This is a genomic window from Persicimonas caeni (assembly GCF_006517175.1).
GTDB lineage: Bacteria > Myxococcota_A > Bradymonadia > Bradymonadales > Bradymonadaceae > Persicimonas > Persicimonas caeni.
The window spans coordinates 4145973-4203643 of record NZ_CP041186.1; the positions used below are offsets into that span (position 1 = coordinate 4145973).

Genomic DNA, 57671 nt, shown 5'->3' on the forward strand with positions numbered 1-57671 from the left:
TCCTCTTCGATGGGCAGCCTCTCGAACGTGATCAAAAGCGTCACGAGAAGGGAGTCTTGCGTCGGATGGAAGAGTTAGAGAACTCCCTGTTTTAAGTTGAAGGTCCTCCGAAACCTCGTTCCAGATTTTATGATATTTGAGTCCGGGCCGATTGTCTTCTCGGCGGTTTGACGTGCAGCTGATCGTCTCTGCGACGAGTAATTGCTGCTTTGGGCCCTCTTCCTTTATGTATCTGGCAATGGTTGTCTTGCCGAAACGACGAGGGGCAAATACAGCTACGGATTGAGTATTTAGGAGACATTTGATGATGGCATCCCTACTCTTCTGAATGCCAATCGGATGCTCCCTAATGTAGTCCATCGCATCTTGGCCCCAGTCCAGGCTCGCTTTTTCGCGATTCTTAGAGCATCTGCTGTCCCACCTCAATATTTTCTCGGCCAAGACGCGTGATCCACGAACTCCTCGCAGCTTTACATGTAGGTAGGTGTCCGGGGGCTCACGAAAGGGAAGTTCAAGCTTGATTTCGTAGCGAAATTTTGAGGAGTCGGAAGGACTCTCAATCCAATCTTCCGGTGCGATCGACACTGTTTTTGGACGTATCGATGCTCGACGCGGAGGCCAAGTCTCCTTCAACGAAGGACGTTCGAGATCGGCCTCAAGTTCGAAGTCCATGGAACGCCGCCGGTCTGTCTCGATGACAACAGGCAGATACATCCACCAGTAGTCCTCTTTCTCGACGACGAGCAAAGTTGCCAAACGGCCGCGTCCTGTAACACGGTCGTGCGCAAAGGTGGCCACCGATCCCTCTTCGCCTCGAGTCGTCATGCGCTGCTCAATCATGGAAAGAGGCGCATCGATCTGCTCAGTCCCCACAAAGTCCAAAAACTCATTCGCCGCCTTCTTGAACCGACTTACGTAACTGCGAATGGCTTCGGGTTCTTCGCCTTCAAGATGTCGAATAAACTCCTTAACGAGAGAAGCTCCCAATTGGGGAGTGATGGATATAACCTCCTCATATGTCTCTCGAAGGGCATCGGGTTTTATACCATGCTCACGTGCTCTCGAGATCCACTCTGTGTGCGCGTCATCAACATCTCCGAGGCTGGCATTATCGAGTAGTGCTCGAAACGAGCGATCGAAATGCTGAAGCCTTTCAGATGTCTCCAACTCCTCATCAGGCGGAGAAATGGAGGCGATATCGATTTGTGCAGAAGTCAGCCCTGCTTGGTCAATGGCTCGACTTAACGAAACAACTCCCTTGCGAAAACTCGAGTCGCACAATGCCGCGAGCCAATGCGCGGAATCTAGCTGGCTTTCTTCGCTGCTTGCCTCTGTGGTCGGCTTGACGAGCCAAGCAGGAAGATCCGACACAAGCTCCTCTTGAGCATCGAACACGTCCAGGGCATTTTGAAGCTCCGAAGGCACTGGAGCCTCGAGCTCCAGAACAAGGCAGGCTCCCTTGTCGCCGAGCACATCGCTGGCGCGGTTGAACGCCGACTGGCATTCGTCCCGATTTTGTCGCAGTGCTTCGACTTCGGGAAACTCCTCGAGCCAGTCAACGATCTCTTGTCGCAACTCCCCGATCGCCTTTTGCCACCTAACGACATCGTCGGGTTCAGATATCTGAGCACCTAACGCCTGACAGTTCTCGAGCGTCCGCTGCGCGCGCGACACTGTTTGCTGGATTGTAGCAGCAGCGGTTCCGCTACGTTCGACCACCCAAGCGAGGAAAACCGGCCACTCATCGCTTGGTTCGTTCAAGCCGTCTGATGCAACATCCTGTACGGATTCGTCGAACTGTTTTGGTTGCGAAGACACTTGCGCAGACTCGTCGGTGTCTGGAGCTTCATCTGATGAATCCGGCTGCGGTTCAGATGCGAGAAAAGTCTTCGCCCAACTCAAAGCATCGGGATAGGCGCTGTTGATGCCACTATCGTTGAATAGGTCGTGTAGTTCTGAATCACTGCCAGGTGAATTCTCGTCAGCTATCAGCTTCCCAATTTGTTCAAACCAGACGTGCCGCTGGTCAGCAGGATATGGCTTGAGCGACTTCAGCGTGTGAGCGATTTCGAACGGCAATTGTTCGGTGGGCAGAGAGGCAGCGATTTCCTTCCACACCTTGCAACGCGTTTGATTAGCAAGCGGGATGTCGGCGAATGCTCGCAAAAGGCGCTGGCCGGCGAGATCATCGTGGTGGCGGTTTTGAATATATGTGTTCAGAGCCTCGAGACTAAATAGCTCGAGGATTGCCTCAAATTCGGTCTTCGCGAGCCATCGAGACTTGTCTCCTCCACGCATGATGTTCCGCAACGGAAGACTAAGCGACTCAGGGGCTTCCTTCAGGAGATTGAATTTTTGCCATGGTTGGCGAAACGAGTCCAAGAACTCGCCGGGGTTCTTGTTGGCTTTCTCAAAAGTTCGAGGACGCCAAGATCTGGCTAATGTGAGTGGATCTCGATGCAGGAGCTCCTTGAGATGAGTACTCGGTATCGCTTCATCATCGAACGATCCCAGGATGTCCTCTGCGATAACGCCACTCCGTGAAACACGTCGACGTTTGATAGTAGGCGTCGCAACCTGCACCCGGGACTCGTCTTCTTTCGATTGGGGAGGCTTTGCCTCATCACCAAAAAGATGCACCAACGGCTTTCCACGAGGTGGCGAATCATTCCTCTCCAGCAGTTTGAACTTCGCCTGGTACGACTTTGGCACGTAGCGAGGCAAGTTGCTGTCTGCGTCTTCAACTCGAAAGATGAACATCGTATCCGGCCTGCTGTGGTGCAGTCCTGCCCGGCAGCAATAGATTTCACCGAAGAGCGAAACAACCTTGCCCTCTCGATTTGCTCCATAATTGTACCAGCTAAGCTGCCTTCCTCCCTGCGTCAGGTCGTCAAAGATGGCAGACTTCCAATCGAGCGCAGGCTGCACGTCACGAGCATACGATTCGGCGTTTGGATTGATGCTGATGTAATGAACCGCTTCTACTTCCTTCGAGGCTGGATCCGCTCGGCCTCCCGATGCCAATTCATTGCGGATGGTCTGAACTTCACCGCCAGTGAGTTTGGTCATGTAGTTGTTGACGGTGAAGCCAACGGGCAGCTCGTTGATCAGCTGTACTAGCTTCTGGCGATTCAGCCCCAGCTCTTCTGCCAACTCGTAAACGCGCATATCTACAGCCATAGGTCCGCTTCTCTCAAGGTTAGTAAACTCAGTTGGAGCTAGCGTTAGTTTAAAGTAGTGGCGGCAGTTCGAGCATTGCTCATTGCAGCACATTGCAAGAATTCGCTGCGAGCGGCGCAAGTGATTTATTTACTCTATCATCTAAAATGAAACGATCAGGTCGTACTTCGCAGGGTTCACACCCGTACAGTATTGCCCCTTTTTCATCTGGTGCACCTCAACTTGGCAAACTCAAACAAACACCCACCAACTCAGGCTCCAACGACACCACCTGGGCCTTGCGCCGGATATTCTCCTCTCGCTTCGCCGTACGCTCCTCGAGGTGCTTCAGCCGGTGCCTCTGGCCCTTGATAGCAATCTCCATGTCCTTGCCCTCGGCCTGCTTCGCCTCATAGGCGGAGATGAACTTCTGGACGCGCTCGCGCTCCGCTCGGCGGTATTCGCCGACGTGTTCGAGTTCGCGGTCGGTTTCGCGGCGGCGTTTGGCGACGAGTTCGTCGCGTTGGGCGGCGAGGTCGTGGGCGAGTTGGCGTTCGGCGGCTTTGCGCAGCTCGCGCTCGTGTTCGATGAGCGACTTGGCTGCGTCGAGGTCGGCGGATATCTGCAGGCTGGTGCCGTCGAGAACGCGTTTGCCGAGGTCGGTGCGGGCGTCGAGGGATTGGGCGTCGACGAAGACCGGCCATAGCTCTTCGCGCAGGACTTCGTTGGTGCCGTCCTCGAAGGCAGTGCGGTAGACGTAGGTGATGCCCGGGCGGTCGAGGAACGGCAGCACCTTCATGCCGACGGATCCACCGAATCCCGAGTTACCTGGCGGCGTCCCTTCCAAGCTCGCATCGTCGGCGGGCGAAGCGTTCAGGACGTGGTCAATGAGGACCTGGACGAGTGGGGAGTCAGGGGCGAGGAAGGTGACGTCGTCGCGGCGCATGGCGAGGTCGCGGTCCGTGGTGAACGGACCATTGGGAGCCTCGTTGCCGAGCTTGCGTTTGAGCGTGTCGGGCAGTTTGAGGTCGAAGACTCGTGCCGATGCGTCTTTTGCGCTGCCGCCGAGGGTTTGGACGCCGTGGACGATGAAGTCCTGCATGTCGGACTCGGTGCCGAAGATGTCTTCGGACTCGTCGACGACCTCCATGATCTTGCGCCGGCTCTCGGCGTCGAATGTGGTGCAGTCGATGAGGCTTCGGTCATACCATTCGAGCAGGGTTTGCTGGCGCTCTTCGAACTCGCGCTCGAGTTCTTCAGCCGTCGCTGAGATCGGCTTGTCGTCGCGAAGCGAGCGCATGACGAGAGCCTCGATGTCGAGGCCGTCGAGGATGCCGAGTACGTCGGCGGTGGCGCCAACCTTGTCGCGGATATTGTCGATCTTCTGCTGCAGCATGCCGAAGATTTTCGACTCGCGGGTGTCGCTGAACTGGAAGTTCCAGACCTTGACCTCTTTTTGCTGACCATAGCGGTGGATGCGTCCGATCCGCTGCTCGAGCCGGTTCGGGTTCCACGGCAGCTCGTAGTTGATCATGATGTGGCAGGCGTGCTGGAGGTCGATACCTTCGCTGGCCGCATCGGTGCAGAACAGAAACCGCGAACGTCCGAAGTTGAACTCGTGCTCGATTTTGGCGCGGTCTTCTTTGTCGACGCCGCCGTGGATCTGCAGAATTTCGTCGGCCCACGGCTCGTCCGCGACGAGGTCGAGGATGTAGTCGAGTGTGTCGCGGTACTCCGTGAACAGCAGAATCTTCTCGTTGGGGTTTTCGGCCAAGAGCTTCTGGATGAAGCTCTTGAAGGCCCGGCCTTTGGTGTCGACCGGAAGCTCCTCAGCCTGTTTCACGATCTTTCGGAGCGCCTCGATTTCGGCCTCGTACTCCTCGTCGGCGCCGGGGACCGTCAGCTTCTCCAACTCCTGCTCGACGCGGACCTTGTCGTCCTCCTCGAGGTCGTCTCCATCGAGGTATGCCTTGGCGTCTGATGACAGCGAGACCTCGTCGATCTCCAGCAGCCCCTGCAACCTGCGCCTCATGGTCTCTCTGATGGCCCCTACGCTGCTGACCAGGCGCTTCTGCATCAGCGCCATGGCAAAGCCGATGACGGGCGCGTTGAGCCTCTCAGACCGGTTAAAGATCTCACGGACGTAGTGCGTCACGTCGTCGTACAGGTCCTTCTCGCTCGGCGTCATCTCGAGCTCGACGGTCTGGACGTCTCGGTTCGGAAAGACCCGCTCGCCGTCGTCGTCGAAGATGGTGTCCTTGCCCCGACGCACCATCACCTCGTCGACTGTCTGCTTATCGAGCTCCTGGTCGGTCGCGACACGGAACGGATCGATATAGCTAATCAGCGAGCGGAAGGGCTGCTCCTTGCCGTCGTGCGGCGTCGCGCTCAACAGCACGAGCGCATCCGAATTGTGGCAGACCTGCTCGACGCGCTTCGAGGTGACACTCGGCGAGTTTCCGCGTTTGCTCGCTTTGTGGCATTCGTCGACCACCACGACATCCCAGAAGGCATCTTCGAGCTCCCGCTGGAACTCTTTCTGGCGTAGGAACGCCATGCTGGTAACAAGCCTCAGCCCCTCCTGCTTCCAGATATTGGTCTCCTCGCCGAGCCGATGTCGCTCGCCATCGACCCACAGCCGGTTCGCCTGGGTGAGCCGGATGTCGAAGAACCGCTGCATGTCGCGGATCCACTTCCCCTGCAGGTGCGCCGGCACCACGAACAACACGCGGTCGGCGCGCCGGCGAGCCTCGAGCTCCTTGAGGAGCAGCCCGGCCTCGATGGTCTTACCGAGACCGACGTCGTCAGCAATCAGTACGCGCTGGCGCAGCTTACCCATCACCTGGTTGACGCAGGCGAGCTGGTATGGCTCGAGGCGCACGAGCGAGTTCGAGATACTCAGGAGCTTGCCCTGGTTGTGGGCCAAGCGGAGTTGAATCGCGCGGACTCGCAGGTCGAAGCGGTCGGCCGACTGGATGTCGTCGAGCGGAATCGTGTCGAGCTCGTCTCCGCCTTCCTTCTCGACGGTCACATCCGCCAAGGCGACGGACTTGATTCCCATGCCCTCGATGACGGCGCGTAGGTAGGGTGATCCGCCCACGTCATGGATAAGAATCACCTCGGCCGCCTTTCCGTTGAGGCGAATCTTGTCGCCGGGCTGCAGGCTTTCTGCGACAATTTCATCGGCGTGAATGGAGGTGTCCCCCATGTTGCTACTCCTTCGTTATCTCTAGGAAATTGAGGATAAACTCCTGAGGTGACGCACCGCCGTGGTAGTAGCGAAGGTCGCTGATGCCCTGCTTGCCGAAACGCTGCAGCGGCTGAGTCAGAAGCTCGAGGTGGACGTCGTCGTCCAGGTAGTCGAATCCGGGAGTCGACGAATCCACCATGACGCTGTCGGTGAAGGTTTTGTCGTGACCTCGGCTCGCAGTCCGGCGTCGGGCGACATCGACCTTCTTGTCGGAGACTGAGACGTCCTCGAAGTTGGTCTGCTCTTCGGGCAAAAGCACGAAGCCGTGGTCGGCGACCACGAACGCCTTGGTCCAGGTCTCACGCTCCATGACTTCTTCGATCAGCTCGGCTAGTTCCTCGACTCGCCTGGAGAGCTTGTGCTCGATGCCGGACAGGTCTTTCTCGCCGATGTCGTCGATTTCGGTGTCGAAGTATGCGACGTGGCGGCTTTCCTCCCAGCCATCGTTGGGATCCCGTGTTACGCTCCAACCCTCGCGCTCGAGCAGTGTGTTGCGATTGTTCGTGCTCAGGTCGTCGCCTTTGCGCTGGGCGCGCAGCTTGGGCTTGCCCGAGCTATCCTTGAAGCGGACTCGATATGTATCAGGGCGGCCAGGTGTGATGGCTCCCATTCCGAAGTGTGTCTCCGAGGGGAGCACGCCGGCGCAGATGTGGGACTCGATGGTGTAGGCTGCGCCTTCGTCGCCGGCCTGGCTAAGACGCTCGGCCAACTCGTAGGCGAGGTCGAGGCGTAGGGCGTCGATGTAGAACACCGCGACTCGCTCGGTGGTGTTGAACTTGTCCCAGTGCTCCGACAGGAATCCGTGCGTTCTCGTCACGCCCTCGAAGACCTCGCCGATCTCCAGAGCCTTCGCACAACGAGTGCTGAGCGCCTCCATGTACTTGACGTACTGAGTCGTCACGAGCTCATCGCGCTTCGGACCGAGACCGCCGCGCGCGGGATGCCACGACGGCAGATCGCGCTCAGGATGACCCGACACGACGATCCGGCGAACCGCACGGTCTATCTTCCACGTTCCCTCGTCCTGGTCGCCGTACAGCGTCGCGATTGGAACATCGCCCAGCTCTTCCCAGGTCTCGTAGCGCCGGGCGAGGTCGGCCATCTGTGCAGCTTCTTCCCAGGCGCGGATCCACGGCGAGTCATCCGCGCCGATCCCGTGTACATCGACGTCATACGCATCACACAGCGCATCTCTCCGTACAACTGCACGCTCGTGGCATTGCTCGTATTCGCCACGCTCGAAGTCACTCAACCAGAGCTTCCAAAGCTCCTCGTCGAGCGCCCCGTTGACCGGACACTTGGCGAGCCGCCAGGCCTCACCGAAACGCAAGATGGCATCTTTGAAAAAGCGAGCTTCGCCAAGGTAAATCCGATCCAGCGGCTCCTTGCGCTTCGCCTTTCGGAGCACACCCTCGAGCATTTGCCGCATACGGTGGTGCTCGAAGGGGACCGAACCGTCATACGGTGACGGCAAGGCGTCGGCCGGAAAGCCCTCGTGAAGCATCCACTGTGCGACAGCCCACTTGCGCACCTTCTCTTCAATAGCCTGCGGACCGTCGCTGTCTTCGAGTCCAACTACACCGGCCTTCGTCAACTCCTGGCGCACCCGGGCGACGGTATCCTCGTCGTCGCTCATGTCGCCCCAACCCATCTTCAGGATGTACTCGTCGGGTCGGCCGTGACCGTTGGTCAGAAGCTCGGCCTGCAAGGTCGGCAGGTCGGGGCGCCCTGTGGCGGTGTGGCCGAGTTGCTCGAGGAGATATTCGGCCCGGTCAGCACGTCGGCTCTCTTGGCCGGCGCTCTCGAGCGTGTCGTCGAATACCTCCCAACGCTGCACACCATAGAGTCGCGCAGACAGTTCCTCGATCCCGACGGGGATCCGAGCGCCACCTTCCTCCACATCTCGAAACCACGCTCGGTCGCCGCGTTCGTGCGGGATATACAGGACCTGAAAGGAGTCCGTTCCGGCGGTGCTCGCCCTCTCCTGGACACGCTTGCGGAGCAACAGCGAACTCTCGTCCTTTGCCACACCTACAAAGTCGAATTCGTCACGTCGGTCACAGGCTTTGCGAACGACCTCTTCGAGGAAGCCGCCGTCATCCCACCAGATGATGCGATGATCACCGTGCTTCTTTGCAATTTTGCAGGTCGTCTCGATGAGCTCCTGCGCGAGATCCTGAAGCGACCGCGTTGGAGGTCCAGTGACTGGCTTCATGGCTGTCAATCCGTTCGTATGCTCGTTTCTGATTGGTCAGGGCGCTCGTTCACTCGCCAGCGCATCAAATGACGTTCTCATCTACACTCTTGGGCACAATCTTGGCCTCGGCGAGCGGCTGAATGTTGATGGCCACGCCGTGCTTCTTGACCGGATTCCAACCGGCTACCATGACCTCCTCAAGCGCGCGCGTCTTCCAGTCAGACGGAAGCTCCTTGCTCAGCTTCTTACACGCCTTCCGAATCTGCTCGCCAAGTTCCACGTCGCGTCCAGTCTCGCGTGCCAACTCGCCCAAAAGTCGCTCGTGGGGCTGCAGGCCAGTTTCGAGTTGGCCAGCGGCCTTTAGGTAGTTTTTCCCCTTCTCGAAATAGTAGTTCATGAAGAGGATGCCGTTGCTCGCATAGTGTGTCGATCCTGCGAGCTTATCGAAGTAGACGAAGAGGTCGTACAGATGCGCACGTACCGGCTGATCATTTGAAGCAGCGTATGCGCGGCATGCTTCTTCCAAGTCCTCAAGGGCGTCGAGCCACTCTTCGCGGTTGCCGTTAACCGACTCCATGAACTTTGGGCTAAAGTGATCGACGAACTGCTTTTCCGGCATCTGTTGATGGACGGCGTCGAGCGTTTCCAATCGTTCGGCTGTCCGCTGCCGGAACTCCGCAACAAGGCCGGCGAGGTTTTCTGCGAGCTGTCGATTCTCCTCATTCCAGTCTCGGGGGCGACTACGCTTGAGGTCAGCGGTGGTGTCACGAAAAGCTTGTATCTGCCTTAGCGCACTCTCGCATCGCACCTGCTCAATCTCCCAACGATTCCGTTCCTTCGCGGAGAGACCTGCGTCAGTGAGGCGTTGGCGTGCCGCAGTAAGCTTTTCCCGCAGCGCTTTCTCGCGCTTCTCAATGTATCGATTACGAATCGTAGAGAAGAGGTTGTGGTCCAGCTGGTGGTATCCAACAAGGCAAGCGAAGCCTTCAGCCTTCGGGTCAGCTACGAGACGCTCCGTCGTGACCTTCCAGATAATTGGAGCGTTCTCGAAGGTCGAGATATGAAAGTCGAACAAATCCCGCTCTAGCCAATGCTGGATATTAGGGTACGCCTCCTTCGATGACGACTTGCGGCCTAGAATCTGATCGATTTCTTCGAGGCGGTCATGGGCATGCTCTCCGAAAACTTCCTGGAACTTGCCCTGAAGCCGACTAAGAAGAGCGCTCTCTTCATCATCGCTTTCCTGTAGTAGGGGAACAACACCATCTTCATCTTCTTCAATGACTTCAAGCACAAGGTGCAGGAGCATTCGTTGAATGAGTTCGCGATAGTCCTCAGGCGGTTCCGTTACGGCGTCGGGAGCTTGATTGACCTGTTCGCGGGGATCTTCATTTGTTCTGAGGGCGATCTCCGCGAAAACCTCATGTCGTTCCTGTTCATCAATTTCAAAATGCTGGAAGATCACCTCGTTGATTCGTCCCTCTATCTCCTGTGCCTCCTGCTCTAATTGTCTTCGCGCCTTTTCGACGGCAATAGCGCGTTGTGATAACGACATTTCTGGTCCAAACGGCTCTTGCTTGCGCTCTGGAAGATGTTCGCTAAGACGGCGGTGTGGATGCCGGTACAGTGACAACCTGCGTTTGTCCGAGCTGGTCATTGGAAGCAAGGCTGGGCCCCGATAATGTGGAGACGTCATACTCTCACCACGTTGAGCAACGACGATCGCCGTCAGTTCCCTTGCAAGTTCTCTCAGTTCTGGCAGAACACCTAATTCAGGCTTCCAAGGCAGGCGTGAAACCTCACCGATTTCCCACATCCTCTCCGGTGTCTGGGAGAGAACAAAATATGTTACCAGTCGGCTATTCAAGTAGCTCACGATGGGAAGGAGCTCATCTACTGTTGTCGCCGACGATGGAATGACGACAGGACCTTTGTCTCCGAAGATCGAGCCTTGATAGAGCAAGCTAAATCTCCTGCCATCAGACTTCACCCGATTGTACGTAACTCCGAACTTGAAATAATACTGTGTGTTCTGAGCTCGGGAACCTGGATACCGTTTGATCTCACTTCCGTCGTGCGCCCATTGTGCTGAAAGGGTTACTCGGGGAAGAACAGCAGTATCTTCCCCTCCCTTGGCAATAGGAACCCACGACTCATCGCCAGGAACCTCCCAGAAGTGCCGAAGAAACCTACCATCGTCACCAGTTGCAAGCCCCTGCTTCACGGCGCCGAGGCTTACCTTGTTCAGGCGAGCATTCTCCGCATCAAGCACGACGTCTGATTCGAACAGCCTTCGGAGCCGCTTTGGAACCCAGTAGGAAACCGGCGCTCCTGGAATCATCTTGAACTCGGAAAGTGGGCGCGAATACTTGCGCACGACCTCGTCATCCGTGGGCTCTCCAAACGCTGCGGCGAGGAAGGCTCCTTCTTTCTCAGTGGTTTCCAGATCAGCAAGGCGGAAGAATTCGCCGACGGTGTCCACGTCAGCTGATAGGCCAGTTCGAACGACCGTACCAACCGTACGAACGGTCGCGTTATCTAAGACTCCAAGCCCATACTCTGCCAAGAAGTCGAATGCCCCCCTGCCTTGGAAAAAGTCTTCTCGGAACTCCTCGAACGTGCGCTTGAAAAGAAAGGAGCGAGGGACGAGCATGCCCACTCGCCCGTTCTCCTTCGTCAGCCGTTCACACACCTCGAAAAAGTTGATGTAAAACTCAGGGGTGTAGTCGTAGTGTTTCTCAATGTACTTCTTAACCTCAGCGGGAATTCGGCTGCGGGCGCCGTACGGCGGGTTCATTAGGGCAACGTCGTAATCGTGTGACAGCACGACGAGTAGGTGGAGGAAGCTCTTCAGGTCTCGAGCCTGAAAAGACTCGTCCCCACGGTGACGACCGATCTCGTTATGAAGGGCTTCGAGAATGTCGTGCACATCCCGATTCCTCGAGAAAAGCGGAAGGTCCTTCTCCTTTTCAAAGAATGACTTGGACAGCGTCCCTTTGACATCGAGAAGGCTACCGAGACCTTCTGTTGCCTCGAAAGCATCCAGTATGCCGTGAAGGACCTCTCGAACCGCGTCGTTCCCATCGGCTACCTCGGCGAAGACTTCATCTGCGCCCTCAAGGCTTGCAAGATGAACGTCTGCGCAAACGATACCCACTGGAGGCATGGTGAAAGCGCCCCCCTCTTGCTCGGCCCGAGTACGGGCTTTGAGGTAGAGATTAAAAGCAGCCAGCTGGCATGCCCGCATATCCAAATCCACACCGAACAAGTTGTGGCGTAGGATCTTCGACGGTATTCGCGAGCGATCCAGGTTTGGACGCTCCTTCCACCAAATGCGTTCGAGGACGTCGAACGCGTAGAGCAAAAAGTGGCCACTTCCGCACGCTGGATCGATGACTTTCAGTTCTTCCGGGCCTCCCTTCCACAGGGTGTCAGTGGCCTGGCCCTCCTTATCGCTTGGAACCAGATAAGCGCACAGCTCAGCGACCGTCGGCGCAGCCTCTGGTGAATTCTCTCGGCTCTTTCGTTGCTCTGGCTGGTAAAGTTCAGCCTGGCGCTGAATGGTCTCCTGAAACTCACCTCGATGCTCCAGGTAGAGTTTGCCAAGGCTGTTGTCCGTGAGCATTCGAACGACCCAGTGCGGCGTGTAGAACTGGTTCGCTGCCGGCACGTCCTCTGGATCTAGGCCACCGCTCGACTTCGCTTTTTCTTGCACACGCGGCAGGTCTTGCAGGTTGTAGTACTCATACACCCAACCGAGCACGTCGTCGGCTCGCCACGTCTGATCATCAACCTCATCCAATAGCCGACACACCGCCTCATACGTATCGAATAGCGCGTCATCCAAGTCGACATCGAGCACGCTGTACGCGCTCGTAGGGTCAAAGACGATCTCGATCTCGTCGGTCATTTGCCGACATGCGTCCCGAAAAGCCTCGGCCACTCCCTCTTTGTCATCGAGGAAATGCTTCCGGATGACCGGATCGGCCGCAGGAGTTTTTCCATCGTCGCGAAATCGCGTCACGGCGCGCTCAAGGAACCCCCGCACCTCCATACACCGAAACGCCGCGAGACGATTGATGAGTGTGTACGCGCAACCTTTGATGAAGAGGTCGACGGCTTTCTCCCAGTCGCGCTTCTTGCCCTGCTCTCGGTGAACCGCCTCGATAAGCTTGTCTCGCGTCTCCTGCTCCTCCGTGCTGAGGTACTCAGGAGTGGTGTCAACGTCCTCGATTCCATAGTAATCGCGGATGCGGAAACCGATGTCGTTCTCGGCTTTCTCCCGCATCTCGCAGACCTTTCGCTCGAGGCGCTGGCGCTCGGGACGGTCGAGTTGGCTCTTTACAATGGGATCCACAGGCTTGTTCATAATATTTATGTTGCTCTCGGCTTCACCGAGTTATTGGAAGCTTGGTTGTATTCGTCACTTGTTCTCTACGACGACCACAGTCCCCTCCGGGAGGTCCTTGAGTCGTTCGACAACGTCGTTAATCACATCGTCTTCGGATTGCTCCTCGAGCTCGGCCTCGCTGGGTTCACTGCCCGGGCTGGACTCGCTTTCCTCCGCCGCGTCTTTCTCCGCTTCGGTGCCCGAAGTGTCACCAGCGGTGTCACCTCCATTCGGCGCCTCGCCGACAGCTGTTCCGATGCTCTTCGCCTGGCGCAGCAGGGATCGCACCTCGCTCACTGATGGGGCTTTCTGGCCCGACTTGAGGCGCATGAACTGAATCGTGAGGTCGTGGGTGCGGTGGTCCTTCTGGAGCTCTGCGGCGCGGTCCAAGAACCGCTGCCATTGCTCTGTCTCGTCACCCACGAGTAACGGCCGAACATCTCGGTAAATCTCGGCCTGGCGAACGACACCATCGTCAGTGAGGTCGTCTCGAGTGATGCGGGCATTTGGCTCGGCGCGGAACACCGGCTCGATCAGCTTGCGAAGAGCGGAGATGTCGACCTCGCTCTCGTCGCCGAACGTGCTGTCGAGGCAGCGATCGCGGAACTCGATGATGCGGTGACCATGGTCACGCGCCCATTGCTCAATCGCGTGGACGATGGCTTCCGGCTCGTCGGGGGTACTGTCTTCTTCAGTCAGCGCACGATAGACGGTCTGGAGGCGTTGGAGCTCCGATGCATCGACGGGGGGCTCGAGCTTGACCGTGAGGCTCTCGATGTTGGTCTTACCCCGAACAGCGACGGCCATGCGCTTTGGCTCGAGGATGGTCTTGCCACCCTGGCGGAGCTGGATTTGGCGAGCGCAGGCGAGCGTCAGTAGGAGCGCCTGGAGAGCTTCGAGGCCGGTGCCGAGCCAACGGCCGGCGCGGCCCTGAATCGCCTCGATGAGGTCCTCGCCCTGAACCTGGTGAGTGAATGCTTCGAAGAACTCCGCCGCCCAGCCGCCCGAAATCTCTCGGTTGAACGTGTCGACTCCGAGCATCTTGGCGTCGGCCTTCGAGAGGGGCCACTCCTGAGCTTTTTTCGATGATTGCTCGGACTGAAAGAACGCCTGCAGCTTGGGCGCATCGCCGCTGGCCTGAAGTGGCATTTGTAGTGTCTTTCGGTGCGGGAACTTCTCGGGTACGACCTGGGTCGCGATGTACTTCTCAAACGAGTCGGCGTATTTGCCCATCTTCTTGCCGGCTCGGGCATAGATGGCCGCATCCTGGAGGACGTGAGAGAGCTCCTCTCGCAAAAGCCGGCGCTCCTCGAGGCTGGAGTCGCGGAGGTCGCCGTATCCCTGTGTGGTGGCGTCGAGCACGGACTCTGTGGCGAGCTGGCGCCGTAGGCGGTCTTCGAATCCGGAGGGCAGTGACGCCGCCACGAGCAAATCCTCGCCGGCGCGTGTGCCGTCCTGGTGGAGTTTGGTCCATTGCTTGCGTACAGCATCGACGTCGTCGGTGACCACGACGCGGACGGCGACGGCGTCATGTGTTTCTGCGGGTTCGGCCAATTCGCGGAGGATCGTGTAGTAGGTCCGGAGCGGTACATCGCGTTCGTCGCCTACCTTCTCTTCGCGGCGCAGGCCCTCGGAGCCGAACAGTCGCTCGTTTTGAACAACCTCGCCGATCCAGTTGCGAAGTCGCGAGAGTTGGATGCCGGCGGCGCGCTCCTCGATCTTCTCGGCGAGCGTGACTTCGTCTTCGGTGAGGAGCCGATAGACGGGCTGGGCCGTGCGTTTGCCACCTTCTTCGGAGCGTACATACCGCTTGTCGTTGACGAGGATGTCCAGCGCCTTCTCGACTTCCTTGCGTAGGCCGCTGACGTCCGCGTCGAGGCTGCCGACGAGAAGCCGCACGACGTTGTCGAGGGTGGCATCGACGTCCTCGATACGGTTGAGCAGGTAGATGACGCGCGCGACATCCACTGCCTTGTCAGATGCGTCACCGACTGTCGCCTCGATCCGTTCGAGCAGTGTGCGTACCCAGCCGGGGATGAACGGCGTCTCCTCGTCGAGAAGCTCGAAGATTTCGGACCACGGCACCAGGGCGCCTAGCTCACGTCCGGACCACCCGTGTTCAGTGAATAGAGCGCGGACCTGCACCAACAAGGCGCGTCCCTGCACGTACTCGTGGCGAGTGGTTCGGCCGCGGCTCATCAGGTGTTGCAACGCCTCACGCATGTGGCGAAGGTCGGTAGGCCGGAACGGATAAGATTCCACGGCGGCCGAGTCGCGGTCGCCGATATCGGAGCGTTCGTCGCTGGTCAGAATATCGTTCTTACTGGCTTCGAGGGCCTCTTTGACGGCCTTCCAGTTTTCAGGCGACTTTCTCAACCAACGCTTGCGAACGATGATCTCGGTATCGGTCCCCTCGAGCTCGACTTCGTTCGCGTACCAGGCGTTCGGATCGGGATCGCCGACAAACTCCTTGTGGATGGATGCCAGCGACCACTGGCCCGTGCCGATGATGACAGGCTGGACGCCTTCGTCGGCGAGCGTTTCGATTGTGCGTCGGAACTCGGTGTAGCGGGTGCGCTCGTCGCCGATGAAGAGGGCGACCTCGTCGAGGCCGAAGATGAAGTCGGTGGACTCGTCGTCTCTCTTCTGGAGGAGTTCCTTCGCCCATCGGATGCGCTCGGCGAGCTCGGTGGCCGTGAAGTTCTCGGCGTCGACGGCCTTCTCGGCAGCGTTGATGGCACGACGGACGCTTGCCTCGCTTCCATACTTGGTGCGCAGGTTCTGGTCGTCCGATTTGTTGGCGAGCTCGGCCACCGCACGGGTCAGCCAACCGCGAATCATCCCGCGCTTGGCGTAGGCTTCGCGGAACGCGCCGGCGTACATATCGTCGCTGTCGAGGTGGTAATCCCAAAGCGCGGACCACAGCTTGAAATTGCGATCGAGCTGGAAGGCGAACTCGAGCAACCACATCGGGTCGGTCTTGTAGCCGAATCTCTTGCCCAGCTTGCGCCCCAGGGCCTTGTAGAGCAGCAGTGGGATCGGCGGCTCTGAGGACGCATCACGGTCGAGCAGGTTCAGGAAGACGGGGATGAACCGATCGACTTTGGCATTGCTGAGTTGCGTCTTAAGCTGCTTGAACCCCGAGAACTTATCGCCGAGCAAGCTCGCAATTTCGGCGGCCTCCGGGGCATCACTTTGTGCCGTCGCGTAGCCGACAAGTTTCAGGAGGTGCGTTTTACCCGACCCGAAAGTCGCGTGAAGGTAGAGGAACCGCTCACGGTGAGATGCGTCGGGAATGAGCTCACCCAAAGCCTCTAACACGCGCGACACGCTCGGAGTCTCATGGAACTCCTGGACGTCGTTTCTCGCCTGCTCGACGTCGTTGACCTTTTGGACTTCCTCGAGCGTTCGGGTCGGATCGTGATGAAAGAGGCTCTTATCCAGCTTGAGCGTCCCCTTTTTAGTTTTGTCCGACATAGCATTCTGTGTGGTCGAAGTGGTCATTGTAGATGCCGCCCCTTGATTTGCTGGTCGATCCGATGGGCCGGATAGTAGTGCCGCGCATCCTCGCCGAAGAACGCCAACTTGCCGCCGATGACCGACCCGGGAAACGGGATCCCGATGGTCGATTGGGCGCGCCGGCGGTCGAACTCGTCGAGCAGCTCCGAGGCCCGGGCAAATGGATAGAGGCTGCCGAGGTTGAGTAGCAGCACGATCTGCCGCTCCACGGTCAGAATATCCTCGTGCTCGTCCAGGATGAGGTCGACGATTTCCGTGGCGAGGTTGTCGCGCATCGTCTGCTCGACACGCTCGGTGACGTCATAATCGCCGAGGCCAGACGCACTCGCGCTCTCCAAAGCGGCCTGCGGGATCGAGACCACGGTGCGATAGACGTCGGTCTGCGGCAGGATCTCGTCCAGGAAAATGCGCTTCACCGGAAGTTGACCGGTGTGGTGATCCGGTTCGGGTTCCCACGATGCCAGAATCGAGGTCATCCGACGCTCGTAGGGCGGATCGACCGGAACGATGACGAAGGGGTTGCGGATCCCGCGGCGCTTGCGTGCAGCGAAGTCTACCAGCTTCTGCTGAAACGCCTTGAGTGGGTCCAACTTCTTGGCCTGAGTCAGAGTATTCATCGGACGATCACCCCTTTATCAGTCTGTTCGAGCTCGAAGTCTTTGAGTTTCCCGCCGGTCCCGCGCTTCGGGTTGCGCAAGACCATTCGCAGAACCTCACGCAGGCCCGGCTCGTCGTCTGGCCACATGCCTACGCCGGCGACATCGCCGGGGCGATACTCTCCAATCACGGCCTTGAAGTACTGCCACTTGGTGCGGAGTTCGGTGATGGCAACCTCCGAGTCAGCCTTCATTTGCTCGTGCTTCTGCGCGAGAGTGCGCAACGCCTTTACCGCCCGGTCCAGACGGTCGATGTCCGCTTCGTTCTGGTCGACGAGCGGCTCGACGCCTCGGCGCAAACGATCGAATTCGTTTTGGAAGTGACGTAGCGGGCGAAGGTAGGCGCGCTCGAACTCGTCCTGGACTTGTAGCGTGTAAAACCCATCGAGTGATGCGAACCACGGGTTTTCATTCACCGCCTCGAAGAGCTCCAGGCGGTCGCCGTCTTCGCAGTACGCGGTCCATGCCTCCCGGACCGCCGAGCGAGCATCGGGCAAGGAGCTGACTGTATCGCGCAGATCACTCCAGCCCTGCTCGCTCCACCATTCGATGTTGCGCGCGTCGTCCAGTTCACTTCTGAGCTTCGACAACTCGGTGTCGGTCTTGTCGGTAAGCCACGGAAAGCCCGCGCTTTGCAGGACAAGGAGCGCCTCGAATTCGAATAGGCTTGCACCGCGTAGATCCCAGGTCTCCCGGGCGCCATCGATCCAATTGCCGACCGCAAGAGAGGCATCGGCCAACGCATCCCAATTCGCTTCGCGTTGCTTGAGCTGTTCGAGCTGGGAGTCGATCTCATCGCGGCGGCTGCGAAGGCCGTCGAGAAACGCCGACATCAGGCGGCTTGTTTCGGGCTGCCGGATCTTCTCGTCCTTGTACTCGACTACTTTGAGGAGGGCGCGTAGCCGCTGGCGGTTGTTGTTGAGGTATTGCCGCCAGTGATCGAAGGCTTCGCCGATTGTGACGCCCGGGTCTACCGTCGGGATCCGCTCCAGGATCTCTCGGATGTCTTCGTCGGGATCTCCGAAGAGCTGGATCCGTGTCTCGTGCCATCGGCTGCGATCGAGGAGTACGTCTTCATCGACTGGGCTGCCGTCATTCCCCACCACGCGGAACCTGGTCATAGGCCGGCGGCACTCTCCCCAGATAAGTGCGATGAGCGCAGGCTTTGCGTCTTCGTAGATTGGCTCTGCCTCGGCAATGAGCTCGAGCAGCCGGTTGACGCTGAGCTCCTGGCCGTTTTGGGCAAGCGTCCGGCCGGTAAGGGCCCAGACCTTGCTGGCGATTTTCCCCTGCTCCTCATCCGCAGTGCCTTCGGACACGCCGACGCGTGCGGCCCAATCCGGAAGGGGCTCACCTGGTTTTAGGCCCTTAAGCTGGGAGAGGGTCGATTGATTAACCGCAGACATCTCCGGGTGGAAGTGTTCTGGGAACCGCTTGTCGAGGAGCGTCTCGAGCGCCTTGCTGATGCTGGAGAGTCCCTTATCGGACTGCACTCGGAAGCTTCCCTCGACCAGAAGGCCGCGAACGCTGCCGAGCAGACGGTGACGCTGCTCCGTAAGGTCTTCGGCAATCGACTCGGGTACGTGGTCGCTCTCATTCGCCGCCTGGAACAACGCTGCCCAGGTCGTGAGTTGGTCGCGCACGCCCTGACGATCCTTGTCAGATACCGTCCACTCGAGCACGGCCTCGTTCGGGGACGGAGGCGCGCCAGCCACGTCATCGGGCAGCAAGCCGCGCACAGCAATCGGAACAGCTAACCCATCGGGCGAGCCGAACTTCTTGCCGAAGTCGATCCCGTCGACGGCAAACTCGTAGCTTACAGGATAACGTTGGTCCGTCCTCGGGAACGAGAGTTTCCCCTGGAAGTCTAGGCGGTCGAGCAGGTCCTCCCACAGGTGCTCTTCGACGGTCTTAGCAAAGCTGTGCCAATCCACGTCTTTCTCGATCTGGGCGGCCCGACGGAGGATGTCTCGCTCCTTGGGCGTCGTAAACCGAAGATGCGGCCCGCCGTTTTCGCTCGGGCGGATATACGTGCTCAGCCGGCGCAGGGAATCGGTGACGCGATTCTCCATCTTGAGCGGATCGGCGCGCTGCGTGTCGCGCATGATCGACACAGCGATGTTATGCGCCTCCAACGGGATGTGGTTCGGCACGTAGGTCAGCAGAAGGACGGCCTTGGCGACCTTGCTGTCGAGCTCTTCGAGGGATCCGTCGGCGACCTCGTTCTCGATGGCGGTGATGGTCTTGAGCTTGTCCGGGATGATGTTCTCGAGTTCGGGCCGGATGATGTCGAAGAAGTCGACGAGGTTGACGAGCTCCTTCTCGTCGCGCTTGTCGACCCACTCCTCGAGCAGCCCTTTGACGATGGCGAGCACCGCGCGTGCGGTGCCCGAGAAGATGGACTTCGCCGTCTCGGACTCGCGGTTGCGAAGGTTCGAGAGGATCTCGAGGAACAGCGGCGGGTGATACGGGAGCAGCGGGAAGTAGTCCGCAAACTCATCGTTGTCGACGTCGTTGAGTCGCGGCGTCGTGTTCTGCTGGACGTTCGAATAGATGTACGCATCGGCCGGCGGGACGCCCTGGTTGACGACGTTGTCGATGACCCAGCTTCGGCCTTTCTTCGACTTGTGCAGGAGGCGTCGCTGGACGATCCGGCCGACGTGGCTCGACGGCAGGTTGTACTGGTAGGGATACCGGTCGCTCAGGATCCCGAACGACACTGCCTTCGGCACGTAGTCTGTGCGAACATCGGCTATCTTCTCCTGGGCGGTGACGACACTGACGATATTGCCTCGACCGACCTCGTCGATATTCTCGGCCACCGAGTTGAGCTCGGTCAGCAGGTTGTACTGCGTGCCGATGAAGAGGCTGATCTCGTCGAGGAGCAGCACGAGCTTCACATCGCGGTCGCTCTCGGCGTCGAGCTTCTTTCTCCACGCCTCGAGCTCTTGGACGACGGCTTCGGGGCGCAGATCCCGTGTGACGACGTCGCGAAGTCCGTCGCTCTCCTTGGCGTCGGCCACGTCCATATAGAGTCGCGGGAGCACGATGTCCGACAGGACGCGATAGCGTTGGACCTTCGGCCACACGTCCTCAGCGTCGACCGACACCCCGGCATCGTCGAGCACGTCCAGGGCACGCTTCGCCCATTTGGCGCGCGGTACATAATCCTCGTACCAATCCTCGAAGAACGCGACCTGCAGCCTGGGCGAGTGCTTCTGTTTGAGGTGTGCCGCCTCCAGCAGGATCTCACCGAAGCCACGCTCGGCCTGGCCCTGATATTTGAGCAGGTTGATGAAGACGGGGATGGTCTTGAATCCGTCGAGAAGCCCGTTCCACGACTTACGCAGCTCCTCGAGCCCGGCGTTGCCCTCGCTGAAGGCTTCCCAGACCTGATCGCGACTGTCTTCTTCAATGGTGTCGGAATCAGTGAGCAGGCCGACCACGGTCAACAGGTGGCTCTTGCCGCTGCCGTAGTATCCGTAGAGCCAATTGTTCCAGCCCTGCCGCATGTAGGAGACGTCACCCTGCAGTCGGCTGAATAGCTCGGTCAGAAACTCCCGCGCCGACTCGGTGACGTGGTACTGCCGCAGCAACTCGAGACGGTCTTCGGTCTCCAAGTTGCGGTCGACACGAATCGACTCGTCGAGCCGTTCACTGAGGTCGCGCTCGAAGATGTGGGTCGTCTTCACGTCTGAACTCCTCTCCCTCACCAATCGTCAGTCAAAGCAATCCCATTCTCACAGCTCGAACGAGAAGGGATCGTCCTCGGGATGCAGCATTACTTGGTTCTGAAAATTGCGGGTGCTCCAGGTCGGATCTGCGTTCACCCGGTCGAAAAGCGTGTCCAGGTGATGGACCGGCTGAAACAGATAGAGCAGGCCCACGGGACTGGACTGCCACCGGTCGCCTTCTTTCGACCACGAGTACCCGGCCGCGACCAACAGCACTTCCCGGTCGAGCGTCGGAACGACGCCTTCGTCATCGTAGGGACGCTTGCGCACGCCAATCTCGTGCAGCACCGACCGTATCCCTTCCACCAACCGCTTCCGCGTCGACGTCGCATACCGAAGCGGCTCCCCGTCGGCATCCCGAAACTCGTCGAGGATCCTCATCAGGCGGTCGGACGACAGATCCCACTGGTTGGCATCGGGCTTCGAGTCTCGCAGGATCTCGTGGAGCACATACTTCACGAGCGAGTCCGCCTCGACCAGGTACAGGTACACGAGCTGCGCCTTCGCCCGCTCTCCGCGACACGCATCGAGAATCTCGGCCAGTTGGGGAACTGACGGCAGGTGCGAAGCTCCCGTCTGTAGCCGGCGCCGCAAGATCCGAAAGATCTTCTGCGCACTGCCGCGCGACCCGCGCTCGCTGATACGCTGCGAGTGCCAAATCTCCCGAACCTCCGCCCAACTTTGATGTTCTTTGTATAGTCGTGCGATCAGCTCGACCCGGTCGACAAGCAGGCCGGCGCCGGTCAAATCAGCCGTCACGTCGGATTGCTCGAGCCGACCCTGAAGGGTGGGAAGCTCAACAGTCTCGCCAGGTTGTGCAAAGTCATTCACCAGGCGTCCTCACTACAATCTCATCCAGTCGCCAGTTTTCTGGCTCCGACCTATAACACGAAGGTACCCGTCTATTCGATCCGCGGTTTTGGGCGTCGAACAGTGGGAGGGTTCGAACTGCGTTGCGCGAATCGGTCGAGGAGATGCGGCCCCTCTGATGTCAGGAGGTCGGTCGGAGACATTGTGCGATCTGGACGCGGGTTCCGCAACCTCGAGTCGCTGTGCTGCCGGAATTTGTTGATCGTAATAAACGGGATGAGGCGAGGGCGTACAGTAAGAAAGGTTGTTTTCTTGAACAGCCTATTGGACTATCTGCACCCAACATGAGCCGGAGGCCGTTACTGCGGCACACTGCGCTAGTGCGCGCGGTGCGAGTGAGAGGTAGACGTTGATGATGCCAGACGAGTGGAAATGGGAGAAACTGCCGAGCGAGATTTGCCGACCGGAATTTGAGTCGCCGTGTGACTTCTTCGAGATCGAGCGTCGGTCCGACTTCTCTTTATGGGCGTGCGGAACGTCATATGATCCACCGCCGCGGGACGACGAGGAAGAGGATGGGAAATCCCGAGTGCCGGGTCAGCGTATCGAGGGTGAAACGCTCGAGTTTAAGGAACTGAGTGAGTGTGCTGTTACATGCTACAACTCGCTTCGATTGGACAAGGAACGGCAATCTTCATGCGGCGAGCCGAACCAGGTGACAGAGAAGTGGCGATGTGCGGCACTCGAAAGAGTTCTTCGCGACGATGAACCGGTTCACGCGATCGATTGGGTTCTCAATCTGCGTCACGAACTCATCTTTCCTCGTGCAACCGACGCTGACACGGATGTGTCGCATAAGCGACGTCGTGAGGGGATTGAGTGGGAGCGAATGCGGAGCCGCAACCAAGATGGTCTAGACCACCTGTCATTATCACTTGTGGTCAATGAGAGTGAGTACGAAGTCAATGTGGGCTGTACCACCGGGGGACCGCAGAAGTGGCTTCCCGGCTTTGTCGAGTACGCTGGGGCTGTTCCGAGTGCAGAAGAACGACGGCTTATTCGTCAATCCCTGTCCTTCGCTCTAGGCGGCGAACTCATTCTGGTAAGTACCTCTTGGTTCAACGATGACGGTTGGCTGATCAAAACGCGTCATGTTTCTCAAACCTTCACGAAGGTTATCGGTGCTGTTAGCGGCGGGACTGCTCCGATGACCAATATCGCAGGCTCAGGCTCTTGGTTGGATGGGAATCTCTTTGATGAAGAGAAAATTCGGCAACTTACGCAGAAGCTCATCGACGCCGATGAGTTGCTGTGCGTCGACGAGTTGAAGCGGTTCTACTTCTTGGCCCGAAGAACCGTTATGGATGTGGGGCCAGCCGTATACGGCTCGAGTTTCGAGTACATCCGTGATCGCATTGAACATGACTTGCCGACGACCCTGATTGAAAAGAAGGCATATCGAGAGACTGTTCGACCTGCGCTTGAGGCTGCAGTGAAGGGACTGGTGGATGACGAATTTCTGTGCCCTGGAGCCACCGTCGAGGATCTACTCTCGAAGCTTTCGTATTTTCACAAGATCTCGCTCACGGCGCAGTCTCGAGTGTTGATGGAACACCTTGGACTGGAATTCGGCGATGTCGAGAAGGCGGCGCTCAGCGAGCGGAACCATCCGGCCCACGGGCGTACGTACCAAGACGAACACTATGACACTTTGATGCGGCACGTACGGGCGTTTCAGAGCCTGATCAATCGAGTCATACTCGCCGTGACGGAAGGTGCAGACACATACATCGACTACTCGACAGACGGATTTCCGGAGCGATCTCTGGAGGAGCCGCTGGGCGGGCCGAAGGGCGATGGAAAACCGGCAGTCTTCGCTGAGAGTTGATGGCTTGATTTTAGAGGGGCACGTGGCAAGGTCCCGGTGCTAGTCAGGCTCAAATTACCTAATTTCATCGAGTTGGTGGGTGGCAAGTATGGAACTTGGAGTCAGTATTCTCTCTTTGGTTGTTAGCGCTTGGGTAGCCATATTCGCATGGCAGCGAACAGCGGCTGTTGCACGGAGCGCAGAAGTTGCCGAGCGTACGGTACTTGCTCAGGTGCGAGTTCAAGCGCTCATGGAGCATTTCGTGTCCGCGATGACCGTCTTCCTTCGAATACAGCGGGAGACTATGAACTTGGACGAAGAGACAAGTCGGCGACTTCGTCAGCAGAGCTGGGAGGAGCTAAATGAAATGGCCGTTGACGTACGACAAATCGAGCTAATCGGAAACGACCAGACTATTGTCGCTGCAGGAGATGCCTATTCTGCGCTCCGGTCGCTGTGGGAAGGGGCTCTTGAGCCAGATTCTTACAACTGGAGTGCTCTACTCGACGATGCCGACGATGCTCTAGAGCGTCTGGGAATCGCTGTTAGGAACGAAGTTAGCGAGATACTTGGCACTTGATTTACCCATGCCATTTGACTGTCACCAGAGTGGGCAAACGGGGCGGTGATGGCTAGAAAGATCCGGCCTTTTTAACCCGTTCCGGCCGTGTGGCTCCGCGGGTGCATCGTGCGCTTTTTAGAGTCGGGGATAGAAAGGGCGTAACTGATACCGTTACGAGAAGTGGACAATGAGTAAGACCGGCGACATCGCAGAAGATCACTTCCGCAGTATCGTAACGCGTGCTGGATTCGAATGCCATCGGCCCGCCCATGATCGCCGCGGTTGGGACTTTATTTTGGAGTTCCCGGAGAACATCCATGTTCAATTTGATGCTTCGGAGATGTTTAATAGGGCCGTCGAACAACGGGCATTCGTTCAGGTGAAGGGCACCCGCAGCGGATCCAAGTCAATGAGCGTCGCGCTGCAGCACTGGGAGCGTTTTGCCAAGGACTCTCGTCCCTGCTTCTTCTATGTTCTTGAAATCGACGACAGCTCGGTGCCCCAAGAAGCGTATCTCATTCACGTGGGGGAACATCTCGTAGGTGAAGTTGCAAAGCGCCTCGCTAACCTGGCTGAGGATGATGTGCGGAAGTTCCGCAAGCTCACCAAGAACCTGAATTGGTCTCGCGCAGAACCCCTCGACCCGAACGATCATCATCTACTGAGTGAGAAACTGAGAGCGGCAGCGGGAACTGCTCCAGACGAGTACGCTGATTTGAAACGTGAATGGTTGAAGCAGGCTGGGGTCAGCGAGACGTTTCCGTTTGGAGGGACGGCAGCAATTGAAGCCCCAAACCGGGAAGCTCTAATCCAGACTTTGAACGACTTTTACCTCGGGCAGACCAAGAAGCTCGAACTGGCGAAATTCGAGGCTTTTGAGCAGCGATTCGGGAGTCGGGTCCGCGCGCCGGAGGAAATGCGCTGGCACGACCAGCAATCGGAGGCGTGGGTAGAGTTAGGAGCAAAAGCCGGCAATCTTGTAGTTTCACTTGCTGGTGACCTTCAGTTCCCGCCAGTCAAGCTCCCGGTTGAAATCTACTCGAACGCATGGGTCGTCGAGCAATTTGGGCTTGAACGTGCGGACGTGGAATTCCGCGCGAGTTCACCGTGTCTAGACTTTCGGTTTGGTCGCGGTCAAATCTCCTTGTCGCTTAGCATGCCTGAATCTGATGATCCGATTCAGCTTTCACCAGCTGCAGGGGCGGGACGTGTCTTGCGTCTGATGAATGCCGGAGCTCGAAGAGACAAACCTCTAAACGTTAAGTTCGATTTTGAAGATGGAGTTGCAGCCTCTCCTGAGATCGAACTTCCGCCGCGAGTATCTTTTGAGGATGTGGACGATGCTCTCCTCCAGACACTTGCTGCCGCGTTCCACGCTCAAGAGCTAGCCCAGTCGGTCGGCTTGAAAACGGATGACCTTGCGGTGCGGCCAGAACACCTTCTCGAACAAAGTCGTGCTTTGGCATTGACGAACCTGCTCCACCAGCCACAGCAGGGACACCTAATCCAGTTTTCCAGCAACGTAGAGACGAACGAAGACTGGACTGGAGAGCAGGTCGCTGCTGCACTTATTACTGCTATCACCTTGGACAAGAGCGTCGTGGTGACAGGCGGCGTGGTTCGTGGTGTTGCCACCGTCATTTCCGAGGAGGGAGAATGGCCGCGGATCAAGGTCCAAGAGGCGACTCCAACGCTTCTGCTCCAATCACGAGTCTTCCCGCGAGAGGCTTCAGACGATGTGGAGGATTTTCTCGCGCAGGCGTTGGACCATGTGGAGCATTGGACCGAGGAGAAGGACATCCATCTCGTACACATTCCGGACTTCGTCGCAGAAAAGCCCCTCTGCCTTGATGACTGACAGAAGGGCTTTCCGTATCACCTCCGGCAAACGATGAGGCTGATGATCACCTCGTCGTCCAATCCCTCAAAAAAATCGAAATCGATCTCGTAGGCACACGGCCCGCCGACCGCATCCCAGATCAGGCGGACGCCCGAAAGAATCTCGTCGAATGGCCGGCCCAGGGCCGCCTCCACGAGAATGTGGAGAGTTCCCTCCCGTTGCAGCTGCTGCAGGTCGAAGTCGAGATCCTCGACAGCGGCAAGCGCAGCTCTCGAACTGCCGTCGGGTCCGCACGCCTGCCCGCAGCCCACAGCCACGACATGGTCTTCGTCGTCGATGGTGGCGTTGGCGGCGCGTGCCTGAGTGCGAGGAGGAGTCGTGTTCTGCCGCTCCCGCAGCTTGGCGTATGCATCGATGTGGTCTGTTTTTTCCAACATGCTCTCTCCGTTGAAGGAAGATTCGTGAACGTTCCGTCGCGGAGGCGGCGCTTTCGGCGCGCTCGTTGATTCCGTGCTCCAACACCGGGCACAGGGGCCTCCACATACTATACCGGGCGTGTCGGCAGTTCTTACGAAACTTTTTGAGATTTTCTTGAACTCCGGCAAACCACGCGAGAGTGCAGGAGAGCGAGGCGCATATCCACAGACCCACCGAGACGGTTCCAGACCACGCGAGATTCGGGTGTGTGATCCGCAGGCCACAGTAATCGATTGATATATGGGGAGGCGTGTACGCAACGAGCGATGCCTTACAAAGCAAAACCGGAGGATGCGATGAAGAAGCTTACCCCCCTTCCCGAATGGTGCGAGCAGGTTGGTCTCGACTATCAGCGAGGGTGGCGGCTCGCCAAACGCGGCGAGATCGACGTGACTCGACTTGGCAGCCGGTACTACGTGCTTGGGGACGGGCTGGGCGGCCCGGAAAGAGCCGAGTGCGAGCAGGGTGAAGAAGATGATGGCGAGCTTGTCGCAGACGTCGAATGAGCGACTGTTTCGCGTCGGTTCACTCGCCGAGCCCGAAACAGGCCGGCGGAATCAAGAGTGGAGACGGTGAAACAACACGTTGGCGACCGAGAAGGCAAGGGTGCAGACGTGTATCCACACGAGCATTTCTGGCGTGACTTGGTCGACCATGTGCCCACGCTTGTGGCGTCGAGGTTGCTGACGCTGGTGGTGAGGGAGCTTCAGCCTCGCCGTACGCGAGGCGTATCGTCTACTCGGGCCACAAGCTGATCACCGGAGCTGTCTGGAAGTGAGGCGCGAAGAACACTCTTCCACGACTGCCCGTTCCGGGGTTGGTGATGCTCACCCGTTGTCCCACTCCTTCGGCGGACGCAGGAGTTCGCGCAGGTTGACCTCTTACGCGGAAGTCAGCACACACAGTTGTCGGGCGTCAGAGTGTGGCCGTCTCCTCAGGTAGTCGTGTACCCTGCGCCTTCCATCGGCGATTTGTACGCGATCATTTTCCAACTTGAGGTGGGATTTTGATCGTAGACCAAATGCGTTCAAAACGGCCTCCCTCGAGGAACCGAAAGCGATAAGGGAGCGGTTCTGGGCGCCGATCGGGAGAGTTCCCGCTCTTGCGAGGGCGCGAGCTTTACCACGACCCACCGTTTTCCAAGTGCGCGTCCCAGAAGTCGCGATCGTCGAGATTCGGATTACGGGCATACTTCTCAACATACGAGTCCAAGAATTGCTCGCTCGCGCCATTCTCGTCATGCGTTAGCCATTCTTCGAGGGCTTGGAGGCTTTCAAAAGCCTTCTCGACGCGTAGCTTGTCCATGTTGGCAAAGACGAGTTCGCGATCGTGGTCAATGGTGACCTCATTTTTGACATCGGCGGCCTCGACATCCTCCCAGTAGGACTGCCAAGTCGCGGTGCGACGTTCACTGGCCGGCGTGAAACCATTCCCAGAATGGAGTTTATGGAAGAGAGCCTCTCGAGTGGCCTTTTCAAGGCCATCGAGGAGTTCCCGCGCGTCGGCAACCATTTCGTCGAATTTCCCCCAGTCATCCAAAGACTCAGCCAGTACTTCGCGGACCTCCTCGCGATCTTTCGCTTCCTTGAGCTTCTCGATCAGGGCGTCCTTCTCCTTCAGTTCCCGAGTTATTTCCTCAACGGCGTCTTGAGCATCGGAGAACTGAGATTGAAGCGTCGCATATTGTTGGCGCGATACACGGTCAGGCCGAGGCAGTTCGGCAACGAGCTCATCCAGTTGCTCGAGAAAGAGCTTTCGCTCGGGGTTCCACCGTTGAGTGCTCTTGTGATCAAACTCAAACTCTTCGATGATCCGATCCCGGAGCCCGTCGAGAGCCGCTGGAACATCGAGTTTCGCAGCCTGTGTGACTTCGAACACGCCCTCAAGGTCGTTATAGCCTTGGGGCGGAATCAAGAGAGGGAATGCCTTGCGCTGCACCCACGCGGCGCCGAGTTCCGCCATACAAAACGGGCTCGCGGCGAAATTCGGTGATAATAGCAGGATCACCAGGTCTGCGTTGTCGAGTTCCTGGCGAAGAAATGGAGGGATGTCGCTGCCGATCGGTATCGTGCCGGGAGAACTCGTGTGGCAAATCCTCCTGTGGGGGAATCCGAGAGCTCCTTCTAGGATCTGCTGGACGAATGCAGTGGAAACGGGCGCGTCTTTACTGGCGTGGCTAACAAAAATCTTCGACATGGGTTTTCCCCCTGGGGTTCGAGGACTACAGCAGCATGCAGACAGTATTTGGTCTCGCCGTGGCTGTCCATGTGCTCAACTGTCGGGGGGCGAGGACGATGGGTGCTTCGGCCGTGGTAGTTTGGGCAAAATCTCGGTGAGTACGGCGTACGGCTAATCCTCCTGGTTTCTGCGGGAGGATTTTTGAGTTCCAGGCCCCATTTTGATCGTAGACTAAATGTGCTGAAAACGGCCTCTTGCGAAGAACTGAGATCGATAAGGGCGCGGTTTTGGGAAATTCATCGGAAGGGTCTGGCTACCGCCTTTGCCGGCGCACTGCTCGGCCTGCTTTCTTCCCGTCAGGGCCAGCTGGTAGGCTTATGCATGTGACGCATGACTACTGCCATATTGTTGCGTTTCTCGGGAGAGCGGGCATGACGAGCCAAATCGAACTCCTCGACGATTCCAAAGAGATTTCCGTTCAGCGGCGGCGACCAGAGCCTCCGACTCGAGCAGAACGCCAGACGAACGTGAGGACCGACAATGCGCTGATCGAGTTGTGGTTGTCGCAGAAGGCTCAGACGACGCAACGCACCTATCGGCTGGATGTCGGCCAGGCGCTCGGCTTCATTGACCGGCCGCTGCATGAAATCAAGCTCGAACACTTAGTTGAATGGTCTGGCGAGCTCGACGACCGAGGCTACGCAGAATCCACCCAGGCCACGAAACTGGCCGCCCTGCGTTCACTTTTCACATTTGCCCATCGCGTTGGCTACCTTCGGTTCAATGTGGGCAAGGCGCTGAGGATCCCGCGGTCGAAGGAGACACTGGGTGAGCGAATTCTATCGGAAGCCGAGGTGCAGCGGATACTCGCCCTCGCAGAAGGCCGAGATCGGATCCTGTTGTCTACACTGTACGGGATCGGTCTGCGCGTCTCCGAAATCGTAGGTCTCACGTGGCGGGATCTCCAGCGACACAAAGGTGCGGGAGTTGCGGTTGTGTACGGGAAGGGCGGCAAGACTCGCACTATCCCTGTACCCGAGTCACTTTGGTCGGGTTTACTTGAATTGCGTACCGAAGCCGCCGGCGCTGACGATCCTGTCTTCGTTTCGCAAAAAGGTGGGGCATTGTCGCGGAGCCAAGTGTACCGCATTGTTCGCAAAGCGGCATCGCGCGCCGGGATCGACACGTCGGAGCGGTCGGTTAGCCCTCATTGGCTGAGACACTCCCACGCCTCCCACGCTCTCGACCGGGGGGCGCCGGTGCACTTGGTGCAGCAAACGCTGGGGCATGCGTCGCTGCGTACGACATCCCGTTACGCACATGCACGGCCGGATGAATCGTCCGGTGATTATCTGGCGCTTTGACGCGGGACGAAGATGACCAATGAGGCGAGGACTACGGTGGTCGGCGAGCCCCAATTGACAACGAGGTTGACTGAACTACGCGAGTGTGAGTAGCGATGAAGAACGCTGACGCAAACGTGGTTGACTACGGTGAAGGCCATCTGAGCGATGATCAACAGCGCGCCGATGCAGGCGATGCTTCGCTAGACGAACCGATTTGCACTGTGCGGGAGCTTCTAAAGCGTCCAGTCGAGCAGAGTCCGCTTGGCCAGCATCTGAGAGATCTTGATCGAGATTCGAATTGAGCTGCGATTTTCGATTTACTCGATTTTTTCGGGGACGCCGTGAGATTTTGCGCACGGACCTGGTGTGCAAGCCTGCCGAGGGCCTTCAGGGGGCGGATGAGGGTTGTGTGAGGCAAGACCCCTCCGGGATCCGGTGTGCGCCACCCACGGAAAAAAGCCCTAAATTGCTGAAAAATAATCCGCAGAGCGATCTTTCCAGGATTTCAGCTTCGGTCGAGCGTCACTCGTTCGGTGCGTCCAAGGGGTGGGGCTCCGGTACACCTTGGAGTCTCCGCATATTCTCCTCGATCGTCCGACCACACTCCTCCACCATCCGAACACACTCCTCGTGCATCTCGCGCAGCTTTTCAAAGGAGTCCGGCGGCTCCGGCATCTTTCCGCGTTCTTTCATGATCACGACCATGCGCGGAAGGTCGTCTGTTCGCTGCCATGCCTCGTAGGCTTCGTGTCGGTCCTTGGTCATAACGTCGATCAGCATCTTCGTTCTCCTCGAATCGTATCTGGTGGTGCGGGAACCGCATACGTACACGGCTCGGTCTTCATGTTCAGGGGAGGCGATAGTCGGAGGGCGGGAGTCTGAACGGTCGGAGTGATCGACTGCAGGATCCTGTGTGCGTGCTCGGGTGCTCTATACACGTGCGATCTCTCGTAATACGGGCCAATCGCCGTTTGAGGGCCTTCTAGGGGTGGTCAATTTGGGAAGCACCTTATATATTCTCTAATAAGCTCCTTCCCATTTTGACCACCTCCTTCAATAAGCACCCATAGACAACTTTTTTCGGATCCGTCGCACTGTTTTCCGACCCATCCCGAGTTGCTCTGCGATCTCTCCATGCGTCGCATCCGGCTTCTCGTCGAGCACCCGCCGCACCGCCTCAAGCTTCCGTTCGCTCGCGGATAGCAAGCGATGCTCGTGTACGGTCCTCCTACTTACACCGAGCCAGCTCGCGATCTCCGTGTCGCTCATCACTGTCTCTTGCGACATCCGTTTGATCTCGTCGACCGTAAACTGCGCCAGATTCCCATCATAACCTTCGGGGACTCGCGCGCCATCTCCGTGTTCGCCACCCTCGATGATCCGCTCCCACGCGCCCTCGCGCCACAGGACGTACGGATCGATCTTGGTGCGGCACTCGGGTACCTCGATCCCGACGTGAGTCAGCAGCAGAACACGCTTCGATCCCGTGAGGAGCCGCGCACGCATCACCGCTTGGTACAACTCGCTGACCTCTTTGCGATGCCAGAGGTGTTCACCATGCGGCGTGATCGGCTGGGGGCACCGGAAATTGAGTTTGTACGCGCCGTGGGGAGCTTCGTACGGCTGCACGCTGTCGACGTGGTCGATGACGTCCCTTCCGTCATAACCAAACCGCAGGGCGTCCTCGTCGTATCCCCACGAGGGCGTGCACTGACAGCCGAGCACAACCAGCCAGTCGACGTGTTCGAGCGTGTTGAGTCCGCGGAGCGCCCCAAACCAGCAGTACTGGCTCGGCTTTCCCTGGTCGTCGAACGGCAAGAACGGCGCCGGATCCATGGGATCGGATCCGAACTCGCTCTTGAGGAGCGGGATCAGCGCGCTGTCTTTGTGAGTTATGAGGCCCCACTCCTTGCCCGCCTCGCGGATCCGGTCGAGAAAGCGGACGACGCGGCCGATCCGGTGGTCACGCTCCCCCATGTACCACTGCTGAACACCCTTCTTGATTCTTTTTCGGGACCACACTGAGCCCGGATCCTGGATGATCACTGACTCGGGATTGTGCGCAATGACCCGCTCGAAGCGCAGGCCGGGGAGCTCCTCACAGTATGCCTGTAGATCCCGCTCGTGGGGACTGGCGTCAAGGATCCAGATGGGCACGTCGTCGGGGAGGTTCGACTCGAGCCGGAACACCAGCTTTGCAGGGATCGTCTCTCCTCCCTCCGTCTCGGCTTCGTCGATGAGCCGAACGTCGGCAACTTGTCCGCCAATGAGGACGTTGATCAGTCTGGTGACATCGTCGTCGACCTCCTCAACGTATAGGTTCGCCATCACCCCCTCCACTTTGCGCCGAAGCCATTCCTGCTCGAACTCTTTGCGTGTCCTCTCGCCTTCGGGCGTCTGGAGCTGGTATCTCAGCGTCGAGAGCATCATCCCGTCGCGCTCTGCCTTTTTTCGCACCGCCTCTTTCCAGGCTTCTTCCCTCTCTGCCAGAACCGCGGGGTCGAGCGACAGGCGCTGGTGCACATAGGTTCGATCCGGAAGCAGGTTTCTGGGCGGGATCTCCCCGCGCATCAGGTACTTCCAGACGTCCGCCGTCGTTGCGCCGGGGTCGATGAGGTCGATGAGGTCTGCATCGTTGTCGACCTCATCGAACAGGCCAGCATCGGTCAGTGGGTGACCCTCTTCCATCTCCTCGCGCACGTCCTCTACGACGACTGCGCAGGTTTTACGGATCGACTCGAGCGGATCCTCGTCGCCGATGATGAGCCCGCGGGTTGCGGACCACTTGCCGAGCTGTTGAGTGCCGAGGTAGGCGTGCGGCACGCCCAAGTTACGCTTTTCCCCCTCGGCCTCATTGCGGTTGATGATCGCCTGGCATGGACCTGTGATGGCGGTGCCGTCCGGTGCCAGCCTCGTAGGGTACTCATGCTCCGGTTTGCCCTCGATCGGTTTGAGGGGGCAGTCGAGGCATACCTCAAAGCGGCTGCGCTTCTGCATCGCCCGTCGGTCCATCTCTTGGTACATCAGGCGATCCGTGTCGGGGTGACGGTAGATGCCGCACCCGGGTTCGTCGGCCTCGGTGCGGTCCAGGTGCCGAGCGTCTCGCCCCTGGAGGGCATCGGCAATCTGGTGGTGACCACGCGCCATGTGGATGACCGGGAGCCCGAGTTCTGCTGCGATCTCAAGGGCCATGGTCGTTTTGCCCAGCCCGGCCGAGACCACAAAGACGCGGTTTGCCTCCTGGGCTGTGATCTCTCCACGTTCGTACGCTGACAGGATCTCGTACATAACGTCGTAGAGGTGATCCCGCTTGTCTTTGACATCGTGGGTGCGGTCGTCGGAGGGCCAGACAGGCGAGATCCCGAGGTGCTCGTCGGCAAACCGATGCAGAGGCTGCCATTCGCCACATCCGTAGCATTGATAGGCCGGGGTTGCCGTATCGAGCCGGAGCCACGCATCGGGGGATCCAGAGTCGTCGTGGTCATCTTTGATGCAGTGGAAATTGATCCGGTCGCCCCTGCGATCCCACCGCCCACTCGCCTCATCGCGTGCGGCGTCCTCGACGGCCTTGACCATCTCGGGGATATTGATCGGGCCGCCCCGGTCATGCACCCACGACCGACGCACCTCGACCGGGTTCACCTCTACGCTCGCGACCTGCCACACCCACCACATCTTCAAGTTGAACTCGCCGACACGATTCTCGATCTGCGCGGGGGTCGGCTCATGCGACGCCCACTCCTCGATTCGTGGCATCGACCACTTGAGTTGGCCGGGGGTAAGGCGCACTTTGTAGCGGCCAGTTTTCTCATGGGCAGCGCCGGGCAGCCGGATCGTACCAATGGCTGTGTACGGGTTGGTATCGATTCTTATGTCCGAGGCGTTTCCAGACTGAAACCGGCGGATCCGGTTTGGGACGTCCTGGTTGGCCAGGTCGACCAAGTACTCCGCGAACCTGCACACCCGTCTCGGCACTGTCGCTGCCGGTTTGATCCCGCCGACCACATTCTGGTGAATGCTGATGTGAAAACCCTTGGATCCGCTGTACCAGACGTCGTGCTCCACCCCCTTCGACGTCAGCATGCGCGATAAATCCCGTGCCCACGTCTTGGCGATGGCGGGATGCTCGTGATCTATGTCGATAGTGATCTCTTCGGCGCCGACTACGGGATCCCGCAACGTCCACCCGCGCATGGATCCGTCGCCTTGCTCGAGGTGCTCCTCGAGTTCCCAGCGGCGGAACGCGAACTGGGTGATGTGTCGCGCTCGGGTGGGCACGCCCTCTAGGATGTTGGGGTCACTTCCCCAAGAGACTGGCTGATAGGTGTTGAGCGCCTCGTCTCGTCGCGTTTTGATGAGGTAGATGTAGTCGTCACGTGAAGGGGAGCGAGGCCCTCCGGCCACTCGGACTGGCGTCTCCCCGGCGGCGATCCTCGCGAGACGCTCGCGCTCCTCCGGTGTCGAGTGCGTTCGGCGCAGGTGACTGCAATCGTCAGTCTGCCAATCGAGCTTCGACCGGAGAGTTTTTTCGATGCGCTCGAAGAACTCCTCGCGGCTCTTATCCCATTCTCGCTCGGTGCGTCTGGGGACTTCCCAGGTTTGTGGTGGCTCGAGCGGGTCGATCTCGTCGAGCGGTTTGTGGACCCGCCCAGCGGTCTGCCACTCTTCTGCCACGTAACTCGGCACTTTGACCGCCATGTACTCGCCAGCGCAATAGTCGGGATCGTCCGGTTTGCGGTGCACCGCGTTGCGACGCACCTGCCAGACACGCTGGGTAGCACGGTCTTCGTCATAGTCGAGGGTGACGACGGACCATAGACTGATGAGACCGCGGTTGTTCTCGACGGACGCGTGGGTGCGGCTCAATAGCACCCATTTGGGCGTCAGCTCCCAGGTCTGAGGCTCGTGGAAATACACCCCACTGCCTATCTCGACGATCCGGGCTTTGGGTTCGGGTTGGAAGTTGTACTGTGGCATCACCCTCCTACCGGCGGGCATTCAGCCGCCGAAAAGATACGTTCTGGAGAGCCGCTGGGCATTCTTTGGCTTTGCCTCAGGCCGATGATCTACCTATGGTGTGGTGCGTGTCATGCGGCTCATGTGTTGTTGCTGATGCGACCCGTGTGTTTCGTGTCAACGCACAGTTCGCCCCCTCTCCGACTCGTCCTCGGAGAGGGGTCTTTCACTTCTGGTCTTGCTCGTTTCAAGAAAAAGACATCTCAGTCGGGAACATGTGGTTGAGCTCGCTTGCGAGAGCGTCGATCATTTCCTCGATCTCACGGTACCCAACGAGGTACCCATCTCGGGCGAACTGGAAGAGTTGTGCTGCGTGCTCGCCCGTCAGATCGCCGCCGAGCAGCATTTGGATCCGCTGTTGAGCCCGTTGTCCCTCAACGCTGTAGATGTCGAGGCCCACGAGTGTCGTAATGTCACGAGCAAGCACGCTAGCCGGGACCTCGGTGCAATCTTGGAATCTCATAATCACTCCTTCGCGGCTTCGAGCCGCGGAATAGATCTGACCCAACCGAGGTAAGAGTGAGCGCAATGTATGCTCATTCTAGGTTGGATTGGGGGTTTGTTACGTTGTGTTCTCAGGAAATGGCGTCTGTTACCGTGTCGAGCTTTCACACCCAATGTCTTGAACCGTGCGGGGTGATGGCGAGTTCCACCAGCCATCTCTTGCCCCAGATGTGATTTGCCGAGCTGGCTACTTTGACAAAACCGGTGTTCAATCGAAGCCAGACGAGTCGCGTATTGCCCTCGTGGTGGGCGCTCACTCTCCACGCCGCTGATTTTCCAGCTTGGCGACGACATCGGCGAATTGCCGAACGAAATCCTCGACGTCGCGATGGCCCGACAAATAGAGGCGACGAGCCTCTGCCAAAAGATGATTGGCATCCTCTCCGCTCAACAGCTCACCGAGAAGGATCAGCATTCGCTCATCGAGCCTCAGCTTGCGCTGCGTGGCGTCGTCCACTCCGAGCAGCGCGCAGATGTGGTGCGAAACGTACTCATATTTGACGTAATCCTCGTGCGTATACTGCATCATCTGCTCCTTTGATGGTTTGTCCCGCAAGTTGTTGTATCGTCTGTACCTGACTCAGCGGACTCTCAGAGGACTCACCCTCAGCTCTCCGTCGCCCCGCAGTTCGAGCCGACGCGGCTGCTCGCTGCCGGGGCGGACGAGCTCTAGCCAACGCCAATCCATCGCCGCTTCGACCCGCCGTTTGAGGTCGACGAGCTCGTTGATGTCATCGCGGGCCGCGATGGCCGAGGCCCAAATCATGTCTTCGCCGATTCGCACGCCGCGACGTCGAGTGTCGATGCACAGGATGACCTGGTTACCGAGTCGCTCCGCCAGTTCCTCCCATGCGCGTCGTGCTCCGCCGTCGTCGAGCAAGCGATTGATCTCGCTGATGATTGAAACGATCATGTCGTGTGCCTCCAAGAGAAAAGCCCTCAACGATGCGTCCGGTGAGGTCGGCCTGTGGAGGGCCTCGGACGCCCGCGAGGGCTACGGATCTCTTCGATCCGATGATTGTATCTCCCCACATCTTACGGTCTCACGCCGTGTGCAGCATTGCGCCAGCACGAGATGAATCGTACGGATGAGGGGGAAGAATTGTCTTTCGGGATTTCGTTCAGAAACGAAGCAAATGGGGAGTGTTGTTGGCCCGGAATTTGCTAGGTCACTCGGTGCTCGACTCAACCTCGTGCCGGTGCTTGAGCAACACCGAAAAAGGCGGCCAGCCTCCATAGGGATTACTGCGTGCCACTCCGGTCTCTCGCGCCAACTCCGCTGGGAGCGAGGCACTGCGTTCTGTTGTGTTGTCCTGTGCCTGGTAGAGCCATCCCCGCACTGTTGAGGAAGCCGCATTGACGCCGCAGAATTCTTTCAGTACGAGCCGGACGAATTCAATTTTATTTTCGACTGTCGCTTCCTCACGTGCGAACTCATCAAAAAGTGTGGCGACCCTATTGGCAGTAGCGGCGCGCTCGCGGGCGGAAAACTGAGAGTATTCGGAATCTACCGTTTTGGCCCGGGTAGCATATAGTTCCAACACTAACTCCACATCGTTTTGAAACGACAATAGCCATGCTTCAAATGTTTCCAAGGGGGCCGCAGGGCTGGGGCGATTGTCGGACATTTGTTGCTGCTGCAAGGCAAGCTCGCCAAATAACCCGATGAGCTTATTGAGTACTGCCGCAATCTGTTCCTCCACGGGTGCATCATCAGCATATGACTGGCGACTACGGTATTTTCGTGCCTGACTAAGCGCGTCGAGAATTGCGTCCGCTGAGGCGCTTAGCTTCTTTAGCTGTTTTGTTGCCTCGGTTGTCAATCTCTTGGGGACAGCATTCCGTCTCCCGGGGGCAACATACTCACAGAGTTCGTAGCCAAGTCCTCCGAATAGCCACAAGCAGTCGTCTGAGTCGCGAACGGGGTCGAGGCCAGCAAGCGAATACAACTGAGAGTAGAAATCCTCGTCAGTCCAGCTCTTGAATAAACGGGCATGGTCCCAGACAGCCCAACCAATGCCTGTTAACTCCTCTTGGTTCAATGGTCTCTCGTCATTGCCGTAAGCGCTTTCATTCTTCTCGGTGGAGTTACTAGTTTCATCGGACATGGTTCCTCCTCATCGGTCAGCCCTCCAACGAACCTCCACGACTATGCCTATTCATGATTAGCCCATGGACGGTTATCGTATTGGTTAGGAACTCGACCACGCAACTCAACAGGCCAATTCAGCAGGGCAGCGGTATGTATAAATCTGGACGGAAGGCCATCATATCCCGCGAAGAGCTCTACGAGCGCGTGTGGAATACGCCGGTGTACCGGCTCGCTGACGAATTCGGCCTCTCGGGCCGCGGACTTGGCAAAATCTGCGAGCGTCACCGGATCCCGACACCGCCTCGCGGCTACTGGGCGAAGCTCCAGCACGGCAACGACGTCGATCGCGAGCCGCTACCCAAGCTCGCGGAGAACGAGCAGCGCTTCCAGACGATCTCGTTCTATCCTCCACCTCCAGATCCTCCGTTGTCCGCTGACGAACAAGAGCAGATCGAGCAGGAGCAGAAGGCCGAGAGGGAGGTCGTCGTGCCCGAAGAGCTGCGCAATCCTCATCCGCTTGTCAAACGAACGAAACGGGCGCTCGAGCGGGCCAAACCGGGACGGTATGCGCGACTACATCCGGCAGGTGATGACACGTTGAGTGTCGCCGTCGGTCGTCCGAGCATCGATCGGGCCATGCGTATCATGGACGCACTCATCAAGGCACTCGAGGAGCGGGGCCATGAGGTCGTGGTTGAGAAGAACCATCGCGGCGAGAAGCAAACGGCGGTGAAGATCGGCGGCGAGAGCGTTCCGTTCGAGCTGACCGAGCGCGCTCGCGAGGAGGTTCGAGAGTTGAAGACGACTGGGCGTGAAGCCATGAGCAGACGGTTCGCCCTGGCAATTGGTGACGACCCCACTGTTCGGGAGTTCTTCCCAAGTGGCGAACTGACGCTGAGTATCGTCACGCGCATCTATCACCGTGACATCCGGCGCACATGGTCGGATGCCAAAAAGCAGCGCGTCGAAGACTGCCTCAATGACTTCATCTCATCGGTCATCAAAACCGCAGCAGCCTTGCGTGAACGCCGCAAGGAGCAGGAAGAAGCGGCTCGGCAGCGGGAAATCGAAAAGGCACGAGAGGCGGAGGAGGAGAAGGCTCGCCAAGCCCGTGAGCGAGAGCTCGAGGAGGAACGGCGTCGGCTCACGGAACTCGAAGCGGAGGCGGATGCGTGGCATCGAGCTCAGCGGATCCGTGCATACGTCGGCGCTGTCATCGCCGAGAAGGGAACGGGTGAGGATGGCAGCGAACTCTCCGACTGGATCGCGTGGGCGAAGCGGAAGGCTGATGAGCTCGATCCACTGAGCTGAGATGCAGATGCGGGCTGTAAAGTCCGCACTACGAGCATCTCGCCTCAGCGATTTAAACACGAACCTAATGTCTACCGACCGAGTACACTGACAGCATCTCTAGAGCGAATGTTCTGAAATCCCTTTGCTCACCAGGCGCGTGCGCACCACCAAGGGAGACACTTGATATTTAAATGCAATGTCTTCAATTCGCTCCTCGTCGTCCGGATTGTCTCCGATCTGTCCGATTAAGTCGCTCCAAGGTAGAAGCAGCTCTGCAGCGAATGCACGTTGCGTGCTCTGGCGTGCGGTCTTCGCTTGAGTCGCAGGCATCATTCGATCATCCCGCGGGGCCGACACAAGATGATCGCCGACAAGTCTCGCAATTTCGAACCGGCGACCTGAATGAAACGAACTTCGGAAAAGAACCCGCATTTCATCCGAGTCCGCACTGCCCCTCAGTGCGGCTGCGAATGGAAAATCCCTACTCGTTGTAGGATCTTGTTGGAGTACATTCGTCGGTAATGAAAGCCAATCTTCCAAAATTGAATCATCTAGCGGGCCATTCGCCTGTCCAATTACACTCCGAACGATGCGTCCAGCTTCTTCTCCACGCTGCCAAGAATACCGATAGCCGGCAGTTCCCGCCACGTGTTTGCGGAGTGAAGCACAATCTTGGACCGCAACTCGATCTGCTTCCTGTAGAGCTTCTTCGATGTCACTCAAGTCAGGAACTTCCTTCGAAATTGCAGCGACTTCCGCAATAGCTTCACTGCCTAATCGCTTGCCCGCTTCGATAAGAGCTTCAATACGGCTATGAGGACCCTCCTCTGCATCAAAGCCAAGTAACGCCTCCAGCCGCCGAAATTCACTGGTGGACGGTTCTCTTCGTTCTTTCCGAACGAGCGCCCAAAGCTCCTGGAGCGGAGTCTTCTCCAATCCACGATCACGCAAACGAGCAATTACTGAATCTATGAAGCTATCCAATGCGGCAACGAAATCATCTGCCGGCAGGGACGCATCAACATTGCCGAGATACATGATTGATTCTATGTCGTTCGATGATGTTTCGTGGGAGCAAAGGTTTACGTATTCACCGTGACTCACAATTTCGACGTCAGGCCACACATATCCCCCGCCCGCTGCCGGCAACCGGTGTGCCATCGCCCAGTCGTGGTCCCCACCGCCCTTTCGGGGGCCTTCCCACCGCAGTCGCCACCAATTCGATGCGAACCAAAGTGCTAGGGGATACGCGGCAACTCGAACGACAGACCGAGTTGTCTTGGCCAACTGATCCTCGACTCTCGTAACTACCTGTCCGTCAGCGAGAAGGGCGAGGCTTGCAAAAGTAGCACGCTCCTCGTCTCCCCCCGTGCTGAGTTGCTCCCAAGTTAGGTCGAAGTCTAAGTGCTGTTTCATTTGTCCTCCCACCACTCCAGAACCTTCTCGCGAAGTGGATCGTTACTGGCTAAGGGATAGCCGTGATATGTACCCTTTACGTGGTTTTCAAGTTGGGCCTCGAGCGGAATCCCGGTGGCGGTTACTGCCCAAACATTCTGCGGAAACTTACCCCGCTGCTGTGCACTCACCAGACCACGACGAATCCCCTCGGACAGCAGTTCTTGAGCTCTAGCCTTCTCAAATATCTCCGCACCATCACAAAGAGTCTTGTCTGGACTCGGAGCCGCCGGCGGCGTGAGGCCAAAATCTCCGGGATTCCGTTTATGGACAGGGTTCCCAGCATATTCCACCTCACGGAGCCACTCTTGTGTCTCTGCTTCACTGGCACGTGGGTCGCGCAGCTTGCGCTTCGGGTTGAATTTCTTGCGTACACTCATGGGATGTTGTCTCGCCGCAACGGTCTGCAGAAAAGCTAGCGGTGACGGAGTTAGTAGACAAGTGGAACTCTTCGACCGCCAAATTCTTGGCGGCATGGCGGCATGCTCGATTGAACTCGAGTGGTCGTGTTGGCACATTCGCAATCGAACTCCGAATGCAGTGGACCAGCGTGCTTGCGATCTACTTCCAAAACCGCTCATGTACGGCAAACGGGGTACTTGAGCTGCCACTTGAGTCTGTCGATTCAAGAGCGACACCTTCACCAAATGCAGCAGAATTCCATCCGTCTTGGGTACATCAACACCAAGGAAGAACAAATGCGTTGAGAAAAACTTTCCTCCCGCTCTCTTGGAATATTGACAGCTCACTGTCGTCGGCACTCCTAAAGTTTGTTCCAAACATGACCGCGAAAAGTAGCGAGTAACGGTTGCTCCCATCTCTTCCCGATACCGGTGTCTTGTAGAGAGGTGGGTTGCGGCGGAAGGTCTCGGATCACTCCGCTGGCAGCAACTCACCGCAAATAGCGTCAGTGATCTGCTGCCGCCCCTCCTTCGTGTCATGATAATAGTGGTCGGTCATTTCCTCGGTGTGGCCCGTGATGGTCCGGAGGAGGTGTGCCGACAATCCCGCCTCAAGCGCCAAGGAGTTGAACGTGCGTCTCAAATCATGCGGGCTTACCCGCGGGATCCCCGCCTTCTCGCACCCCTTATTGAGCGGCTTGTGGAGGCTGGCCGGCGTCATGTAGCCGTCGTTGACCGCCTTGTCGGGATCGATCTTGGCTGGAAATACCAGCCCAGTCCGCAGGCCGGGATGCTTCTTCTCACGCATATAGGCACGATGCTCCTCGAGTACCTCGAAGACGCGGTCGGGCACCGGCAATCGTAGTATCTGGCCCGTTTTGCTGCCTCGTCGCACTTCACCGAGTACTTGGGATTTGTTGAAGTCGATGTAGCCCTTCTCGCGGTCGAGATCCTCCCACTCCAGCGCACTCACGGTGGAGAATCGCTGGCCCGTCACCAGGAGGACGAGCGTCAGCGGATACCACTTTGGACACTCCGCCTTCATCGCGGCGAGCAGTTTGCGCGACTGCTCTGGATCCAACGAGCGGCCCTTCGTCTTCTCCGGCTGCGGGAGTTTGGACCAGTCGTCAACGATGTGCGTGTTCCTACCCACCCGCTTGAACGCCCACTTCAGAAATACTTTCGCAGCGCGGATCCAGCTGTTGACCGTGGCCGGGGAGTACAACTCGCCGTTCTTCTTCGTCGCCATCGCCCACTCGTCGGTCATCCGCTCGAGATGGTGCAGCTGGATCTCAGCGACGATCCAGTCGCCCATGTCCGGCAACATGTGGCGCTCGAGGATGCTGTGCTGGGTGTCGAGTGTCGACGGTGCGAGGCTTCGCGTACGTCGGCCTGCGCGATTTCTCCGATGCTCCTTCCACCTCGGAAACAAGTCGTCGACAGTGGCTCGGTTCGAGACCGTCTCCGAGCGGTAAAGTTCACCGTTCCGGGCGGCAACTTTGAGCCGATCCCGCTCGGCGATGGCCTCGCGCAAGGTGCCGTCAAAGTGGCGGCGGACATTTTTCAACTTGCCCGTCAGCGGGTCGGTATACCGAAATCGGATCTGGTATCGACCGTCTTCGAGTTCCTTGATGTTCTGGTAACTCGTCATGCTCACCCCCTCATCGTCCATTGCCGTCTTGATCCGCATTCGAACCGAACAGCTCGCCGTTTTTCGCGACGGCCATGAGCCGGTCTCGCTCCGCAACGGCCTCCCCCAGCGTGCCAAGAAAGCTGCGACGCAGGTTCTTCCTCTCACCGGTCGTCGGATCCGTGTAGCGGAACTGGATCTGGTATCGACCTTCGGCGATTTGTTTGATGTTCTGGTGCTCGGTCATTGCCCCTCCACGTCTGGTGTCGTTCAATTCGGCGACCATCATAACAAGGGAAAGCTGGGCGCCGTCCAGTCGAGCTCCACCACCGGGCATCGGAGAAGAGCGTTGAGGGGGCTATTGGGTCGCCTTTCGGAGGACGCACTCGCGTGAGGTTTCGGGGAAGTTCTTGCTGGTGGGCCGTAGTCCACTTGTAGTCCACCAAGAGGTTCCTGGGACCCTCCTGGGAGGTTCTGGGGGACTTTGCTCGATTTGAGGTCGCAACCGCCCTTCAGCTCCGCCAACTACCCGAAATACCCGCATGAAATCTGGCCGAAGTCCCCATGAGGCTCCCGTTTTGGCCTCCCAAAATCGGCTGCTGTTCCAGATTCCCAAGCTAGTCGTCGCGAGTTCAAATCTCGTCGCCCGCTTCCTAGCCAGAACCCCGTGAGAGCGGGGTTTTTGGCTTTCTTGGGGCTGCGAAAACCAAGGGTGGTCCCAAGTGGGCGATACGTCCAAGTGCAGGCCATCGTAAGCCGCGGGCGCCGCAAAGTGTTTCGGGACGGTCAGTCGCTCCAACAACTGGTCGACGCCTACAACGCACACGCCGGTGAGCCGATCGATATCGCTCACGTGCGCATTTGGGAGCTTTGGCTCAAGGCAGGCTGGTACCTGGCGGAGTTAGAGGAAAATGGTCCGCGGGCGCATGCCGAGCAACTGTTCAAAGATTTTTGCGCCGTGCTGCGGCGCGCCGGGGCGTAGGGATGGATGCCGAGTCCGGCGAGGATGCCCAGGTAGCTCTGTGCGGTGTCGTCGGGAGCTGACGCATAGGCCTCCCATACCGGAGCGAGCGCAGCTTCGCCGAATTCTTGCAGAGATACGCAGGCCCGATTGAACAGGTAGGTGTCAAACTCCATCTCCGAGACGATTTCCATGAGCGGCTCGATGGCTCCCGTTGCTTTTCGCTCGGCGACGAGCCTTGCTGCGTGCACCGCTGCCCACCCGCCGCCGGAGGTGTCCTCATATCCAGTGGCTGGTCTGCGGCCAGCAATTCTTCGTGCAGCTCGCCTGGTAGTGTCTTGCCTGTCTCAAAGAGTTGCCCGACCAACGTTAGGCTAGCTGGATCGTCGGTGTAGTCTTTAGGTGAAATCACGGTCGTTTCTCCGAGGGCAACTCGCGGCTGCTAGGACTCGGAGAATACGCACGGAGCGAGGGCAATTCTAGTGGCTGTGTAAATTTTACACCTCGTGACTATGGTTTGACATGGGCGTGTTGAAAATCGTGGGTATGTCAAATATAGTTTGACGGCAAATCGTTGTGAAGGGTTGGTATGTCAAACGAGGGTGTTCACCAGTGTCCACGCTAGACGACATCGCAAAGATGGCCAAACATCAGGAAGGCTACGTGGCGACCTATCAGGTCGACGTAAGCCGCCAGATGTTCAGCCACCACGAGTCCAAAGGGCGCCTTGAGCGCGTACTTCCGGGTATCTATCGCCTGGAGCATTTCCCGATGTCAGAGCACGAGGAGCTTATCGTCGCCTACCTGTGGTCACGACAGCGAGGAGTGATAAGCCACCAGACCGCGTTGTCGCTCCACGATTTGTCGGATGTGCTGCCGCGCGCCGTCGACATTACGCTTCCCGTCGAAGAGCCCCTTCCTCCTAAGGAGCCACCAAGTTGGTTGAGACTCCATCGCGCAGATGTGCCGGATGAAGAGCGACAGTGGTACCACTCCGTGCCAGTAACAACTCCAGTACGCACCATCCTCGACCTCGCCGTCGCCGGATTCAACCCGGAGCTTTTTCGTCAGGCGCTCGATGAGGCGCAAGAGCGCGGACTCGTGCCTCAGGATTTCGAGCGGCGCATCATCCACGAGTTGATGACCAGGACGAGGCAGTGATGGCAAAGACTTACCCTAATCCGTCGGCGTTCGAGCAGGCACTCAAAGCGCGTGTGAAACGCCGGGCTCGCGAAATGGGCGTGGGTTTCAATCGGGTGCTTCAAATAGTGCTGTTCGAGCGATTTCTGGCGCGGGTTTACGAGGCTGTGGGCGATGCTGTCATCCTCAAAGGCGGCTTTGCCATGGAGTTGCGCCTATCTCGCGCCCGCACCACCAAAGACATTGACATGCGCATCGAGGGGGCGCTCGACGACGTTGTCGACAGACTCCGAGCCGAAGCCGCCAAGCAGCGGGATGATTATCTGACCTTTGCTTTCGTCGGCGAGGAAGACTTCAAGGAAATGGTGGGCGAGCAGGTAGTCTATGGAGGGCGTCGGCTGCGTGTGCAAGCCCAGCTTGCGGCGCGTCCATTTGGCAGCATCTTCATGCTCGACTTGTCCGTCTCCGACAAGCTCTTGTTGCCGCCCGACACCGTTACCGGCTCGAACCTTCTCGAGTTCATCGGCATCGAGCCACTCGAGCATCGCGTGTACCCTGTCGAAGCACACGTGGCCGAAAAGCTGCACGCCATGACGATGACCTATGAAGGTGCACCGAGTGGCCGGGTCAAAGATCTGGTCGATATCGGATTGCTGGCCCTGCATTCGCCGTTTGAGGCCGCGACGTTGAGGCAGTCCATCGTCGCGACCTTTGATTTTCGCGACACGCATTCACTGCCCCCTGAGTTACCGCAGCCACCGGAGTTTTGGGAAGCGCTGTATAATCAGATGCGAGAAGAAGACGACCTTCCGTGGCAGTCACTCGCCGACCTCCAGAATGAGTGTGTTGAGTTTTTGAATCCAGTCCTTCAGGAACGATTGGGGGCAGGTGACCGATGGCGTCCTGACAAGCTCGAATGGGCGAAATACACGGGGTGAGACCCAAGTGACTCCCAAAGACCCAAGTAAACTCCCAAGTTGCGGGCGAACGCAGCCAGACTCCGGGTGACGCTCCGTGACGGTGAAACTGCGCCTGGACCCTTCAGGGGCCTCTGAGCGCCTGCTCGGGAGCGATTCCCAAGCTAGTTGTCGCGAGTTCGAATCTCGTCGCCCGCTCTCGATGAAAAGCCTCCGGATTTCCGGGGGCTTTTCGCGTTTCTTACCTTCTTCTCCCAGCGGCCGCGGCGGAACGGTCCGGCGTCGAAGATCATCAGCATCCCTTGCGGCCTCTCCCTTCCGTGTCGAGAGTTGTTCGGAGGTGAAACGGCCTCCCCGTTTAGATCACCGACTCTCACCGAGCGCTGCCGACCGAAGCACCTCGCCGTCTTGTCGATCCGTCAGCGTGTCCCTCGCCCTGGGGAGGCGGAGGCTCCATGAGATACACCGACGCCCAGCAGCGGGCCATGCAGTTGGTCGAGCCCAACGTGCAAATCATCGCCTGTGCCGGCTCCGGCAAGACGCAGGTGCTCGCCGAGCGCACGGCCAACTTGCTGGCGCTGCCCGATGTCTCTCCGCGCAATATCGTCGCCTTTACGTTCACCGAGAAGGCGGCGGCCGAGCTGAACGCGCGCATCATCAAGAGCGCGGAGCGAAAGCTCGGGCCGACCGACGGCATGGCCGAAATGTACGTGGGGACCATCCACGGCTTCTGCCTCGATTTCCTGCAGACCTATCTGTACGAGTTTCTCAAATACAACGTGCTCTCCCAGGTGCAGACCGAGCTGCTCATCGCGCGCAACAAGGTCAAATGCGGGCTGAGCGGGGTGGAAGTCTACGACAAAGAGGGCAACAAGAAGCGCGACGAGGACGGCGAGGTCGAGACACTGACCCGTAGAACTTTCGACGTGCGTGTGTTTCTCGAGGCGCTCAACGTCCTTCGGGAGGACAAGGTCGACACCGCCCAGGTGCCCGAGCCGCTGCGTCGAGCGCTGCGGATGTACACCGACCTGCTCGACGAGCACCGCTACCTCGACTACTCGCGCATCCAGCACGAGGCGGTGAAGGCGCTCGGCGACCCCGACGACCCCGTCAGGCTGCACGCCCAAAAGCTTCTGGCCGACCGCATCCGGTACGTCATCGTCGACGAGTACCAGGACGTCAACCCGCTTCAGGAGGCCCTGATTCGCCGCCTCTACGGACTCGGGGCCAATATCTGCGTGGTCGGCGACGACGACCAGACAATTTATCAATGGCGCGGCTCGGAGGTGCGCAATATCATCACATTCTGTGACCGATATGAACGGGTCGAGTCCGTGAAGATGGGCGAGAACTTTCGCTCGAGCATGGGTATCGTCGATACGGCCAAGCGCATCGCCGAGCTCAACGAAGAGCGGCTCGACAAGCCGGTCGCCGCCGCCGGCCACCAGCCCTTCGACTTCGGCGACTTGCTCACCTTGAGCTTCGACACGCCGGCGAGCGAAGCGGCGTGGATCGCCGACAAGCTCGTGCATCTTCGCGGCATGCCTCTCCAAGACAGGCGCGATGAGCCCGCGCGCGGCCTCGATTGGTCCGACTTCGCCGTCCTCCTCCGCACCATCAAAGACCGCACGGCCGGGCCTCTTGCCGAGGCCTTCAAGGCCCGCGACATCCCGTTTATCGTCGGCGGCTTTACGAGCCTCTTCGAGGCCGACGAGATCAACGCCGCCGAGGGGCTCTTTCGCTACGTCACCCAGGACGTCTACGAGCCCGACGAGGATGAAGAGGTCGTCGACGAGGCGAGGCTGCGCGAGCTTTGGAAGAGCGCGCGCGTCGGCCTGACTGACGACGATCTCACCCGCGGCATCGCAGTCCTCGACAGCGCCCGCGACTGGACGGCGAGCACGCGCTGGGCGGCCTACAACATCCAACGCACTTTTCTGAACTTTCTCGAGGCCGTCGAGCTGCGCGAAGAGCGCATCCCGCCGATGGCCTCCGGAGATCCGCGCGCCGACGTCGTCTACTGCAACCTGGGCAAGTTCAGCCAGGTCATCTCGGACTTCGAGCAGATCCACTTCCAGTCCGAGCCCAAAGAGAAGTACCTGACCTTCGTGCGCTGGCTCAAATACGCCGCCCCGGACCACTACGACGAGGGGATGGACACCGACGCCTTCGCGCGCCCGAACGCCGTGCAGATCTCGACCATCCACCAGGCCAAAGGCCGCGAATGGGCAGCCGTCTTTGCCCCGGCGCTCCAAAAGGACCACTTCCCGTCACGCGGCCCCTTCGGGCGCACCAAGTGGCACCTGATGCCGAGCAGCGCCGTCGAAAACGCCGCCCGCTACGACGGCTCGGTCGAAGACGAGCGGCGCCTGCTCTACGTCGCGCTGACGCGCAGCAAGAAGTACTTCTTTGCCTCCTTTGCCCCGGACCCGACCAAAAAGCGCTGGTACCAAAAGCCCTCGCCGTTCTTCAAAGAGCTGAGCGACTCGCCCCGCGTGCTCACCCGCGAGCCTCGGCGCCGCGCGGTCGACAAGCTCGAGCCCAGCGCCCTCCAGGACGTACCCCCGGTCGTGCTCAGCTTCAGCGAGCTTCGCTACTTCTACATGTGCCCGTACCAGTTCAAGCTTCGCTTTCTGTACGGCTTCAACCCGCCGATTCACGAGGCGCTCGGCTTCGGCAAATCCCTGCACGACGCCCTGGCCGAGATGCACAAGCGCGCCCAGGCCGGAGAGCACGTCGACCACGACGAGGTCGACGCGCTCGTCTCGCGCCACTTCCACATCCCGTTCGCCTACCCCGAGCTTCGCGACCAACTGCACGAAGCGGCCGTCGAGGCCGTCGACCGTTACCTCACGCGCAACGACGAGGTCCTCGACCAGGTCGTACACGCCGAAAAGCAGGTCGAAATCCAGGTCGAGCCCGAGATCACCGTCAACGGCCGCGTCGACCTCATCAAGCGCCTCGACACCGGCGAGGTCTCCATCGTCGACTTCAAATCCTCCCAGCGCCCCATCGACGAGGAGGTCACCCCCGAGCAGCTGCACACCTACGCCATCGGCTACCGGGCGCTGACCGGCGAGGACGCCGACCTGGTCGAAATCCTCAACCTCGACGAGCGCGGCCACACCGTGCGCGAACTCGTCGACGACGAGATGCTCCAAACGACCGCCCAGCGCATCCGACGCGCCGGCAGCTCGATTCGCGACAACGACTTCGCTCGCCTCGAGCACTGGTGCGGGACGTGCGAGCAGTGTGATTTGGCGGGGATTTGTAGGGATCGCGGGGGCCGGGCGATACGGGCGACTTGAGGATGGACTTGTTCGTGATGCGATCTTTGGGTGGATATATCCGGCAGTATCACGGTTGCGTCATGTAGTTTTGCAAGCTACGATGCCGCAAAAGCTCTTGCAATTAGGGGCAAATACTTTTTGTAGGCTCATATCTGAGGCGATGACGGCTCGCAGACGTTCTTTCTTCGAACACTTGAGAAAGGCTGTATGCCAGCATTTCGCCGACCGATAAGTAGATCTTTCGAGCGAGGCTGATCATGCCGGCAGGACAGATCCAAATAGTCGAATTTCGTGGGCACGTCGCGGGAACAAAGCAGGGTGAGGTAACGACTTACCTGCTCGCAATCGACGGCGATTATCGTACCAAATATCTCAAGCCGAGCTTCGAGTATCTTCCGAAGAGCTGGCGCGATAAGTACCAGGTCGAATCCTACGACGTCGGTCGAGCTGGCACGTGGCAAGAGTTCTACGAGAAGTGCAACGCGCGCCTCGAGCAGGAGGACCCTTTTGCCACAGCGAAGAGTGGTTCGGCACAGGTGAATACCGATGACGACAAGACGGATGAGCTCGAAGTGCCAAATGTGCCCGAGTCCGGCGGCGGGCTCGAGGAAGCATCGTCGGCGATGGATTCATCAGTTCGAGGCGTCTTCGAGAGCTTTCTCGAGGATCCACCCGAGCGTCGACTCAGTCTACAGTTCGAGGTGAACGGTTATATGTCACTCCTTCAAGAGGAGGAGCAACGGCTCGGTACTGTAGACCTTCCTCTCGCTCGAGCAATCGCCAACAGCGCATTAAAGTTGCTCGACCACGTAGCGAGTGACTCTTTTGAAAGCGACGACTACAGCATGGTGCAGGCCGCTATCCGCTATTTCACGGTCGCCGAAGACGCGAGCTCTGATTTCGAAGAGGGCGGCTTCGATGATGACGCCGAAGTGCTGAATCTGGTTGCTCGCAAACTCGGCCGTGAAGATCTCGTCGTTCCCCTGTCCGAGCGCACCACCACCGTCTAACCAAGTAGGATTCTGTCATGACTCAGGTCGATAAGTTGGAGCTCGAAGAATACCTCCAAGATTACGAGATGTGGATCCGCGGCGGCTACGCGCCGGAAAAGGCACGTGCGCGTTTGCTTCGTTTCGTTGGAGACGAGGCCGTGGTCGACAAAATCGCCGAAGAGTATCGAAAGCGTACCCGCCGATTCATCAAATTCACGGACCCGCGTGTGCTGGAGGGGCAGGAGCACATCGAGACTTGGTACCCTGGCCCTGACTTCGATACGGCTTGGTGCTGGCCGGCTTACAAGGGTCTTCTCCACGAGAAGGGCTGGGCGAATTCAGCAATCGAGAGCGTCGATACGGCCACCACAAAGCTGATGGCGTATCTGCCGCATCCCGGAGAGGGCGATATCTCCACGCGAGGCTTGGTGCTCGGATACGTGCAGAGCGGTAAGACCGCGAACTACACCGGCCTTATCGCGAAGGCTGCAGACATTGGCTACAAGCTCTTCATCGTTCTGACCGGAATGACCAGTTCGTTGCGTCGCCAGACGCAGCGTCGACTGCACGCAGAGCTGTGCGCGCCGAACAGCGAGAACTGGAACGAACTCACCTCCGCTACCCAAGACTTCCAGGGCGTCGGCAATCCCGACTACATGCTGAACCCTCGGCACCCCGAGGGCCGAATCCTCTGCGTCGTCAAAAAGAACGTCTACATTCTGGACCGGCTGCGAAAGTTCTTCGCCCAAGCCAAGGACGACGTCAAACGCGGCTGCCCCGTGGTCATCATCGATGACGAAGCGGACCAAGCGAGTGTGAATACTCGCCGAAAGGCAGATGAGCGTAGCGCCATCAACCAACGAATTGTTCAGTTGCTCGAGACGCTTCCGAAGAGTGTCTACATCGGCTACACCGCGACACCGTTCGCCAACATCTTCATCGATCCGACGCTTCCAGAAGATCTCTACCCGCGTGATTTTATCTTCGATCTTCCCCGGCCTCGTCAGTACTTCGGTGCGGAGCGCATCTTCGGTCGTGAGATGATTCGCTACGATGACGATGAGGCGAGTTACGACGGCCTCGATATGCTCCGTGACGTGCCGGAAGAGGACGCTGTTCGCATGCAGCCGCCGGGAAGAAACGAGCGTTTCGAGTTCCAGCCGGAAATGACGCCGACGCTCGAAAATGCGCTTCGGTATTTCGTCTTGGCCAGTGCCTGTCGGCTGGCGCGAGGGCAGACAAATAAGCATAGCAGCATGCTTATTCACACGACGCTCTACACGTATACGCACGGTCAGTTGCAGCAGCTCGTGGCCGGATACGTGCGCGAGTTCGAGAAGGAGTGGACCAAATATCGCGCCGATCTGAGCAGCGAGCTCCAGACTCTATGGGAGCAGGAGAACGCACGCGTGACGCCTGCCGATCTCCAGATGGAAATCAATGAAGTGTCGTTTGACGAAATCGCCGAGCATATCGACGAGGTGTTCGAGCGCTGCGAGGTAGTTGTTGATAACGGTCAGATTGGTAGCGGCCTGAACTACAACACAGAAGAGGCCGGTGTTCATATCGCCATCGGCGGAAACACGCTCTCCCGCGGCCTTACGATTGAAGGGCTCATTGTCAGCTACTTCATTCGTACGGCGTCAGCCTACGACACGCTCTTGCAAATGGGGCGTTGGTTTGGCTACCGGCCGGGCTATGAGGACTTGCCGCGCGTGTGGATGACCTCCGAGTTGCAGGACCACTTCATCCACTTGGCTACGGTCGAAGAGGAGATTCGCCACGACATTCGTCGCTATGAAAAGGAGAACAAAACACCTCTCGATTTCGCCGTACGGGTTCAGACACATCCGAAGCTTGCTGTCACGTCACGGCTCAAGATGCAGCATGTGACACTTGCGTCGGCCTCTTATAGCGATAGCCACATTCAGACGTTCCAGTTCAAGCACGACGACCGTGAGTGGCTTCAGTCGAACCTCGAGGTCACACGAGAGCTTCTCGAGCAGGTGAGTGGGAAGCATCAGTCGGAGAATCAGGCGGGAGCGCGCTGGCTCTACCGAAACGTCGATGTCGAGCCCGTGCTGGAGTTTCTGCGGCAATACCAATCGCTGCATGAGGATTTCGAAAATCGCTTGCTCATTAACTATGTCGAGCGGGAGCTCGAGCACGAAGGGCTGCAGACGTGGAATATCGGTATCATCGGCAATCAGCGCCTCGATTCGCTCGATATCGGAGCCGATGTCACGACTCATCTCGTCACACGTTCGCGGTTCCGCAAAATTCAACCGGCCAACATCAAAGCGCTTACCTCTCGGGCAGATAGGATCATCGATCTCGACTGGGATGGCTCACTCAAAAGCCTGAACAGTGAGAGTATCAAAAACATGCGCAACGAAAGACAGCCGGATAACGGTCTGCTGCTTATTTATCCGATCGACAAAGACTCAGAACCAGCAAACGAATCGAAGCTTCGTCATCCCCTCGACGCCAAAGAGCACATCATCGGCATCGGCTTGTCTTTCCCAAAATCGAAGCGCCCGATGCGCGACTACGTGAAGAACAACCTCGACCGCGTTTTCGAGGGCGAGGGGCTCGACGAGAGTCGCCCCGAAGAAGAAGATATTGCGGTCAGCGAAGACGAACAGGAACTGGAAGGCTAGGAATTAGCAGTGAAGCTCGAGCAGTTGTGGAATGACATTGCCGCAGAAATCGCTTCGGATGGGCTATCGCTCAGCGATTTACAATTGCTCCGGTCGGGAGCACGAACCACATGGGGGGAGATCTACGTAGGCGTCGACCCAAAGGGCCGTCGCCACGTCGTGGTACCCGCGCCGGACAACGCGTCCGAAGAGCTCGACAATTCGAGCCGTGGCATGCGTGTGGAGGTCAAACCCTACATTTCGGACGGAAAGCAGCGTCTGTACTGCGATATCTCCTGCCAGCTCAGCGAGTTGAACGATATGTTCAGCGTGGTCGCGCAGGACATGATCGACGAGTTGCTGGCCGAAGAGGGCGCATCGCCTTTCCCGGTTTGTGTGCGAGTCCTCGAGCGTTGGCGACAACTGCTCGAGCGGGTTCCGGTCACCATGCTTTCGCCACAAAAGCAGGCCGGGCTTATCACCGAGCTACTGCTCCTCAATGACCTTGCGGAGCTCTCCCCCAAGGCAATCAAAGCATGGGTCGGCCCCGACGGCGGACGCCACGATTTTGTCTCCGAGGCGGTCGACATCGAAGTAAAGAGTTCCATGCGAGTCGAGGGCCGGCGGGTGCATGTGCAGTCTCTCGACCAGCTCGATATTTCCGAGGGACGGCTCTATTTGCACTTTGTGGCCCTTCGAGAGCCGGTCGGCCAGGGAATCACCATTCCCGGGCTTGTCGATCAACTCAAAGCCAAAGGCGTCAACTCCGTCGACCTTCACGAGAAGCTCGCTGCCGTGGGCTATTCACCGGTTGACCGGGCTAAGTATGAGGAGACCCGCTTCGAAGTTGTCGAGCGTCTCACCTACCGAGTTGATCAGCCGGGCTTCCCTCGTCTGGTTGCTTCCTCTTTCTCCGCACAGCTTCCCGCCGGAGTGGAGCGCGTAAACTATGATATCAATCTCGACGTCGATGGTGTCGAGCCGATCACTGACGAAGAACTTCAAGAAGCTCTCCAAGCGCTGGTGACGACGTGACAAGTCTGCACTACCACGCCGAAAAGGTAACGGATTACGGCAATATCACAGGGGATGGTCTAGGAAACCTCTTGGGCGCACCGAAGCTCGAACCGCTCGAGCTCCTTGTACGCGAGGCCGTCCAGAATAGCTGGGACGCTCGTCGCGAGGACGCCGACGCGATCGAGTTCGGGGTCGAGTACAAGACCCTGCGCGACCGGCCTCTTCGAACGCTGCAGGACTCCATCCTGCACTCGCATCCACCGAAGCTCGACGGCCTGACCCATGAGCCCGAGCTCCCCGTGCTTCTGGTCTGGGACCGAAACACCCGCGGACTCGCCGGTCCTGTTCGACCTACGGAGACTGCCGGAGGCCGCCGCGATTTCGTCAACTTTGTCTACATGATTGGCGAGACGAAGCCTTCGACGGACCACCAGGGCACCGTCTCCGGCGGTAGCTATGGGTACGGTCGCTCGTCTTTCTTCCGGGCCAGTCGAGCACGCACTATCCTCGTCCACTCACGCACCGAGGTCGGTGGGGAGCTGGAGTCACGCTTCGTCGGAGTTTCATGGCTCGACAAGTACAGGGACCCGCGCACTGATGAGCAGTGCACGGGGCGTCACTGGTGGGGCGAGGATCGAGACGGCTGGGTTGGGCCGGTCATCGGCGAGTCGGCCGATGCAATTGCCAAAGCTCTCGGCATGCCGGTGCCCGGCAAAGCAGAAACCGGAACGACCATCATGGTTCTCGATCCGGCGATGTCGTCGGTAGAAGCCGACGGCGAGTCGGACAAGCGTTCGAAAAAAGAGCGGGCCGCCACGCCCAAAGAGCAGATTGTCTCGAGCATCTTGTGGAACTGCTGGCCCCGGATGCTCGCCGGAGGCATCAAGTTCGCCGTTCGTTGGGAGGGGCAAGACGTTCGGATTCCTGACCCTCGACACCACTCGCGCTTGAAAGCTTTCACGAGGGCCTTCGATACGCTCAGGGGCCGTCGCGACGAAAGCCAGATGGCCCGCACCTTCGAAATTCGAAGCAAGAGTCCCAAGGCGCTGCTTGGAAGGCTGGGCTTGGCGCGTCGCGCCTTTGCACGCATGCGAGCAACCCCGGACCCCAGTTCGCCGGTAAGTCCGGAGGAGCCACTTCGCCATGTGGCTCTCATGCGCAATACCTTGATGGTCCTCAAGTATATGCAGCCGTCAGGTATCCCGCCTCGTGAGGGCGAGCAGTATGCCGGTGTCTTTGTGACCGACCGAGACATTGAGGATGTCTTTGCTCGCGCCGAGCCGCCCAGCCACGACGATTGGGTCCGGGAGCGACTCTCCGACCGCAACGAGCGTATCTACGTGAACGTGTCGTTTACTCGCATTGACGAGAAGACCCGCAAATTCGTAGCTCCGACGACGGATCTCGTGACCTCGGCCTACACCAAGTCGGTCGCTGGCCTTGCTGATCATCTGGGCGGCTTGCTGCCCGGTCTCAATGAAAGCGCACGGGGCAAGGAGACGATCTCCTCCAACGGTGGGGGCGGCGGAGGAACCCGAGAGAAGAAACCGCAAATTCAGGTGAAGCCTCCCGTTCGAAGGCCCGGTACGAACGAGGTCGAGCTGGAAGTTCCCTTCTCCGTCGGGCATCTCGACAACACCGAAGGTTCCGAAATCACCTTCCAGGTCTCCGTTGTCACCGCCGGAGGCGCCAAGGAGTCCGCGCCGCCCGAAGGCGGCCGAAAGCCCGTTGTGAAAAGCTGGGTGGTGGGAGATGCCGTTGCGCAACAACCGAAGGGCGACGCGAGTGAGATCACGCTGACCATACCGCCAGATGTCGAAGACGGTGTGGTGACCGTTGTTCAGCCGGCCGATTGCATGGTCGACATCGATCTGAGCGCCGAAGGTATCGCCAAGGCGGAGTAATTCATGGCTACAAAACTCAAAATCCCCCCATTTGCAAAGCTTCCCGAAGAGCCTCCCGGTGAACTTCTCTTTGCTTCACCCTGGGAGATTACGACCGGTCAAGACGGAGGCGACGCCGACCACTGGGACTACCTGGTCAATCTTCGCTTCTCCCGCGCTCTCGAGATCGATTTGGCGGCTTTCAGAGAGGCTTGCCAGCTATCCGAGGATGCCCGGATTGCTGTGTTCGCCGAGTGGAGTACGGACCTTACGAACTACATGCGCGGCCGCGGTGAGGAAGTAGAGATCGACCTCGATGAAGACAGACGTATTGAGGTGTCGTTGAGTTTGCCCATCTGGGGGTCTCAAACGGGTGGAACGCTCTACCTCCACACCTTTGTCATGCTTGTCGAGGAGAACTCGCCACAACCCGGCGGCGCGAGGGTTCCGGGCAGTGTGCTGTGGCAAACCACGGAAAAGCGGATTCTCGAAAGCCCCGGCTCACGGTTGCCTGTATGCGTCGTGAACTTCAAAGACTTTCCGGAGAAGTTCGACAACCCGAATGCAGCTTGGGTCGTCGAGGTTGTCCCGGAAGGCTTCGAGCTTCCTCCTTCGGTCGGCATGGAGATCTACCTCAATTCACAGCACCAAGAGCTGGTCGAGCTCGTCTCGCCAGACGACAGCTCCTACGGTTCGGCATTTGCGACTCAGATGATGTACTTCGATATCGGCCGCCAGCTGATTTCGCGTGCTGTGAGCGACGAAGTGTTTTGCGATCCCGAGCACCAGTACCCGGAAGGGTCTCTCGGTGACTCCCTTCGCGCTCGCGCCCGGCTGCTCTTTCCCAATCTGACGTTGCCCCAGATTGGTGCACTGCATCGTGAAGCACCTCAACGATTCGAGACGATTGTACAGGGGGCACTGCTGGAGTTTCCGTCATGACCCTTTATCTGTTCCCTCGACTGCAAAAAGGAAACGCCAAGCTCTGGGCGGAGCGTTTCCACGAGATGAGCCCCGAGCAGGTCGCTGAAGCACGGCCGCGATCTGATATTGACGGGGTTCTTTTTGCCCCGACCGGCGGACCGAAAGTCACAGACGACATTCTACGGGAGTTTCGTCAACAGGTGATCGAGGCTGCAAAGGCCTCGGGCTACCCCGACCAACGCTTCCTCGAGGGCCAGCGCCAATTTGATCTCGAGCTCGCCCGCATTCTCCTGAGGCTCCCGATCATCCCCGGAGAGGCCCTGCGCGATGAGGTATGGCAATACCTCACTTGCAAGTTGGTGCCGGAAGCCGTCGTCTGGCGTTTCGGCTCGACGAAGAGCTCGGTTGTCACCGGCCCTACGACCGAATCGCGTTTTCTCGGGGGAAACCGAAACCTGCTGCAACGCCTGTGGTGGCGTGCCACCATTCTGCGTGATCCAACGGCCGATGACGAAGTGTGGTTGCTCGACACTTCCGGCCGCGGGCTCACGGAGGACAACATGGTGGCATTGCTCGAGCGTGGAAACATCGCCGGCTATCACGATCTTTGCCGCTCGATCGCCACCGAGTTTATAAAGTATCGCCCCTACGTCGAAGGGCTGCGACAATCCCCTGAAGAGCATTTGCTGCGCGAAGTGATGAAGCGTGTGGTGCGTCGAGCTGCGTTCGCAAACTTGGATGCGGTCGCCGAAGAAGATCGCCTGGAGACGATTCGCGGTCTCTTCGTCGAGACGATCGAGGCGATGGGAGGGAACCCTCCGTCGCCCGGCCGAATCTACGACAAGATCGCCGTGCGTCACCTGCGCCCGATCGATCTGCCGAACTCATCGAGCAACCAGCACGAAATTCAGGGAGTCACGGCTCTGCGCCAGTTGCTGGGTGAGGAGGAGCAACAACTCGATTGCCATTGGCGTCTGTTCTGGAAGGACGGCTCAGTCCGCAAGGACTTTGATGGCCGGGTAAAGTGGTACGACGCGCGGGCTTCGAGCCCTCGGCGAAGCGAATGGAGACTCTACTATCCGGCAGGCACTCCACTCGAGGAGGCCGAAGAGCGTGACATGCTCGTCCTCGCCACGAGCCTGACGGACGACCAACTGCACGCATTTGTGCTGCCTCGGGGGGCACCGATTTCATTGCAGATTCGTGGTGCGCTGGGAGCTGCAGAAGGAGTCAACGTGCCCGACGAGGTCGAGGAGTTTGTGCGCGAGAAGTTGCACGAGCGGCTCTAAGGCGCACTCACTGACCGACCCGCTCCAGTACCTGTTTCATGCTCTTGGCATTAAACAGTGCAGCCTGGAAGGGCTCGTCGGTATCCGGAAGCGCGTGGAGCTGCTCTGGATCTGCCAGAAAGGAACTCATGGGGTCGGCGATAGCCTCGACCACCGGGACGCACACGCTGTTCCCAAACTGCTTGTAGGCCTGGGTGTCGCTTACCGGTTGCTCGACCTCTTCAGTTCGCTCATAGAGCTTCT

The 57671-nt window shown here is 58.6% G+C and carries 37 protein-coding genes (2 of these 37 cut by a window edge); 16 read left to right on the forward strand and 21 right to left on the reverse strand.

Annotated elements, in window-relative coordinates:
* From FIV42_RS15315 to FIV42_RS15350, 8 genes are all read right to left on the reverse strand, one after another.
* A protein-coding gene (locus FIV42_RS15315) for a protein kinase domain-containing protein (RefSeq protein WP_168210676.1) crosses the window boundary here: on the reverse strand, window positions 1-3180 show its 5' portion. 2016 nt of this gene lie to the left of the window's left edge; the window shows 3180 of its 5196 coding nt (coding positions 1-3180); its start codon is at window positions 3178-3180; its stop codon lies off the left edge, out of view.
* A 217-nt stretch (window positions 3181-3397) separates the two neighbouring features.
* Window positions 3398-6367, reverse strand: a complete 2970-nt coding sequence (locus FIV42_RS15320; protein ID WP_141198539.1) for a helicase-related protein — start codon at window positions 6365-6367, stop codon at window positions 3398-3400.
* Window positions 6368-6371: 4 nt separating this feature from the next.
* Window positions 6372-8624, reverse strand: a complete 2253-nt coding sequence (gene pglZ / locus FIV42_RS15325; protein ID WP_141198540.1) for a BREX-5 system phosphatase PglZ — start codon at window positions 8622-8624, stop codon at window positions 6372-6374.
* A 64-nt stretch (window positions 8625-8688) separates the two neighbouring features.
* Window positions 8689-12975, reverse strand: coding sequence for a BREX-5 system adenine-specific DNA-methyltransferase PglX (pglX, locus tag FIV42_RS15330; RefSeq protein ID WP_141198541.1), 4287 nt, complete (start codon window positions 12973-12975; stop codon window positions 8689-8691).
* 54 nt (window positions 12976-13029) lie between these two features.
* The gene (locus tag FIV42_RS15335; protein ID WP_141198542.1) at window positions 13030-16473 is read right to left on the reverse strand and encodes a hypothetical protein; all 3444 of its coding nucleotides are present in this window, start codon (window positions 16471-16473) and stop codon (window positions 13030-13032) included.
* 23 nt (window positions 16474-16496) lie between these two features.
* Window positions 16497-17105: a BREX protein BrxB domain-containing protein gene (locus FIV42_RS15340; protein WP_222615242.1), complete on the reverse strand. Its 609-nt coding sequence runs from the start codon at window positions 17103-17105 to the stop codon at window positions 16497-16499.
* 23 nt (window positions 17106-17128) lie between these two features.
* Window positions 17129-20863, reverse strand: coding sequence for a hypothetical protein (locus FIV42_RS15345; RefSeq protein WP_141198544.1), 3735 nt, complete (start codon window positions 20861-20863; stop codon window positions 17129-17131).
* Between the two features lie 48 nt (window positions 20864-20911).
* A complete protein-coding gene (locus tag FIV42_RS15350; RefSeq protein WP_168210677.1) occupies window positions 20912-21736 on the reverse strand; it encodes a BrxA family protein in 825 nt (274 codons plus the stop codon).
* A 394-nt stretch (window positions 21737-22130) separates the two neighbouring features.
* Between FIV42_RS15350 and FIV42_RS15355 the strand changes: the two genes are divergently transcribed.
* The 3 genes from FIV42_RS15355 to FIV42_RS15365 all read left to right on the forward strand — a co-directional run bounded on the left by FIV42_RS15355 (window position 22131) and on the right by FIV42_RS15365 (window position 26002).
* Window positions 22131-23603 carry a hypothetical protein gene (locus FIV42_RS15355; protein ID WP_141198546.1) on the forward strand — a complete coding sequence of 491 codons (1473 nt, stop codon included), beginning with the start codon at window positions 22131-22133 and terminating at the stop codon, window positions 23601-23603.
* Window positions 23604-23844: 241 nt separating this feature from the next.
* Complete coding sequence (locus FIV42_RS15360) at window positions 23845-24162, forward strand: hypothetical protein (RefSeq protein ID WP_141198547.1); 318 nt, start codon at window positions 23845-23847, stop codon at window positions 24160-24162.
* A 169-nt stretch (window positions 24163-24331) separates the two neighbouring features.
* Window positions 24332-26002 (forward strand): DUF4365 domain-containing protein, encoded by a 1671-nt coding sequence (locus FIV42_RS15365; protein ID WP_141198548.1) that lies wholly within the window; start codon window positions 24332-24334, stop codon window positions 26000-26002.
* Between the two features lie 17 nt (window positions 26003-26019).
* Here the strand turns inward: FIV42_RS15365 and FIV42_RS15370 are convergent, their stop codons facing one another.
* Window positions 26020-26421: a hypothetical protein gene (locus FIV42_RS15370; RefSeq protein ID WP_141198549.1), complete on the reverse strand. Its 402-nt coding sequence runs from the start codon at window positions 26419-26421 to the stop codon at window positions 26020-26022.
* Window positions 26422-26757: 336 nt separating this feature from the next.
* On the opposite strand from FIV42_RS15370, the gene FIV42_RS15375 reads away from it, so the two are divergent.
* Window positions 26758-26967, forward strand: coding sequence for a hypothetical protein (locus tag FIV42_RS15375; protein WP_141198550.1), 210 nt, complete (start codon window positions 26758-26760; stop codon window positions 26965-26967).
* A 613-nt stretch (window positions 26968-27580) separates the two neighbouring features.
* Here the strand turns inward: FIV42_RS15375 and FIV42_RS15380 are convergent.
* Window positions 27581-28657 carry a toll/interleukin-1 receptor domain-containing protein gene (locus tag FIV42_RS15380; RefSeq protein ID WP_141198551.1) on the reverse strand — a complete coding sequence of 359 codons (1077 nt, stop codon included), beginning with the start codon at window positions 28655-28657 and terminating at the stop codon, window positions 27581-27583.
* A gap of 413 nt (window positions 28658-29070) precedes the next feature.
* Between FIV42_RS15380 and FIV42_RS15385 the strand changes: the two genes are divergently transcribed.
* On the forward strand, window positions 29071-30003 hold the full coding sequence (locus FIV42_RS15385) for a tyrosine-type recombinase/integrase (protein WP_168210678.1): 933 nt from the start codon (window positions 29071-29073) through the stop codon (window positions 30001-30003).
* Window positions 30004-30507: 504 nt separating this feature from the next.
* On the opposite strand, the gene FIV42_RS15390 is transcribed toward FIV42_RS15385, so the two are convergent.
* The 6 genes from FIV42_RS15390 to FIV42_RS15415 form a co-directional block, all read right to left on the reverse strand.
* Complete coding sequence (locus FIV42_RS15390; protein WP_141198553.1) at window positions 30508-30765, reverse strand: hypothetical protein; 258 nt, start codon at window positions 30763-30765, stop codon at window positions 30508-30510.
* A gap of 273 nt (window positions 30766-31038) precedes the next feature.
* Window positions 31039-34962: a hypothetical protein gene (locus FIV42_RS15395; RefSeq protein ID WP_141198554.1), complete on the reverse strand. Its 3924-nt coding sequence runs from the start codon at window positions 34960-34962 to the stop codon at window positions 31039-31041.
* Between the two features lie 226 nt (window positions 34963-35188).
* Window positions 35189-35464: an Ntn hydrolase family protein gene (locus FIV42_RS15400; protein WP_141198555.1), complete on the reverse strand. Its 276-nt coding sequence runs from the start codon at window positions 35462-35464 to the stop codon at window positions 35189-35191.
* A 294-nt stretch (window positions 35465-35758) separates the two neighbouring features.
* Entirely contained in the window at window positions 35759-36031 is a 273-nt protein-coding gene (locus FIV42_RS15405) for a hypothetical protein (protein WP_141198556.1), read from the reverse strand.
* A gap of 54 nt (window positions 36032-36085) precedes the next feature.
* Window positions 36086-36418: a hypothetical protein gene (locus FIV42_RS15410; RefSeq protein WP_141198557.1), complete on the reverse strand. Its 333-nt coding sequence runs from the start codon at window positions 36416-36418 to the stop codon at window positions 36086-36088.
* 256 nt (window positions 36419-36674) lie between these two features.
* The gene (locus tag FIV42_RS15415; RefSeq protein ID WP_141198558.1) at window positions 36675-37613 is read right to left on the reverse strand and encodes a hypothetical protein; all 939 of its coding nucleotides are present in this window, start codon (window positions 37611-37613) and stop codon (window positions 36675-36677) included.
* A gap of 134 nt (window positions 37614-37747) precedes the next feature.
* On the opposite strand from FIV42_RS15415, the gene FIV42_RS15420 reads away from it, so the two are divergent.
* On the forward strand, window positions 37748-38908 hold the full coding sequence (locus FIV42_RS15420) for a hypothetical protein (RefSeq protein WP_141198559.1): 1161 nt from the start codon (window positions 37748-37750) through the stop codon (window positions 38906-38908).
* A gap of 99 nt (window positions 38909-39007) precedes the next feature.
* On the opposite strand, the gene FIV42_RS15425 is transcribed toward FIV42_RS15420, so the two are convergent.
* The 4 genes from FIV42_RS15425 to FIV42_RS15440 form a co-directional block, all read right to left on the reverse strand.
* Window positions 39008-39928, reverse strand: a complete 921-nt coding sequence (locus FIV42_RS15425) for an ImmA/IrrE family metallo-endopeptidase (protein ID WP_141198560.1) — start codon at window positions 39926-39928, stop codon at window positions 39008-39010.
* Between the two features lie 374 nt (window positions 39929-40302).
* Window positions 40303-40725 (reverse strand): hypothetical protein, encoded by a 423-nt coding sequence (locus FIV42_RS15430; RefSeq protein WP_168210679.1) that lies wholly within the window; start codon window positions 40723-40725, stop codon window positions 40303-40305.
* 493 nt (window positions 40726-41218) lie between these two features.
* Window positions 41219-42397 (reverse strand): tyrosine-type recombinase/integrase, encoded by a 1179-nt coding sequence (locus tag FIV42_RS15435; RefSeq protein ID WP_168210680.1) that lies wholly within the window; start codon window positions 42395-42397, stop codon window positions 41219-41221.
* Between the two features lie 10 nt (window positions 42398-42407).
* Entirely contained in the window at window positions 42408-42623 is a 216-nt protein-coding gene (locus FIV42_RS15440; RefSeq protein WP_141198562.1) for a hypothetical protein, read from the reverse strand.
* 492 nt (window positions 42624-43115) lie between these two features.
* Between FIV42_RS15440 and FIV42_RS15445 the strand changes: the two genes are divergently transcribed.
* From FIV42_RS15445 to FIV42_RS15490, 10 genes are all read left to right on the forward strand, one after another.
* Window positions 43116-43358, forward strand: a complete 243-nt coding sequence (locus FIV42_RS15445; protein WP_141198563.1) for a hypothetical protein — start codon at window positions 43116-43118, stop codon at window positions 43356-43358.
* A 618-nt stretch (window positions 43359-43976) separates the two neighbouring features.
* Window positions 43977-44498, forward strand: a complete 522-nt coding sequence (locus FIV42_RS15450; RefSeq protein WP_141198564.1) for a type IV toxin-antitoxin system AbiEi family antitoxin domain-containing protein — start codon at window positions 43977-43979, stop codon at window positions 44496-44498.
* A complete protein-coding gene (locus FIV42_RS15455; RefSeq protein WP_141198565.1) occupies window positions 44498-45415 on the forward strand; it encodes a nucleotidyl transferase AbiEii/AbiGii toxin family protein in 918 nt (305 codons plus the stop codon). The genes FIV42_RS15450 and FIV42_RS15455 overlap by 1 nt, the downstream gene beginning before the upstream one ends.
* Before the next feature lie 434 nt (window positions 45416-45849).
* Complete coding sequence (locus FIV42_RS15460; protein ID WP_141198566.1) at window positions 45850-48702, forward strand: ATP-dependent helicase; 2853 nt, start codon at window positions 45850-45852, stop codon at window positions 48700-48702.
* Between the two features lie 239 nt (window positions 48703-48941).
* Window positions 48942-49694, forward strand: a complete 753-nt coding sequence (locus FIV42_RS15465; RefSeq protein ID WP_141198567.1) for a hypothetical protein — start codon at window positions 48942-48944, stop codon at window positions 49692-49694.
* A 17-nt stretch (window positions 49695-49711) separates the two neighbouring features.
* The gene (locus tag FIV42_RS15470) at window positions 49712-52336 is read left to right on the forward strand and encodes a Z1 domain-containing protein (protein WP_141198568.1); all 2625 of its coding nucleotides are present in this window, start codon (window positions 49712-49714) and stop codon (window positions 52334-52336) included.
* 9 nt (window positions 52337-52345) lie between these two features.
* A complete protein-coding gene (locus FIV42_RS15475; protein WP_141198569.1) occupies window positions 52346-53350 on the forward strand; it encodes a PD-(D/E)XK motif protein in 1005 nt (334 codons plus the stop codon).
* Window positions 53347-55236: a hypothetical protein gene (locus FIV42_RS15480; protein WP_141198570.1), complete on the forward strand. Its 1890-nt coding sequence runs from the start codon at window positions 53347-53349 to the stop codon at window positions 55234-55236. Before FIV42_RS15475 ends, FIV42_RS15480 begins: the two co-directional genes overlap by 4 nt.
* Before the next feature lie 3 nt (window positions 55237-55239).
* The gene (locus tag FIV42_RS15485; protein ID WP_141198571.1) at window positions 55240-56157 is read left to right on the forward strand and encodes a hypothetical protein; all 918 of its coding nucleotides are present in this window, start codon (window positions 55240-55242) and stop codon (window positions 56155-56157) included.
* Window positions 56154-57428 carry a DUF6339 family protein gene (locus FIV42_RS15490; protein WP_141198572.1) on the forward strand — a complete coding sequence of 425 codons (1275 nt, stop codon included), beginning with the start codon at window positions 56154-56156 and terminating at the stop codon, window positions 57426-57428. Before FIV42_RS15485 ends, FIV42_RS15490 begins: the two co-directional genes overlap by 4 nt.
* Before the next feature lie 7 nt (window positions 57429-57435).
* On the opposite strand, the gene dcm is transcribed toward FIV42_RS15490, so the two are convergent.
* On the reverse strand, window positions 57436-57671 hold the 3' portion of the coding sequence (gene dcm, locus FIV42_RS15495) for a DNA (cytosine-5-)-methyltransferase (RefSeq protein ID WP_141198573.1). Its footprint extends 958 nt past the window's final position; only the last 236 of its 1194 coding nucleotides appear in the window; its start codon lies off the right edge, out of view — the gene reads right to left on this strand; the stop codon is at window positions 57436-57438.

Coding starts and splice junctions, on each gene's coding strand:
- FIV42_RS15400 (WP_141198555.1), bottom strand. CDS start 35,464: ATGAGATTCCAAGATTGCACCGAGGTCCCGGCTAGCGTGCTTGCTCGT.
- pglZ (WP_141198540.1), bottom strand. CDS start 8,624: ATGAAGCCAGTCACTGGACCTCCAACGCGGTCGCTTCAGGATCTCGCG.
- FIV42_RS15335 (WP_141198542.1), bottom strand. CDS start 16,473: ATGTCGGACAAAACTAAAAAGGGGACGCTCAAGCTGGATAAGAGCCTC.
- FIV42_RS15405 (WP_141198556.1), bottom strand. CDS start 36,031: ATGCAGTATACGCACGAGGATTACGTCAAATATGAGTACGTTTCGCAC.
- FIV42_RS15395 (WP_141198554.1), bottom strand. CDS start 34,962: ATGCCACAGTACAACTTCCAACCCGAACCCAAAGCCCGGATCGTCGAG.
- FIV42_RS15365 (WP_141198548.1), top strand. CDS start 24,332: ATGAGTAAGACCGGCGACATCGCAGAAGATCACTTCCGCAGTATCGTA.
- FIV42_RS15485 (WP_141198571.1), top strand. CDS start 55,240: ATGGCTACAAAACTCAAAATCCCCCCATTTGCAAAGCTTCCCGAAGAG.
- FIV42_RS15385 (WP_168210678.1), top strand. CDS start 29,071: ATGACGAGCCAAATCGAACTCCTCGACGATTCCAAAGAGATTTCCGTT.
- FIV42_RS15470 (WP_141198568.1), top strand. CDS start 49,712: ATGACTCAGGTCGATAAGTTGGAGCTCGAAGAATACCTCCAAGATTAC.
- pglX (WP_141198541.1), bottom strand. CDS start 12,975: ATGAACAAGCCTGTGGATCCCATTGTAAAGAGCCAACTCGACCGTCCC.
- FIV42_RS15370 (WP_141198549.1), bottom strand. CDS start 26,421: ATGTTGGAAAAAACAGACCACATCGATGCATACGCCAAGCTGCGGGAG.
- FIV42_RS15435 (WP_168210680.1), bottom strand. CDS start 42,397: ATGACGAGTTACCAGAACATCAAGGAACTCGAAGACGGTCGATACCAG.
- FIV42_RS15430 (WP_168210679.1), bottom strand. CDS start 40,725: ATGAGTGTACGCAAGAAATTCAACCCGAAGCGCAAGCTGCGCGACCCA.
- FIV42_RS15490 (WP_141198572.1), top strand. CDS start 56,154: ATGACCCTTTATCTGTTCCCTCGACTGCAAAAAGGAAACGCCAAGCTC.
- FIV42_RS15425 (WP_141198560.1), bottom strand. CDS start 39,928: ATGTATCTCGGCAATGTTGATGCGTCCCTGCCGGCAGATGATTTCGTT.
- FIV42_RS15415 (WP_141198558.1), bottom strand. CDS start 37,613: ATGTCCGATGAAACTAGTAACTCCACCGAGAAGAATGAAAGCGCTTAC.
- FIV42_RS15455 (WP_141198565.1), top strand. CDS start 44,498: ATGGCAAAGACTTACCCTAATCCGTCGGCGTTCGAGCAGGCACTCAAA.
- FIV42_RS15410 (WP_141198557.1), bottom strand. CDS start 36,418: ATGATCGTTTCAATCATCAGCGAGATCAATCGCTTGCTCGACGACGGC.
- FIV42_RS15380 (WP_141198551.1), bottom strand. CDS start 28,657: ATGTCGAAGATTTTTGTTAGCCACGCCAGTAAAGACGCGCCCGTTTCC.
- FIV42_RS15460 (WP_141198566.1), top strand. CDS start 45,850: ATGAGATACACCGACGCCCAGCAGCGGGCCATGCAGTTGGTCGAGCCC.
- FIV42_RS15390 (WP_141198553.1), bottom strand. CDS start 30,765: ATGCTGATCGACGTTATGACCAAGGACCGACACGAAGCCTACGAGGCA.
- FIV42_RS15420 (WP_141198559.1), top strand. CDS start 37,748: ATGTATAAATCTGGACGGAAGGCCATCATATCCCGCGAAGAGCTCTAC.
- FIV42_RS15355 (WP_141198546.1), top strand. CDS start 22,131: ATGCCAGACGAGTGGAAATGGGAGAAACTGCCGAGCGAGATTTGCCGA.
- FIV42_RS15320 (WP_141198539.1), bottom strand. CDS start 6,367: ATGGGGGACACCTCCATTCACGCCGATGAAATTGTCGCAGAAAGCCTG.
- FIV42_RS15440 (WP_141198562.1), bottom strand. CDS start 42,623: ATGACCGAGCACCAGAACATCAAACAAATCGCCGAAGGTCGATACCAG.
- FIV42_RS15450 (WP_141198564.1), top strand. CDS start 43,977: ATGGCCAAACATCAGGAAGGCTACGTGGCGACCTATCAGGTCGACGTA.
- FIV42_RS15465 (WP_141198567.1), top strand. CDS start 48,942: ATGCCGGCAGGACAGATCCAAATAGTCGAATTTCGTGGGCACGTCGCG.
- FIV42_RS15375 (WP_141198550.1), top strand. CDS start 26,758: ATGAAGAAGCTTACCCCCCTTCCCGAATGGTGCGAGCAGGTTGGTCTC.